Raw genomic sequence first — 57,252 nt, forward strand, 5'->3', positions numbered from 1 at the left:
TATTGCGGGAATAGCTCAGTTGGTAGAGCACGACCTTGCCAAGGTCGGGGTCGCGAGTTCGAGTCTCGTTTCCCGCTCCAAACATAATCCAGCCGTTTCATTACAGTTGGATGCGAGGTGAAAGACCTTGCGGAAAGAGGTTTCGTCCCCTTCGTCTAGTGGCCTAGGACACCGCCCTTTCACGGCGGTAACAGGGGTTCGAGTCCCCTAGGGGACGCCACATTGCGGGAATAGCTCAGTTGGTAGAGCACGACCTTGCCAAGGTCGGGGTCGCGAGTTCGAGTCTCGTTTCCCGCTCCAAATAAACAAAGACACCGCCTAAGGGCGGTGTTTTTGTGTGCGCGGCTTTTATGTCGGTCAGAGGCCCGGCACCAAGCCGGGCGCGAGCGTCCTATTGAGGCGTATAGATCTGGTCGAAGACGCCGCCATCGGCGAAGTGGGTCTTCTGGATGCCACTCCAGGGACCGAATTCCTTTTGCGCATCGATCAGTTCGAGCTTGGGAAAGCGGTCGGCGTACTGCGCCAGGACCTGGGCGTTGCGCGGGCGCAGGAAGTTGTCCGCGGCGATCTTCTGGCCTTCTTCGGACCAGAGATACCTGAGGTAGTCCTCGGCCTCGGCGCGAGTACCTTTCTTGTCGACGACACTGTCGACCACGCTCACCGGCGGCTCGGCCTGCACCGAGATGCTCGGGTAGACCACCTCGAAGCCGCCCCGGCCGAATTCCCGGGCGATCATCTCGGCTTCGTTCTCGAAGGTCACCAGGACATCGCCCTGCTGATTCTTCATGAAGGTGGTGGTGGCGGCGCGACCGCCGGTATCCAGGATGGGCACGTGCTTGAACAGCTCGGCGACGAAGCCGCGGGCCTTCTGCTCGTCACCACCCGGTTGGCGCAGGGCGTAGGTCCAGGCGGAGAGGTAGGTGTAGCGACCGTTCCCGGAGGTCTTGGGATTGGGCACTATCACCTGGACGCCGTCCTTGAGCAGATCGGACCAGTCATGGATGCCCTTGGGATTGCCCTGGCGCACGATGAGCACTGTGGCCGAGGTGAAGGGCGCGCTGCGATCGGGCAGGCGGGTTTCCCAGTCCTTGGGCACCAGGCCGCGATCGGCCAGGGCCTGGATGTCGGTGGCCTGGTTCATGGTGATGACATCGGCCTGCAGGCCGTCGATGACCGCGCGCGCCTGCTTGCTGGAGCCGCCATGGGACATCTGGATCACCGGGGTGTCGCCGTGCTCGGCTTTCCAGTGTGCCTGGAAGGCCGGGTTGTAGTCCTTGTAGAAGTCACGCATGACGTCGTAGGAGACGTTGAGCAGCGGCGGGGCGGCGAGGGCCTGGGCGCTGGCCGCCAGGGCGGCGGCGAGCAGGGTGAAGCGAAGGATCTTCATGGGGGCATCCTGCGAGTGGGGGGTGCAGGACTATAGCCTGTCGTCCCGGCGGCGTGCAGAACGGCTGGAAATAAGCTCATGCTCAGCGACGGCAGTCGTGGCCGCCAATGGTAGACTTTCGCCCTTTCGCCTGCGGTTGGGCACGGCGCGGTGAACAAGGGCTCCTGATATGCGGTTGAGGTCGATCAAGCTGGCGGGATTCAAATCCTTCGTCGATCCGACGACGGTGAATTTCCCGAGCAACATGGCAGCGGTGGTCGGTCCCAATGGTTGCGGCAAGTCGAATATCATCGACGCCGTACGCTGGGTGATGGGCGAGAGCTCGGCCAAGAATCTGCGTGGCGAGTCGATGACGGACGTCATCTTCAATGGCTCCAACAGTCGCAAGCCGGTATCCCAGGCCTCCATCGAGCTGATCTTCGACAACTCCGACCACACCCTGGTGGGCGAATACGCGAGCTACGCGGAGATCTCCATCCGCCGCCGGGTGACCCGCGAAGGCCAGAACACCTATTTCCTCAACGGCACCAAGTGCCGCCGGCGCGACATCACCGATATCTTCCTCGGCACCGGCCTGGGGCCGCGCAGCTATTCGATCATCGAGCAGGGGATGATCTCCAAGTTGATCGAGGCGCGCCCGGAGGATCTGCGGCACTACATCGAGGAGGCCGCGGGCATCTCCAAGTACAAGGAGCGGCGGCGCGAGACCGAGAATCGCATTCGCCGCACCCAGGAGAATCTCGCCCGCCTCACCGACCTGCGCGAGGAGCTGGAGCGGCAGCTGGAGCGGCTGCATCGCCAGGCGCAGTCGGCCGAGCGCTTCCAGGCCTTCAAGCAGGAGGAGCGGCAACTCAAAGCGCAGTTGCAGGCGGTGCGCTGGCGCGAGCTGGATGGCCGCGTCGAGCAGCGCGAAAAGGTGATCCGCGACCAGGAGACGGCCCTCGAAGCCCTGACCGCCGAACAGCGCCAGGCGGACGCCGGCATCGAAAGACTGCGCGATGGCCATCATGAATTGAGCGAAGCCTTCAACCTGGTGCAGGGGCGCTTCTACTCCCTGGGGGGTGACATCGCCCGCCTGGAGCAGACCATCCAGCATGGCCAGCAGCGCCAGCGTCAGTTGCAGGACGATCTGCGCGAAGCCGAACAGGCCCGCAGCGAAGCCGAGTCCCACCTGGAGCACGACCGGGTGCTGCTTGCCACCTTTGAGGAAGAGCTGGCGATGCTCGAGCCCGAGGAAGAGGCGGCACGTGAGTTGGGCGAGGAGGGCGGTGCCGCGCTGGAAGAGGCGGAGCTGGCCCTGGCGGACTGGCAGCAACGCTGGGAAGCGCTCAGTGCCGCGAGTGTCGAGCCGCAACGGGAGGCCGATGTGCAGCAGGCGCGCATCCGCTCGCTGGAGCAGAGCCTGGAGCGCGGCATGGACCGGCAGCGCCGGCTGCGTGATGAACGCACTCTGCTGGGCGAGGACGGGCCTTCCGAGCGTCTGGTCATGCTGGAAGAGCAGATCGCCGAGGACGAGTTGCTGCTGGAGGGTTTGGCCGAACAGGAATTGCAGGTCGCCGAAGGCCTGCAGCGACTACGCGAAGAACTGCTGGGGTTGGCAGGCGAGCAGAGTCAGCGCCAGGGCGAATTGCAGCGCCTCGAAGGCCGCATTGCCTCGCTGGAGGCCCTGCAGCAGGCGGCCCTGGCACCCGATACCGGCGCGGCCCAGTGGCTCGAGGCCGAGGGGCTCACTCAGGCGCCACAGCTGGCGGACGATGTCCAGGTCACCCCCGGTTGGGAGCTGGCGGTGGAGACCGTCCTCGGCAGCGACCTGCAGGCGGTCTGCCTGGATGACCTGGCGCCCCTGCGCCTCGCTACCTTCGCCAGCGGTGCCCTGAATCTGGCGCTGCCCGGCTCACTGCCGGTCGCCGCCGGCAGTCTGTTGGAGCAGGTGCAGGCGCCACGCGACCTGTCGCCCTGGCTAGGGCAGGTGCTGATTGCCCAGAGCTACGACGAAGCCTTGGCACGAAGGGCGGCCCTCGCCCCCGGGCAAAGTCTCATCACCCCGGAGGGCTACTGGCTCTCCCGGCATTTCCTACGTGTGCGGCGGGCCCAGGCCGCCGAGGGCAGTGTCCTGGCGCGCGGCCGCGAACTGGAGGAGCTGCAGGCGCGACGCCTGGAGTTGAGCGAGGCGCTCGCCCTTCAGGAGGAGCGACTGGAGGATCGTCGCGCGGCCCAGCAACGTCTGGAATGCGAGCGTGAAGAGGCGCGGCGGCGCCAGCAGCAGGAGCAGCAGCGGCTGGCCGAATCCCGTGCCCAGCTCTCTGCTCAGCAGGCACGGGCCGAGCAGCTGAGCATCCGTCGGCAGCAACTGGAGGCCGATCTCCAGGACCTCGAGCAACAATTGGCGCGTGAGCAGGAGGAGTTGGGTGAATGCCGGCTGCGCCTGCAGGACGCCCTCGATGCCATGGCGGTGGATACCGAGCAGCGCGCGCTATTGCAGGAGCAGCGTGACCGCCACCGGCAGGCAGTGGAGGCGGCGCGCCAGCGCCAGCGTCAGGCACAGGAGCAACTGCATCAGCTCACGGTGCGGCTGACTACCCTGAGAGCCCAGCGCCAGTCGACGCTCCAGGCGCTGGAGCGGCTGGAATTGCAGACCGCGCGCCTGGGCGAGCGCTGCGAGCAGCTCCATCTCAACCTGGAGGAGGGCGGCGAGCCTCTCGACGAATTGCGGCTGCGCCTGGAGGAGTTGCTGGAGCGGCGCCTGCAGGTCGACGAAGAAATGCGGACGGCGCGCCTAGCGCTGGAGGATGCCGATCGGGAGTTGCGCGATTTCGAGCGGCGGCGGCTGCAGGCGGAACAGCAGGCGACGCTGCTGCGCGGCCAGTTGGAGCAGCATCGCCTGGAATGGCAGGGCTTGGCGACCCGGCGCAGCGGCTTCGCCGAGCAGTTGGCGGCCGATGGCTATGACCTGCCGACGGTGATCGCGACCCTGCCGGCGGAGGCCAGCGAGGCAGCCTGGGAGGAGCAGCTGGAAGCCGTCGCGGCGCGGATCGGCCGGCTTGGACCGATCAACCTGGCGGCCATCGACGAATATCAGCAGCAGGCCGAGCGCAAGACCTATCTGGACGCCCAGAACGCCGATCTGGTGGAAGCGTTGGAGACCCTGGAAAGCGTCATCCGCAAGATCGACCGGGAAACCCGCAATCGCTTCAAGGATACCTTCGACCAGATCAATCACGGCTTGCAGGCCTTGTTCCCAAAAGTTTTCGGTGGCGGCAGTGCCTACCTGGAACTTACTGGGGAAGATTTACTCGATACCGGGGTTGCGATCATGGCGCGCCCGCCGGGCAAGAAGAACAGCACCATCCATTTGTTGTCGGGCGGTGAAAAGGCGCTGACGGCGCTGGCTCTGGTATTTGCCATCTTCCAGTTGAATCCGGCGCCGTTCTGCATGCTCGATGAAGTGGATGCACCCCTGGATGACGCCAACGTCGGCCGTTATGCCCGCTTGGTCAAGAGCATGTCGGAGAAGGTGCAGTTCATTTACATCACGCACAACAAGATCGCCATGGAGATGGCCGATCAGTTGCTGGGTGTGACCATGCATGAACCGGGCTGTTCGCGGCTGGTAGCGGTGGATGTGGAAGAGGCCGTGGCCATGGTCGATGCCTAATGCCCCACAGCCTCGCGGCTTGGCGGTGTAAAGTTGGCAATAGTCGTGCTAGCTTATGGCCGCGCTAGCGGTAAGTGGAAAAAGCTAAGAAGAACACTGACTTGGCGTAGGTTTCGGAGGTTTTGGAAAGACCTCGCAAGCGTCGACTTTCCAAAGTTTCCCGACGGGTGTCGGTCCATTATTTTCACAGGGGTATGTCTTTTTCATGGATATGGGTCTGCGCGAGTGGCTGATCATCATCGGCGTCATCGTCATTGCCGGTATTCTGTTCGATGGTTGGCGTCGCATGAGCGGCAAGGGCAAGCTCAAGTTCAAACTTGACCAGTCGTTGAACAATCAGCCGGAAAACGAGGACGAGGATCCGGAAATCGTCGGTCCTACGCGGGTGGTAGAGCCCAAGGAGCCGTCATTGGACGACCCGGGCGAGCCGACGCCGCCACGCTCCACCCAGCGCAAGCGTCGCGAAGAGCGTCGTGAAGAACCCAGTGCCGACAACTTCGACCTGTCCGCCAGCGATGAAGGCCTCGCGGGCCTGGCGGCCGATTCCGATGAAGTGGTGACCCGCGGTCGTGACAAGCCGCGCAAGGAAAGACCGCTGAGCAGCAAGGCGCCCGAGCGTGAGTCGGTCAGCGAGCCCGTCAGCAGCAACAATAGTCAGGCGGCCATGGCGCCGGTGGACGAGGTGCTGGTGATCAATGTCATCTCTCGTGACGAGAAGGGCTTCTCCGGTCCGGCACTGCTGCAGAACATCCTCGAAAGCGGGCTGAGATTTGGCGACATGGACATCTTCCATCGCCACGAGAGCATGTCGGGCAATGGCGAGGTGCTGTTCTCCATGGCCAACGCCGTGCGTCCGGGCACCTTCGATCTGGATGCCATCGACGACTTCCACACCCCGGCGGTGAGCTTCTTCCTGGGTCTGCCCGGTCCACGCCATCCCAAGCAGGCCTTCGACCTGATGGTTGCCGCGGCGCGCAAGCTGTCGTCCGAACTCAATGGCGAGTTGAAGGACGAGCAGCGCAGCGTCATGACCGCCCAGACCATCGAACACTACCGCCAGCGTATCGTCGATTTCGAACGCAAGAGCCTGATGCTCAAGCGTTGATCCCGCCGGAGCGAACCAAGAGCAGCCTCGGCTGCTCTTTTTGTTTGTAAGTTTTGCCGCGGCGCCGCTGGTGCCGTCAGGGCCACCCCTGGGGTGGCGACAGTGAGAGACCGCCATGACCGACGCCCAAGATGCTGTCACCCGCATCGCCGCCCTGCGCAGCGAGATCGACGCCCACAACTACCGCTACTACGTACTGGACGAACCGAGCGTGCCCGATGCCGAGTACGATCGGCTGTTCGGCGAACTCAAGACGCTGGAGGCCGAGCATCCCGAGCTGGTGACGCCCGACTCGCCCACCCAGAGGGTCAGCGGCGCGGCCCTGGCCGCCTTTGGCACCATCCGCCACGAGGTGCCCATGCTCAGCCTGGGCAACGCCTTCGCCGATGAGAATCTGCAGGACTTCGACCGCAGCGTTGGCAAGCGCCTGCGCGAGGAATTCGGCGAGACCGACTTCGCCGGGCCGGATTCCGGCGTCGAATACACCTGCGAGCCCAAGCTCGATGGCCTGGCGGTCAGCCTGCTGTACGAGGCGGGAATCTTGACCCGCGGCGCCACCCGCGGCGACGGCACCACCGGGGAAGACATCACCGCCAATGTGCGCACCATCCGCAACGTTCCGCTACGCCTGCAAGGCGAGGGCTGGCCGGCGGTGCTGGAGGTGCGCGGCGAGGTGTTCATGTCCCGCGCCGGCTTCGAGGCGCTCAATGCCCGGGCCATGGAAAGCGGCGGCAAGACCTTCGCCAATCCGCGCAACGCTGCCGCTGGCAGCCTGCGCCAGCTGGATTCGCGCATCACCGCCCAACGTCCGCTGGAGTTCTGCTGCTACGGTTTCGGGCGGGTCGAGGGCGGGGCACTGCCGGACACCCAGTACGACATCCTGCAGCGGCTGCGTGAATGGGGAATCCCCATCAGCCGCGAGTTGCGCAAGGTGCAGGGCGCGTCAGGCTGCCGCGCCTACTACGAGGACATCGGCCAGCGGCGCGATGCCCTGGCCTACGAGATCGACGGCGTGGTCTACAAGGTCAACCGGCTCGACTGGCAGGGTGAGCTAGGTTTTCGCGCGCGCGAGCCGCGCTGGGCGCTGGCGCATAAGTTTCCCGCTCGCGAAGAGCTGACCGAACTGCTCAATGTCGAATTCCAGGTGGGGCGCACCGGGGCCATTACCCCGGTTGCCCGGCTCAAGCCGGTACAGGTGGCCGGCGTCACCGTGACCAACGCTACCTTGCACAACATGGACGAGATCGCGCGGCTGGGCGTGATGATTGGCGACAGCGTGATCGTGCGCCGCGCCGGGGACGTCATCCCGCAGATCATGCAGGTGGTACCGGAGCGGCGGCCAGCGGATGCCCGGCCGGTGGAGATCCCCACCCATTGTCCCGTGTGTGGTTCGGCGGTGGAGCGCACCCAACTGATCAAGCGCGGCAAGGGCAAGGAGTCGGTCAGCGAAGGTGCGGTCTATCGCTGCGTTGGCCGGCTGGCCTGCCAGGCCCAGCTCAAACAGGCGATCATTCATTTCGCCTCGCGGCGGGCCATGGACATCGACGGCCTGGGCGATCGCATCGTTGAGCAACTGGTAGACCGCGCGCTGGTGAAGTCGCCGGCCGATCTCTACACCCTGACCTACGAGCAGGTGGTCGAACTGGAAGGCTTCGCCGAGGTGTCCAGTCGCAACCTACTGGCCGCCATCGAAGCCAGCAGTCAGCCGACGTTGGCGCGCTTCATCTTCGCCCTGGGCATCCCAGAGGTGGGCGAGGAGACCGCCAAGCGCCTGGCGCGCGCCCTGGGCAGTCTGCAGCGCATCCGCAAGGCCCTGCCCGAGGTGCTGGTCTATCTGCCGGACATCGGGCCCGAGGTGGCCTTCGAGATCCACAACTTCTTCCAGTCCGCGCACAACCGTGACGTGCTGGAGGCACTGCTGGCCAACGGCATCGAGCTGGCCGACGAGGGGGAGGTGCATGCCGAATTTTCCGGTTACGCCGCCTTCGCCGACTTCCTCGACCAGTTGCACATTCCCTACCTGGGCAAGACCGGCGCCAAGACCCTGGCCGCGGCCTTTCCCAGCCTGGCGGCCCTGATCGAAGGCTCGCAGGACTGGCTGACCTTCAAGACCCTGTCCGGCCTCAACGAGCGGGCCAAGCAGGGGCTGCGCGAGTACTTCGCCGAGGCGGACCACGTCGCCCAGGCGCTGGCCATCGAGGCGCAGCTCAAGGCCTTCGGCATGCATTGGGAAAGCACCCGGCAGGCGGTGCAGGGGTTGCCCTTCGCCGGCCAGACCTGGGTGCTCACCGGAACCCTGGAGGCCATGAGTCGCGACGAGGCCAAGGAGCGCCTGGAAGCCCTGGGCGCCAAGGTGTCGGGGTCGGTGTCGGCCAAGACCGCCGTGGTGGTCGCAGGGCCTGGGGCGGGGTCCAAGCTGACCAAGGCGAACGAGCTGGGGGTCAAGGTGCTGGACGAGGATGCCTTCCTGCAGATCCTCGAGGCGCAAGGCGTCCGCTAGTGCCAGGGATCAGACCCGCAAAGGTCTGATCTTCACTGTTTCTGCCAATAACTGCAGGCGTTGTTGGTTATAACGAAGCGGTAATAAAGACGTGCCCATATTTTTCGCTTCGTTTAAAAACTGCTTTAAGGCAGTGCCAAGGCAATAACTGAAAAAATAAGGCTTCGCTTGGTTTAAGCGAAGCCTTATTTGTCGGCCAGAATAATTTCTAGGTTCAAGCGGAGCGCGTGGCGGGTTCGCTCGCACGTTGTTCTTTTTCGAGAACTTCTTCCACGGCGATAGCCGCCTTGGTCGTCTGGCGATAGCCATGGGGATTGAGCGACTGCCAGCCCCAGGCATCTTCCAGCATGGTGGCAAGGCTGCGTTCGGCGCGCCAGCCGAGCTCCTGCCAGGCCTTTTCCGGATCGGCCCAGCACTGGGCCACGTCGCCTGCGCGTCGCGGGGCGAAGTGACAGGGGATGTCGCGGCCCAATTGCTGTTCCAGGGTCGCCACCACCTCCTTGACCGAATGTCCGCGTCCGGTGCCCAGGTTCCAGGTCGAAACCCCGGGGCGCTCGGCCAGAGCGTTCAACGCCGCCAGATGACCGCGGGCCAGGTCCTGGACATGGATGTAGTCGCGGACGCCGGTGCCATCGGGCGTCGGGTAGTTGTCGCCGTAGACGTCCAGCCAGGGCCGGCGACCATTGGCCACCTGCAGCAGATAGGGCACCAGGTTGTTGGGCGTGCCCTGGGGGTCTTCGCCGATCAGGCCGGAGGGATGGGCGCCGATGGGATTGAAGTAGCGCAGCACGGCGATGGACCAGCGCGGATCGGCCCCGGCCAGCCCGCGCAGCACCTGCTCGGCCATGAGCTTCGACTGGCCATAGGGGTTGGTCGGCTCGGCGGTCGGGCAGCTTTCGCTGATGGGGGGAATGCAGTGACCGTAGACGGTGGCGGAAGAGCTGAAGACCAGCTGGTGCACCCCGGCGGCGGCCATGGCCTGGCAGAGCACCAGGGTGCCGCCGACGTTGTTGTCGAAATAGCGCAGGGGGTGCTGCACGCTCTCGCCGACCGCCTTGAGTCCGGCGAAATGCAGGACCCCGGTGATCGGCAGCTCCTGAAACAGCCGATCCAGGAGGGCGCGATCCCGGACGTCCCCGCGCACGAAGACAGGCGCCCGCCCGGCGAGCGTGGTAAGGCGCTGCACGGCTTCCACCCGGCTGTTGACCAGGTTGTCCAGAATCACCACCTCGTGGCCCGCACGGAGCAGCTCCAGCGTCGTATGAGAACCTATGTAGCCTGCGCCGCCCGTGATCATCAACATGCAACCGTCCTCACCAAACCTGTAGCCATTAATTCGAAATAACTGTTTCGTACAGACTCGAGTGCAACTAACGCTTCGCTTTAATTATTCTCGAGCGAAGCGTTAGTTGTGCCAATTCGTCGAGCAGACGTTGTTCTGAAGGTGAATGAAGATATTGGTTCTAGCGAAGCGGAAGTTCATCGACAAAGTTATGAACCCTTGCCGATTAGATAAGTCGATAACGTTGCTCGATATCGCGCAGTCAGACTGCCGATACCTTCGGGACGGTCTCTGGACGTTTTGCAAGTTGCCAAGGCGCCGGCCGAGGCGCGGCTGTTTTGCCGCCTTCGGCCAGGCGTCCGATCTCACAGGAGCACACCATGAGTTGGGCCGGCCCCCATACCGAAACGATCGGCAAGACCAAACAGCCCGCACGCGTTGCGGAGCGCCCCCTGGATCCCGCCAGGCCCCTGCTGCTATGCCTGGCCCATCTGCGCTGGAGCTTCGTCTACCAGCGTCCGCAGCACGAGATGGTGCGCTTCGCCGAGCACTACAACGTGCTCTATTGCGAAGAGCCCCTGGATACCACGGATGGCCGGTCGCACCTCGAGGTGCGGGTGGAGGAGAACGGCGTGCGGGTACTGGTGCCTCATCTGCCTCGCGGCCTCTCCGCGGAAGCCCGAGCCTGCGCCCAGCAGGAACTGCTGCAAACCTATCTGCAGGAGTTGCGGCAACCGGTGGCGGTGGCCTGGTATTTCACGCCCATGGCGCTGGACTATGCCGGCGAGATCCCGGCGCAGACCCTGGTCTACGACTGCATGGACGAACTCTCGGCCTTTCGCGGCGCGCCCCCGGCCCTGCTGCAGCGGGAGCGGGAATTGCTGCAGCGCGCCGACCTGGTGTTTACCGGGGGCTACAGCCTCTACGAAGCCAAGCGTGACCGCCATCCGCGGGTCTTTCCCTTTCCCAGCAGCGTGGACGTGGCGCACTTCGGTCAGGCTCGCGCGGCCCTGCCGGAGCCTGCAGACCAGGCCGGTCTGGCGCGGCCGCGGCTGGGCTTCTATGGCGTGATCGACGAGCGCCTGGATCTCGACCTGCTGGCCGCGGTGGCGCGGCTGCGTCCCCAGTGGCAGTGGGTGATCCTGGGCCCGGTGGTCAAGATCGATCCAGCCAGCCTGCCGCAGCTGCCCAATCTGCATTATCTGGGCGGCAAGACCTATGACGAGTTGCCGGCCTATCTGGCGGGCTGGGACGTGGCCCTGATGCCCTTTGCCCTCAACGAGGCGACGCGCTTCATAAGCCCCACCAAGACGCCCGAATACCTGGCCGGCGGCTGTCCGGTGGTGTCGACGCCCATCACCGATGTGGTGCGCACCTACGGCGACAGCGGCGTGGTCTGGATCGCCGAAGGCGCCGAGGCCTTTGTCACTGCCTGCGAGGCGGCCCTGGCCAGTCAAGATCAGCGCGAAGCCTTTCTGGCGCGCGCCGATGCCCTGCTGACCGGGATGTCCTGGGACAGCACCTGTGACCTGATGCGGGAGAAGATCCAATGGCGGTAACGGCGCTCGAGCGTTTCGACTATCTGATCGTGGGGGCCGGTTTCGCCGGCAGCGTGCTGGCGGAACGGCTGGCCGCGGGGCTGGGCAAGCGCGTGCTGGTGGTGGATCGGCGCCCGCACATCGGCGGCAATGCCTTTGATCACTATGACGATGCCGGGGTGCTGGTGCACCGCTATGGTCCGCACATCTTCCACACCAATTCCCAGCGCATCGTCGACTACCTGTCGCGCTTCACCGAGTGGCGGCCCTATGAGCACCGGGTCCTGGCCGACGTCGCGGGTCAACAGGTGCCCATCCCGATCAACCTGACCACCCTCAATCGCCTCTACGGTCTGGAATTGGACGAGCAGGGCGCCGAAGCCTTTCTCGCCGCCCGCGCCGAGCCGGTCGAGGACATCCGCACCTCCGAGGACGTGGTGATCAACCAGGTCGGGCGCGAACTCTACGAAACCTTCTTTCGCGGCTATACCCGCAAGCAGTGGGGCCTGGATCCGTCGCAACTGGACCGCTCGGTGACGGCGCGGGTACCGACCCGAACCACCACCGACGATCGCTACTTCGGCGACACCTTCCAGCAGATGCCCCTGCACGGCTTCACCCGCATGTTCGAACGGATGCTGGATCATCCCAACATCAAGGTGATGGTGAACACCGACTACCATGAGATCCGTGAACTGATCCCTCATGAGCATCTGGTCTACAGCGGACCGATCGACGAATTCTTCGATTATCGCTTCGGTCGCCTGCCGTATCGTTCCCTGACCTTCAAGCACGAGACGCGCGATACGCCGCGCTTCCAGCCGGTGGCGGTGGTCAACTATCCCAGCGAAGCGGTGCCCTACACCCGCGTCACCGAGTACAAGCACCTCACCGGCCAGACGCACGAGCGCACCAGCCTGACCTACGAATATCCCAGTGCGGAAGGCGAGCCCTATTATCCGATTCCACGCCCGGAAAACGCCGAGCTCTTCCGGCGCTACCAACACCTGGCCGAGGCGACACCCAATGTCGTCTTCATCGGCCGCCTGGGGACCTATCGCTACTACAACATGGACCAGGTCGTGGGTCAGGCGCTGGCCGCCTACAAGCGCATCGAGGAAGCGGAACTGGGGCCGGCGGCGGGGGAGAGCGCCGAACATCACGAAAGCCTGGCACGGCAGGCACCATGAAAGACGTGATGGCCGAGCGCTCGCCCTTCCAGAGTTTCTTCATGGCCGGCTTCGAATGCTCCAGCCATAGACGCGCCGATGGCCGACGCCTGGATCTGCTCGCCAGCACTGGGCATGATCGCTGGGCCGCGGAAGACTATCGCGCGGTGGCCGCCCAGGGCCTGCGCACCGTGCGCGACGGCGTTCGCTGGCACCGCGTAGAGGCCCAAGCCGAGCGCTATGACTGGTCGAGTGTCCTGCCGCAGGTGCGTGCCGCGCGGGCGGCTAACGTCCAGGTCATCTGGGACCTCTGTCACTATGGCTGGCCCGATCACCTGGATATCTGGCGACCGGCCTTCGTCGATGCCTTCGCCCGCTATGCCGCCGCCTTCGCCCGGCTGCTGCGCGAGGAGGGCGAGACCCATCCCTGCCTGGCGCCGATCAACGAGATCTCCTACTGGGCCTGGGCCGGCGGCGACCAGGGTCTGTTCAATCCCACCGCCCAAGGCCGCGGTCAGGAGCTCAAGCATCAACTGGTGCGCGCCAGCATCGCCGCCATCGAGGCGATTCGTGACGAGTTGCCCGAGGCGCGGTTCCTTGCCATCGATCCGCTCATCCATGTCGCCGCGCGCCGCCCCGAGCAGCGCCAGGCCGCGGAGGCCTATCGCCAGGCCCAGTTCGAGGCCTGGGACCTGCTCTGCGGGCGTCAGTGGCCCGGCCTGGGCGGTCGCCCCGATTACCTGGACATCCTGGGTCTGAACTACTACTCCGACAACCAGTGGTATCTGGACGGCGGTACCCTGGCGGCGGACGATCCGGCCTATCGACCCCTGCAGGGGATGCTGGCCGAAGTCCACCAGCGCTATGGCCGGCCATTGCTGATCGCCGAGACGGGGGCCGAAGGTCCGGCGCGGGCCGCCTGGCTGGAACACGTCGCCGATCAGGTCGGGCGGGCGCTGCGCCAGGGCGTGCCGGTGCAGGGCATCTGCCTGTATCCGGTGCTCGACTATCCCGGCTGGGACGATGATCGCCTCTGTCCCACCGGGCTGTTCGGCATGGCCGACGGGGCAGGGCGCCGGGCGCTGCACGAGCCCCTGGCCGAGGTCCTGCAGCGCCAACGCCAGATACTGGCAGGCGGAGAGGGGCGATGAGCGCAGCCAGGCGCCGCGAGCAGCGGCGCGCCGAATGGCCCCTGCCGGAGCGGGTCGGCGGCTTTCTCTGGCGCTATGTCCGCCTGCGACCCTGGCACTTCGGCGGCCTGCTGTTGCTGGTGGTCGGCGCGGCGACCTGTGCGGTGGCGGTGCAATACGGCATGAAGCTGCTGGTCGATGCCATGGCCGATCCGGCGCGCCGGGTGGCGGTGTGGGGGCCGTTCTGGCTGTTCATCTCGCTGATCGTGCTGGAGAACCTGTTCTGGCGCAGCGGTGGCTGGCTGGGCTGTCGCACGGTGGTGGCCAGTTGCGCCGATCTGCGCGTCGATCTGTTCCGTTATCTCACCGGCCACCCGATGCACTATTTCTCCCAGCATTTCGCCGGGGCCCTGGGCAATCGGATCTCGGCCACCGGAGCGGCCGCGGGAGCCATCTACGGCGGGCTGGCCTGGAAGATCATGCCGCCCTGCGTCGACTTCATCGGCGCGGTGGTGGTGCTCTGCACCGTGGACCTGCGCATGGCCGGGGCGCTGGTGGCCTTCGTGCTGATCGTGGCCCTGGCGATCACCGCCTTCGGCATTCGCGGACGGGCGCGGCACCAGCGCTTCGCCGCCCAGTCGGCCCACGTCGGCGGCGAGCTGGTGGACCTGGTACAGAACGTCTGGACCATCAAGGCCTTTTCCGCCCGGGAGCGCGAGGTGCAGCGACTGGCGCAGGCCATCGGCGTCGAGGCGCGTGCCCAGCGCAGCAGCTGGATGCATCTGGAGCAGGCCCGGGTACTCCACGACACCTGCCTGTCGCTGATGGCCGGCGGCATGCTGGCCTGGGCCATCGCGTTGTGGAGCCGCGGCAGCATCACCGCCGGCGACGTGGTCATGGTCAGCGCCCTGACCTTTCGCATCCTGCACGGCTCCCGTGACCTGGCCCTGGCGCTGGTGGACACCACCCAGCAGCTGGGCGCCATCGGCGAGACCCTGCGCATCCTTATCCAGCCCCACGGCCAGAGCGACGTCGAGCGGCCCCTGACCCAGGCGCGCGGCGCCCTGAGCTTCACCGGTGTGCACTATCGCTATCCCGATGGGCGTGAGGTGTTCCAGGGCTTCGAGCTGGAGGTGCCGGCCGGCCAGAAGATCGGACTGGTGGGGCCGTCGGGCGCCGGCAAATCGACCCTGATCGGGCTGTTGCAGCGCCTCGACGATGTCCAGCAGGGGCGGATCTGCATCGATGGCGAGGACATCCGCACGGTCAGCCAGGACAGCCTGCGCCAGCGCATCGCCGTGGTGCCCCAGGAGACCGCGCTGTTCAATCGCAGCATCCGCGAGAACATCCGCTATGGCCGGCCGGAGGCCAGCGACGCCGAGGTGGAGGCGGCGGCCCGCCACGCCTATTGCGACGATTTCATCCGCGAGTTGCCCCTGGGCTACGACACCCCGGTGGGGGAGCGCGGCGTGCTGCTTTCCGGTGGCCAGCGCCAGCGCCTGGGCATCGCCCGGGCCTTTCTCAAGGATGCGCCCATCCTCATCCTCGACGAAGCCACCTCGGCGCTGGACAGCCATTCCGAGACGGTCATCCAGCGGGCCTTGCTGGAGTTGATGGAAGGCCGCACCGTGGTGGCGGTTGCACATCGGCTCTCCACCCTGACCGGCTTCGACCGCATTCTGGTGCTGGAGCAGGGCGTCATCGTCGAGGACGGTCCGCCGCAGCGGCTGCGCGAGGGGGAGGGCAGCTTCGCCGCGCTCTGGGACTTGCAGGCGGCACCTTAGCGAACCTAAGTCCTTGTATGGCTTGCAACTTCGCCCCAACCGCGTAGAATGATGCACCTCACCTCAGGGTGAGGCGTTATGGTGGCTCTGTCGGTCCCCCCGCAACGATCAACCGTGAACCCGGTCAGGCCCGGAAGGGAGCAGCCGCAGCGGTGATGTCGTGTGCCGGGGTGTGGCTGGCGGGGCCACCTCCATTTCTGCTAAGTAATTGTTTTACTTAGACATTCTCCGCTCCAAATTCCTTTGTGTGACAGCCGTTTAGCACCTTCATGTGTGACATAGAAGGGCGCTTGGCGCTGATCCTATCTGCTTTACCTCCCTCAAGCAAAAGTCATCCTATACAGCCGTTCGTCCCCGCTGGATGGTCATGCTACGACTCAAGCTCCTGCTAACCTAGCGATGTGATTTGTGTCACATGATTAGGCTTAAGCCAAGGAAGCAGCATGAAGCCATATTTATCGTTATCATCCCTGACTTTTTTCTCTATTTTTTCCTCTTCCGTTGCTGCGTATACCTGCTCAACGGACAATAGTGAATACCAAAACTTATCTGGTGATGATAAGACAGCATTCGATGCAAATATTAGGATGCTGATGACTAATGAGTTTACACGTTTCGCTCTGGGAAGAGATACAGCTGTTGATGATAAGGATCTAAGGAAGCTAATTCCTGATGTAAATCCTGAATTATTGGAGCTGCGTAAACTTGCATCTGATAGAATAAAAAGTGATGAAATTAAGAACGATGCTCATAATTCTAGTAAATACTTAGCCCCGTTTCTTAGTAGAAAGTTTTCTACAGAGTTGGGGAGAGCGTTCATATGTTCAATTGAAAGCTTGAGAAAATCTGAGTCTAATTTATATAATAGATATCTGTCTGCGTATATCTATCAATTAAACAAAATAGATAGGGTGTCGTTGGGGCGCATTGGCTATTTTGAGGTTTCGACAAGATCTTGCTCAGTAATGAAGTCTGTTAAGACTAATAATAGATTCTCCGATTTGCCTGCTCAGGCAGAAACAAGTTATATTGTTTTAGATGCTTCGTTTAAAAACTTGGACTCTGAGAGCAGGATGCCAGTCGAAGGCGATATTATTATCGTTTCAAACGGCAAGGAATACAGATTTGAAACATCAGAGACAGTTATGGCTGAAGGTTATGGTTTACGGTTTAGGAAAATGAATCCGCTCATTACAGAGAGGACTAAACTAGTTTATAAAGTGCCGGACGAACTTTCTGGAGAAGTCTATTGGGAGCCAGGAAGGAATAAAGACTCTACTAGGCTTTGGTGCACGTATTTGTAGAGGGGGCAAAGCCCCTCTTATCAATTAGTATTTTGTTGTGATTGACCTTGAGTGCGGAAGCCCTGCTGACCGTTGAAGATCACTACCGGCTTCTGTTCGAGATTCTTTACTCGCTCGTTCAGATTACGCAACGCCCGTTCATTATTAATCTGATTTTCGTCTTGCATCTGACGCAGAGCGTTGAACTTGGTTTCGATCTGAGACTGTAGCGAGTAGATGGCACGATCCGTCTTGGTCTGTAGCTCTTCGAACTGACCAAGGATCTCAGAGCGTATACCCTGATTCTGATGAAGCTGAGCAATTACTAAGCAGCAAAGGATGATCTGTGGGATTGCCATATACTTGTTGAACTTGTCCATGTTCATAGCAGGACCTCTACAAGACGAGTCATTACCAGAGACGACCCAATACGATTACCTTTCTCACTTTTCAAAAGCTTTGTAAGGAAAGGGCCGATACTTTGCCCTGGATACTTCTCGTTGAAGATATCAACAAGCTTGGCGGGTAGTTCAATGCTGGTGCGTTTGCCATGAACGACGTAATTTACGAATATACGCATGTGATACCTCGGATATGATGATTTTGATGTTTTGAATACAGTGTTTATGCGGCCTGTAGAGCACGAAAAGTAGCGGCCCTATACCTATGCCGGGGGCCGCAGGTTTTAGCCCTCACGGAAGGCTCTACAGCGCCATACGATACTTCTGGATATAAGCCTTACCTGCCACGACACCAGTATTGAATCGTTCGTGTAGGTCATGCTCATCAGCTTTAGGATGAAGATCAATCCAAGAGGCGATAGCTGCTTCTCGTGCATTTGCTGGTGGTGGAGATGGCTCCCAATCTTCTTTAGAAAAGGTTGGGAATGTTTTCCTACCGGCTGGATTAAACTCATCTGCCAGGTATTTTGATTTGGCTGCAAGATCACAAACGTCAGGATAAGAATCTGGATTCTTCTTCACCCATTTGAAATACAGATCAAGGGTTTTATCGCTTGCAAGGATAAACTTATATTGTTCGTGTTTTTGCAGGGGTAAAACTTGAAGAAATGAAGCCTTGGATAAGATTACTATTTTTGTTTAAAATAAAATACTGCATGATTTACTCGTAAAAAAGGCCCTGTTAAGGGCCTAGATTATTGTTGTTAGATAACTATCGACCAGTGGCGGGGTAGTTGATCATTCCGTTGGCGTAATCATTTTGCTGGATACGCCGTGAGATGTCGTAGATTTGAGATTCCAATTCCTGGCTCATATCCTGCACTGACAGGTTAGAACCTTCGATTACAATAGCTCCCGGTGAGATGATGATGCTATTGTCATTGCTGATGGTGTTCCCACTGTTATAGTTTTGGTTCAGCACCTGATTCATTGCTTCAGAAGCTGGCGTGTTAACAATCGGATTTTCACCAAACTGAACAGGGCTAACATAAGGTGATCTGCCGGGAATTTGGAGCCCATCATAGGCATTGCCGTAGCTGAAATTTAGGCGCTGATATTGTGGTAGGAAATCAGGTGTCCAGCGATTACCGGCATCACCCCAACTTGGTCCCATCACTCGATCATACAAACCACCAACTGTATCTTTAGCAAACTTCAGAACAGGATGCGTATCGTATAGCCATTCAATTGCTTTGATACCAGGATGATTATTAGCAACGTATCCGGCTGCCTCAGGAGCAATCTCTTTAGCAGTGTCAACAGCTAGCTTTGCTTTCTGATCGTCTGGGGTCTTCATAAACTTATCAATCCAGCCTACGAGACCTATAAGACCGTTAGTAAATTCCGTCATTTTCTCTACGAATGGAATTTTTACCAGCTCGATAAACTTTTCTTGCAGTGGAATGCTGGCTTTATACAATGCTTCCTCCGCAGCGATACGACGCCGGACGGCTTCTGTTAACGGGCCTTCTACACGTCGGATATTTTCCATCCACTGGATGTTGTCAAGGCGAGCAGCGGCACCTTCGATGCTGTTAGCAAGCTCTTCCACACGAGGAGCGGCATTGCGGGCGGAGAGGTCATAACCCTTGAGTACGTCCTGCACCAGCACCAAGCGCTTGCCCAGATCAGACATAAACTTGGCGGTGCCCTCGGAATCCGTTCCTTTGAAGCCAACACGTTGCAGGTACGCCTGCTGGATGTACTTCTTGATCGCGGGGTTAGAATCTGCAAGTTGTTGATTTAGTTCCTCCGATCTCAGATAGGCCAACCCTAAAATTTGTTGACTTGCATAGGCTTGCCTCTCAATAGATTGCTGATCACCTCCATTACCGCGTGTCGAAACGGCCATATCGGTGTAAAAATCGATTGCTGCCCTCGCAGACATCCCGGATTCCATCGCCTGCTTCTGGAATTTCGTATAGCCCTGGATCTGATCCTCTGAGCGGGTGCCGGTGTAGTTGGCAATGTTGTTCAAAGCCTCAGCGTTATGCCACCGACGTTGAGCAGATCCTCCTACGCTGGCGCCTAGTTGGAGACGTTGCATTTCATACTTGCCAACGTTCTGTTGGATCTGGTCCATCTGATTCTGTAGGCCCTGGATAGCCTCGTATCCGCTATAGGCCGCGAGTCCCGCAATGCCGGCTCTACCTGCCCCTACAAGGCCCCCTACGCCACCGTTGAGGCCAGTGCCTACACCTGCATTACCATGCGCTTGATTCGCTACTGCACGCGCTCCCTGAGACACTGTAGAGCGCTCCACAATCGCCTTCACACGTAGTGAACCCGCACCATATTCAGCACGCCGGATTGCGCTCTGGAGAGAGCTTGTTAGGCGAGAGCCGTCAACAGTAAATTTATCCACGTTGAAGGTTGTAAGCTTTGATACTTTATTTAGCGCTTGTTGAATCGACTTTTGAAACTGAAGGCTGTTGAATTGCAGCTTGGGATTAATAGCGATCCCTTTGGTAAACTCACTTTTCAGTTTTAACATTGATTGGTAAATACGATCCAGGGCAGCATCTGCTTGTTTGAATTGCCCCTTGTGGACACGTATACCCAATGAAGAATAAAAAGAACTAATCTCGGTTGCACTCATTTTTTATTATCCTGTAGATGGACTTCCTTGTCCCGATTATATTATTTGGATTGATTATAAAAAGCTTTAAAACTATTGTCTCGTAGCATATCTTTTAGCAATACAGATCCATTAAACTTTTTAACTAACTGATAATGTAGATGCGAAATACCATCCGCTGGAACAAATGTAATTCCGTAGGCCTCTAAGATATTGGCACCATCCGACGACATTTTAGTAAGCTCAACAGCACCATCTGCTAATACCATAAAACACTCTGTCATTGGGCTGGTGGCCGTAGCTTTGCTTACCGATGCTTCATAGAAACTTTTCTTTAATGAACGCCTAGTTGCCAGGCCTCCTGCTACCTCAACCTGCGCAACGACAGATGCGAGGAATTGGAGTTCTTCAGAATCATACTTTGTTATGTCGCCTTCAAGACTCGAATGAAAGGCACCCTTCAGATTTAAATTACTCATTCTTTTACTCCTTAATATAGCCATCCTTGGCCAGTATTATTTTTACTTGAGGTTGTATTTCTTATTGATAAGCTGTTGCAGGGCATCAGCAGCAGATGGAACAGGAGCCACTGGAGCAGCAATAGGTTTAGCAGCAGTAGAACCCCTGAGATTGGCGGTAAACTCTTTAATGGCCTGATTAGCACGAAGATTCTTCATAAACGCTTCATGCTTAGCCTTATCAGTAGCCACCTTGACCTTTTCAATCTCAGCGGTAGTAGCAGCAAGAAGAGCCGCCATCCGAGCATTCTCTTGTTTGACTTCTGCAAGCCTACTGACCTGCAATGCGATCTGAGATTTAAGATACTTCATGCGACGATCAGCCAGCCGTTTCAGCTTCTGAGGTTCATATTTCTTGTTCAAGTCATAATATGGAGACTTGCGCAGGTTCGCTTCCCGTTGCTCTGGAGTTAGCTTAAGAGCACGATAGAATGCAGGAGGTAGGTCTTTATACTGAGCACTCATTGTTCTGCCTCCTCAAACTGTTTGAGTAGCTGTTCATACTCAATCTCAGCTCTCTTGGTAGCTGCTGCCTCTACCTTTGCTTGTTGAGCAAGCGCCTTCTCATTCTCTTTCTGCTTTTCTTCAGCAAGCACGTTAGCCTTAAGCTTGGCCTTGAGAATGTTGGCATTTACTTCTACTTCAGCCAGATAAGCGTCCTGCACCATCTTGCTAATAAACTCTTTATCTTCTGCCACCATGGATGCTGGCTTTAGGAAATTAAGGCCGTAGCTGCCGTTTCCTGCTGAGGTAGACCGTTCATTTGCATCTAGTTTGTAGCCTTTTTCAGCAAGCTCCAGCACGCCCATTGAGAAGGTTGCCAGGGTGGTAGCTGTCAGTTTTACCTTGCAGTGAGTGAAAGCTTTGTTCTCGTAAAGAGAGAAAGCCAGATCCACCAGATTGCGATATTCTTTTGAATCGTAGGAAAAAGATTCAGTTTTGACGGGAAAGGTGAATTGAGCTTTGAAAGGATTTAGGGTTTGGTAGGACATTATTTTGTTGCTCCACATATATAAAGTTTAATTTGTTTAGGCGATAGGAAGCCTAGGTCCATAACACCGTTTAAAGGTGCTAATTCTTCGATGTTTTGATAGTCAAAAAAGGCGTTAGCAGATTAGGGATGTAAGCGCCTTGGTATTACAGAGATGATAAAGCTACAGACTAAAACGGTAAGCTTTCGTTGCTATCCTCCCAGCATTTCTCCATATGCTTCATTCCAGAAGCTTCAGCGAGTGTCTTTGGTGCTGATGATTTATACGTTGTTGCCTTGTATTCAACGAATGCACCAGCCTTGATCACGAATCGCTCCCCTTTGTGTTTGAATACGGTTTGACCATCCACATTGGTAATAGCTACCTGATTCTTATTGCACCAAAAATCCATCTCATCGCTAACTGAACCATTGGGCTTAAACCGTTTAGTGGGCGCTGTGGCAAACGGACAAGCATTCACTGGCTTCTCGTGCACTACTTCAAGAGGCAAGGTCTCCCACTCTTGATAGCTGCTGGATTCATTCTCAACAGAGAACTCAATGCCCTCATAATCTTCCAGCAGTAGAGATTCATTTGCCCATGACTCACCAGCGGCCTGAGGCTCCACGTATACGTCAGGCTGAGCACTGATATTACTTTCTTCTGATCGTTCAACCTGCGGGCTTATAGGGGCCTTGGGAGCGATGTCTTCCTTCTGCACCAACACCAAGTCTTTAGTGATGACATACGAGTTGCTAACGCGAGCACCACCCATGGGCTTGGGCTTGATGATCAGCACGCCAGATACACTGAGCTTCTTGATAAATCGTTTGACAGTGGAGACGCTGATGCCGGTATAGGCTGCAATCTCGTCTTGGTTATCAAACCAGATATTTTTACCTTCTTTGAAAAACTGAAAGCGGTCCAGCATCCAGCACCAAAGAATCTTGTCTTCACAAGAGAAAGGATGGACAACCTCAAGGACCTCTCCGGTAGCGATCATCTTGCCTTCAGGGCTCTTTAGTTTTACCTGCTCCCATCCTTTCCAGCCGGTAGCAGTTAGAATCTCTCGATAAACAGCGAAGTAGGGAGATAGTTCTTTTTCTGATTTAGCAAATAACTGAGTGTTCATTTTTTAGGCCCTCAAGAGCACGGAGTTGATTTAAGTATTGATTGATAATAATGTTAGCTGTATGGGTTGCACTGTCTTTGTTTAAAAGCTTCATAATCTCGAACAGGCTTTGAGTGGCTTGCTCGCCAAGTCTGATGCGTACTGTATTTTCCATTTATATTTCCTCTCTGATAATCCCGTGGGTCTGGCAGACACTCGGGGAATCTATTTCTCTATCGATCTTCGATCTCTACACCAAACAACAAATGTATAAAGGCTAAAAGCCCTGACACTCAAACAACACAAATGCATGAGCTTGGCACAGAAAGAATATAAGATTAAAAAGAATATCTGTTTTTGCTCTTGCTCTATTAGGCCTTCGTGCGCAGGTCGCAGACCAAGCTAAGAGGGACTAAGCTTCTCAGTGTTAAGTCATAAAATCGTTTCTCCTTTCTTTATTCTTTATCTTTATATTCTTTATCTCTATATTCATTATTACTACGGGGTCTGGGAGAGCTACGCCCGAGTGTCTGGGAGAGCTACGGGGAGTATCTGTGAGAACCATGGGACTAATCAGCTCTACTTAACAGCTCGTAAAGTTCCGTATCCCGTAGCCTGTTTAATATCAGGTTTAACATGTCAGATGCAGAAAGCCTGTTCTCTGCTGCCAATTGGTTTAGGTATTGGAGATTGCTGCTCTTCAAGCTTAGGTGCAGTGGAACGTTGTTATTACGCTGTTGTTTCATTTTCTAACCTCTGTTGTTTTAGTTGTTGAATCATTTCTTTGTTGCTAATCCCAAGCTTCAGCCGATGGCGATGCATCTTTCCGTGGCAAGATTTGGAACAGATCAGCTTACCTGCTGAAGCACACTCCATTTCCAACGAGCACCACAAGCAGTGGCGTATAGTTTTTATTGTCATTTTTCATATCCTCAAACGAGAAATTATTTATTTTGAACGAGCGAACCCTGCCGATTAAGTCATCCGACAGGGTAAAACGAATAAAAGGACATCTCAGGGCGAACACACTGAAAGATGTCAAAGCTCTATAGCAAGAGCTGGAGGAGTATTAGGTGGCAACGCCTAACTCACACGTTATCGTTGCCTGCTGGACGATTCACAGACGGTTTAGAACTGAGAGCCACATAAGAGGAGGTACGGGCAGCAAGAGACGCCCCAACGACGGAATGAATACGGCGTTGTATTTTCTTATTGGAGAGCATTTTAACCGTGCCAGCGGGGAGGGTGGTTGCTCCCACGAATCACTTACAAAGGGAATGATCAGCCCGGAAATCTTACGCCCACAGGAAAACACCCAATTAAGGATGTTCTATTCGTGTTGTCTATTCTTTAAGTATAAGGCAGGAGGGTCAATCTTGAATACTGCAAATAGCTTAACTGAATGTAAGCATTTAGCTATACATTATAGAGCTTAAAGTATATCTCTTTTTCTTCACTCTATTATACTGCCAAAGTTGCTATTTTGCAACTAATAAAGTGCATATCTAAAACCCGCCGGGGCCGATAACTTTCTCTATCCCTATATGCTTATTATAACGTGGAACTCCTGTATTGTATATAGTTAGTTGCATAGCCTAAAGTTAGCGTTTATATAAGAACTCAGTAATACCAAGGGTTGCAGCCGTTTATCCCTGCATATCAATCCGACCAACGGTAGTTCTCTATTAGTTGAAACCATTCCCTTGCTAAAATATCTACCGTTAAGTATCCGATAGTCGGTATGCATAGATAGGACAGATATCGTCGAGGGCGACCCAGCGTTAAGTTGAAAGCTGGGATAGCAGCTGTATTCCTTTGGACTTATTCAAATATTGAGCATAGGCCACCTAAACGCCTCTCAGTGCAACGCTTGGAGTTAGGATGTAGTGAGGTAGCAGGCAAAAGAAACCCCGCTCTATGGCGGGGCTAAGGTCTATGAGAGTTGGAGCACTCATACCTACTATGATTGCGATAACGGTGGAAGGTTCACCCCTTGTTCCAATGACGCTTAACCGTTGCGATACCTACGCCAAGGTCTTTGGCAGCTTGGCTCTGAGTCAATCCACGCGCCTTGGCTGCCTGTACCTTCTCAGTAGTGTCTACAGCTTCAGGCCTTCCCAGCTTCTTGCCTTCTGCCTTCGCTCGCTCCAGACCAGCATGGGTACGCTCTATCAGCAGGTCACGCTCAAACTCAGCTACAGCACATAGCACCTGCATGGTCATCTTGCCTGCTGCACTGGTGAGGTCTACTCCGCCCAAGGCTAGGCAGTGAACACGGATTCCTTCCTCAGATAGCTTCTCTATAGTGCTGCGTACGTCCATAGCGTTACGGCCCAGTCGGTCGAGCTTGGTAACGATCAGGGTATCTCCATGCTCCATGCGCTCTAGCAGCTTCTGGAAGCCTATACGCTCACTGGCTTGGGTAGAGCCGGATATTGTCTCAGTGACTACCCTTCGAGCATCGACAGCAAAACCTGACTGCTGCACTTCGAGCAACTGGTTGTCAGTGGTTTGGTCGGCAGTGGAGACGCGGGCATATAGGAACGTACGGCTCATCTCGATCCCTCGGTATCAATTAAGGTGGGATCATTTTATCAGCGTATCAAATAGTCGGTTAGCCTATTTGTTGATACCAGTTAGCGTATCGGATGAGCGGTATCGTTTAACGGTCGATTGATGATCCCTAGAGGAACCTGTGGGCCTTAGCCAGCGCTTTCTCTAGGGCCGCTACGCAGTCCTGCTCGTCAGCGAACGCTACGAACCTTTTCTGCAACTCCGCCCTTGCGCGCTCTAGGCGTTGCTTCCGACGTTCCAGCTCAGCTTCCAACGATTCCACTACAACGCCTTCGAAATTCTGAAGCTGCTTACAATTGTCCATTCAGGGGCCTCCGTGAACCGGCATGAGGCACTTTGGCATCACAAATGTGAAAATTTCATAGGTGGGGGTAATGGGATTGTAAAAATCTATAAAGAATGACTATTCAAGGTTAGCGAGTACAAACTTGTTGCAGAAATCGAGCTGCCATTGCTTAGCAAACAAGGGGAGGGGAACGATAAACGGGCCACAGACGTGCTACAAGATGCGTGTTTACTGGGTAGCGTCAGAATGGCCCTTGGGTCTAATCGTTATAATGTAACGTTTAAGAGGGGTTTATGGTTAGTTTTATCTGGCTCACTGCTGCAAGCATCTGCTCAATGAAACGTCGCTTCCCATACACCGCAAAGGTCACTGCTGTATCTCCATGACCTACCATGTCCTTGAGTAGGCTATCGGCGATTCCAGCTTCTCTCATGTCGTCTATGAACGAGTGCCTGAAGCTATGGAAGGTCTTTCGAGGATCGGTGATCCCTTGCTTGTGCCTGTAGACACCAAACCACTTTGATACGGCATATCCGTACTTTCCTCTGACAGCCTTCAGCTCAGGCCACAACCTTTCATGTCCTACCTGCTTCAAGTCTTCTAGGTGGTCACGTAACCCCATTTCCAGCAGGTCGGGATGCAAAGGGATGATTCGTCGGCTGGAAGGGTTCTTGAGCTTCTGGTCTGGTCGAGCATCATCGATCTTGATGCAAGTGATGCCTTGCTCTTCCACGATGTCGTCAAGGTAGAGCTGAGATAGCTCCTCCAAGCGTGCTCCCGTTGTTCGTGCCAGTAGCGGGAGCCAATACCTCCAGGGATTCTTCCTAGCTTCCTTAGTAAGAGAGCTATGGGTGAGGAGGTTGGTGATGTCTCGTTGATCAAAGGGTAGGCGTGCATCCTTAGCTGATGCCTCCATTACCTTCATTCCACTCAGGGGGTTAGCTTGCAGGTATCCATTGGAGACACACCAGTTCATCCAAGAGGTGAGCTTTCGTAGCCGGTTGTTGATCGTCACTGGTGTGATGGTCTCGTACTGATGTCCAGACTCCACAATCTCCAGCAGCGTCTTGCCTTTGAATTCAGGACGCAGGCCGTAGTACCGAGGGCAGCGGGATAACCTTTCCTTTAGTGTCCTGGCCTGTTTCTGATCCAAGACTTCCGCCTCCATATCACCCATCAAAGCAAAAAAGTCTTGGATGGTGCGTTCAACGTCAGCTAACTGTCCTTGCCTCCAGGCTCCTTGCTTCCCTTCAGCTACGTACTCCTTTGCAAGCCTGCTCAGCAGCGGTCCGTTTGCCCTGACTGGTAGAGGAGGACTGACACGATTGGGAGGAGAAGAGGGCAGACGTTCGAGTCTCTCCGTCAGCACCATATTCCTACACAGCGTCTGTAGCTCGCTGTAGGTGGCTTGTGGGTGCTTAGACCGATGCTCATCGACCTGCTGAGCTCTCGCCGTGGCTTTGAAGATGGCTGCTCGTCGCTCCTGTATCCCCAGGCTGATTCGTAAGTGCTGATCGCCGATGCGAACGTTGAGGTAGTAGGTCGAACCTCTGCGAATGACGTACATGTGTGACAGGCCTGTGTGACACCAATGTGTGACAAAGCCGCCACCTCAAGAATCATGTGTTGAGCATCGAATGGAGGTACAATCCAAAATCCCCCAGAACCTGCTAACTAGAGCGGTTCAACGATCAACCGGTGTGCTTGCACATTACCCGGTCAGGCCCGGAAGGGAGCAGCCGCAGCGGTGATGTCGTGTGCCGGGGTGTGGCTGGCGGGGCCACCTCCATTTCTGCCCTCCGCTTTTCCCATTTCCGCTTTTTTTCCCTGCCTTCTTCCCTCCTTCTGCTCGCACTGCCTGGTTAACCGCTCCACAGGGCTTTCGTGACGAAATGCACTGTTTTGGTTCATGGCTCTATGCCATCATGCGCGCCGTCTCATCATTACTGGACAAATGTCCAAGGATTCATCGTGAAGAACGGACTCGAAAACGCAGGACGCGCCCTGAGCAATGGTCTCCATCCCTATCGCATCGATTGCCGACGCGATACCGCAGCGACGTTGATCGCCCACATCTACCATCCTAGTGAGCCCCTGCTGCTGATCAGGATCGACCTGACCAACGAGGAGGCAAGCAATCCCTTCAAGATGAACGCCACCGTGACCCGACTGCGTGGCCAGCTGGATGCCCTGGCAGCCTACGTCTCCAGCGTGGTCTTGGCCGATGGTGAAGACCACTGCCTGCGTGCCTGAAACGGCTTTTTCGCTGGCGCTTTCCCTCCTGATCGCTTGAAAAGCCGCTTGGCCGCCTTCATCTAGGGAGGTAGCCGCAGCCCGCACGGCATCGCTCCAAGGCCACGCCGCGGGATGCATTCCCGGCCCCTCTTCGTTAGCATGTGCTCCCCTCACGTCTTCTCCTGATCAGGTCTCGATGAGTTACCAGGTTCTTGCGCGCAAATGGCGCCCGCGGTCGTTCCGCGAAATGGTCGGCCAGACCCATGTGCTCAAGGCGCTGATCAATGCGCTGGACAACGAGCGGCTGCACCACGCCTATCTGTTCACCGGTACCCGCGGGGTGGGCAAGACCACCATCGCGCGGATCCTGGCCAAGTGCCTGAATTGCGAGACCGGTATCAGCTCCACGCCCTGTGGCAGCTGCTCGGTGTGCCGCGAGATCGACGAGGGTCGCTTCGTCGATCTCATCGAGGTGGACGCCGCCAGCCGCACCAAGGTGGAAGACACCCGCGAGCTCCTGGAGAACGTGCAGTACGCGCCGTCCCGCGGTCGCTACAAGGTGTACCTCATCGACGAGGTGCACATGCTCTCCACCCACAGCTTCAACGCCCTGCTCAAGACGCTGGAGGAGCCGCCACCCCACGTCAAGTTCCTGCTCGCCACCACCGATCCGCAGAAGCTGCCGGTCACCATCCTTTCGCGCTGCCTGCAGTTCTCGCTGAAGAACATGCCGCCGGAGCGGGTCGTTGCCCATCTTCAGCACGTACTCGCCGCGGAGAGCATTCCCTTCGAGGACGATGCCCTCTGGCTGCTGGGTCGTGCGGCCGATGGCTCCATGCGCGACGCCATGAGCCTGACCGATCAGGCGATCGCCTTTGGCGAGGGCAAGGTACTCGCCGCCGACGTGCGCGCCATGCTCGGTACCCTCGATCATGGCCAGGTCTACGACGTGCTCCAGGCCCTGCTGGAAGGGGATGGTCGTGCCGTGCTGGATGCGGTCCGTCATCTGGCCGAGCAGGGCCCCGACTGGGGCGGGGTGCTGGCCGAGCTACTCAATGTGCTGCACCGCGTGGCCATCGCCCAGGTGCTGCCCGATGCGGTGGACAATGGCCAGGGCGATCGCGAGCAGGTGCTGACCCTGGCGCAGACGCTGCCGGCGGAAGATGTCCAGTACTACTACCAGCTGGGCCTGGTGGGCCGGCGCGATCTGCCGTTGGCGCCCGACCCACGCCACGGCTTCGAGATGGTCCTGCTGCGCATGCTGGCCTTCCGGCCTGCCGGTGCGGCGATTGCCGAGCGACCGGCACTAAAGACGACGGGAGCCAGCCCGGCCACGGCTGACTCCAACCCCCGTCCGGTGGCCGCGGCGGTTCCGGCAGCGGCTGCGCCTGCGCGCCCTCCAGTGCAAGAGACGCCCCCTGCGCCTGTCCAGGCAACGCCGGTAGTGAGTAATACCACCCCAATAGAAGAGCCGGTGGATCTCCCCTGGGAGGATCCTGCGCCCGTGGCGACCAAGGCGGCTTCGGCTCCGGTCGAGGCAGTCGGTGCACCGGTCGCATCCCGGGCGCTGCCGACCCCCCAGGTCAAGGCTACCCCTGAAGCCACGGTGATCGCCGAATTGCCTGCGGACACCTCCGGTGACGATCTGGACGGTGACGAAGAGCCGCCGCCGGCCGAGGATTACTACGAGGTGGGGCTGGACGACTATCTCGACAGCCTTGGCGATCCGGCTGACGACGAAATCGCTGCGGCGCCGACGCCGGCGGTGCAGCCGGCCACGGGCCTCGCGGCCGACTGGCAGGCGCTGTTCCCCGACCTCAAGCTGGGCGGGTTGACCGCCAGCATCGCGGCTAACTGCACCCTGGTGGCGGTGGACGGCGATCGTTGGCACCTGCACCTGGATCCGGCGCAGAGCGCCTTGTTCAACGCCAACCAGCAGCGCCGGCTCAACGATGCGCTGAATCAGCAGCAGGGACGACCCATCACGCTCGAGGTCACCATCCAGACCCCCGAGCAGGAGACGCCCGCCCAGGCCGCCGCGCGGCGCCGGGCGGAGCGGCAGCGGCAGGCGGAGCAGTCCATCCAGGACGACCCGCTCATCCGCCAGATGATGCAACAGTTCGCCGCCACGGTGCGCGCGGGTACCATCGAGCCGGTCGACACCCAAGCCTGACCGGTTTTCCATTCATAGTTCGAGGTAGCAGACATGATGAAAGGTGGCATGGCCGGCCTGATGAAGCAGGCCCAGCAGATGCAGGAAAAGATGCAGAAGATGCAGGAAGAGCTGGCGAACGCCGAAGTGACCGGACAATCCGGCGCCGGCCTGGTCAGCGTCGTCATGACCGGCCGACACGACGTCAAGCGCGTCAGCCTGGATGACAGCCTGATGCAGGAAGACAAGGAAATCCTCGAAGACCTGATCGCCGCCGCGGTGAACGACGCCGTGCGCAAGATCGAGCAGAACAGCCAGGACAAGATGTCCGGTATGACCTCCGGGATGCAGCTGCCGCCCGGCTTCAAGATGCCTTTCTAAGACGCTTCAATAGCGGGTGTCCGTCGGACACCCGTTTCTCCCGCCTTCCAGTACGGTAGTCCATGAGCTTCAGTCCCCTGATTCGCCAATTGATCGATGCGCTCCGGGTCCTGCCCGGTGTCGGCCAGAAGTCTGCCCAGCGCATGGCCCTGCAACTGCTCGAACGCGAACGCCAGGGTGGCCTGCGCCTGGCCAGTGCCCTCAACGCCGCCATGGAAGGGGTCGGCTACTGCCAACGCTGCCGCACCCTGAGCGAAGACGAGATCTGCGGCTTCTGCGCCGATACTCGGCGTGACGACAGCCTGCTCTGCGTGGTGGAAGGCCCCATGGATGTCTTCGCCGTGGAGCAGACCGGCTATCGCGGACGCTACTTCGTGCTCAAGGGGCACCTGTCGCCCATCGACGGCCTGGGCCCGGACGCCATCGGCGTGCCCGAACTCGAACGGCGCGTTAGCGAAGGGGGGTTCCAGGAGATGATCATCGCCACCAATCCCACGGTTGAAGGCGAGGCGACCGCCTACTATATCGCCCAACTGCTGGCGCCCAAGGGCCTGACCATCTCCCGGATCGCCCATGGCGTACCCCTGGGTGGCGAGCTGGATCTGGTCGACGGCGGCACCCTGACCCACGCCTTCGCCGGGCGCAAGCCGATCTCGCTCTAGCGCGACGCTATTCCGTCGCCCTGAAAGGCGACAGGCCTGTATCTTGTGATCGAGAAGCATTATCATTATCGGAAGTCAGCTGCTTCCGAGGATGGTGATGCAGACGCTCGAGTCCGACCGGCACGGACATATCCGGACCCTCTACCTGGACCACCACGGCTGGCTGCGCGAGCGGCTGCAGCGGCGGCTGGGTTGCCTGGGGCAGGCGGCCGACCTGGCCCAGGACACCTTCGTCCGGCTGTTGGCCCGGGAAGGAGAGCTGGAACGGCTGCGTGAACCCCGTGCCTTCCTTGCGACCATCGCCCAGGGATTGCTGGCCAACCACTGGCGGCGCCAGGCCCTGGAGCGCGCCTATCTCGAAGCGCTCGCCGCGCGACCGCAAGCCGTACAGCCTTCGCCGGAAGCCCAGGCCCTGATCCTGGAAACCCTCACCGAACTCGATGCGCTGCTCGACCGCCTGCCTGGCCGGGTGCGCCAGGCCTTTCTGCTGGCACAGCTGGAAGGGCTCACCTATGCCGTCATCGCAGGGCGTCTAGGCGTGTCGGAGCGGATGGTCAAGAAATACATGGCCCAGGCCATGCTGCATTGCCTGGAACTGGTGTCTTGAGTCTTCTCACACCCAGCCAGGGCGGACCTCTGGAAGAGGCGGCGAACTGGTTCGCCGAACTCGCCGCCGACGAGGTGGATCCAGCCACCGAGCGGGCCTGGGAGCGCTGGTTACAGGCGGATAGTCGCCACGCCATGGCCTGGGCGCGGGTGGAGGAGATCAGCGCCCGCTTCAGTGGTCTGCCCCCGTCGGGGCGGATGGCCCTGGCGCGGCGCGAATCCCTGGGACGACGGCGGGCGCTCAAGGTGCTTGGACTGGCGCTGGGTGGTCTGGCCCTTGGTTGGGCGCGGCCGGACGACTGGCGGCTGGGGCAGAGCGCTGCGCTGAGCACGGCGGTCGGCGAGATCCGCGCCTTCGATCTGGCGGCCGGGGTACGCGTCTGGCTCAACACCGACAGCCAGCTGGCGCAGGAGACTGCGAACCATTGGCGGTTGTTGCGCGGCGAGGCGCTGTTCGAAAGCCGTAGCGGAACAGCGCTCACGGTGCTGGAGGCGACGGTGGGTCGGGTGCGCTTCGGTGCGGGCTGCTGCGCGGTCCGCGCACGTGACGACGGTCTGGAGGTCGCGGCCTACAGCGGTGCTCTGCAGCTGCTGCCACGCCAGGCCAGGCCCGAGACCCTGGCGGAAGGTAGGCAGGCCCTGCTGACGCCTACCGCCGTGCAGCCGCTGGGTCGTGTCGATCCGGGTCGTCAGCTCTGGCGCCAGGGGCGGCTGGTGGTGGACGATTGGTCGCTGGCGGCCCTGGTGGCGGAGCTGGGTCGCTATCGACCGGGCCTGCTGACCTGCACCGCCACGGTCGCCCAATTGCGGGTGGTGGGCAGCTATCCCCTGGCTGACACCGATCGCGCGCTGGCCGCCCTGGCCGACAGCCTGCCGGTACGGGTAGAGCGGCGCCTGCCCTGGTGGGTGCAGATCGTGCCCGCCTGAAAAAATTGCCGCCGACGGTTCCCCTTTGACGTTCTCGCGGGGCTTAGGGGAAACGATCTCCGCTTCGAGGCCCTCCATGCACCGCCATACCCGTTTCACCCTGCATCCGCTGCGCCGCGCCCTGCGCGTCTTCGCCCTGACCGTACCGCTGGGTATCACCAGCCTGGCCGCGCCCCAGGGCCTGGCCCAGGCTGCCGCCATTGCCCAGGAATACCGCATCGAGGCCGGTAGCCTGGCCACGGTAGTGAGCACCTTCGCCGCTCAGAGCGGGGTACTGCTGTCGGCCCCCGCCCAGGGGCTGGAGGGTCGCCGCAGTCCGGGGCTGCAGGGCCGCTACACACCGGCCGAGGGCTTCCAGCAGATCCTCCAGGGCAGTGGCCTGCAGGCGGTGCGTCAGGCCGATGGCAGCTATCGCCTGGAGTCGGCGGCCGCGACCGGGGTGACGTCTCTCAGCGAGACCACGGTGACCGGCTTCGCCCTGGGCAATGCCCTGGGCGAGACCGATGGCTACCTGGCGACCCATAGCAACGTGGCCACCAAGAGCAGCAAGGGGCTGCTGGAAACCTCCCAGTCGGTCTCGGTGGTGACCCGCGAGCAGATCGATGAGCAAGGCGCCAAGACCGTGCAGCAGGCCATGAGGTACACCCCGGGCATCTTCACCGGCCAGATCGGCGCGTCCAATCGCTATGACTATGTGGTGATGCGCGGCTTCGCCGACAACAGCGTCGACAACGTCTTTCTCGACGGCCTCAAGACCATGGGCGACAGCGGCACCTTCAGCTCGCTGCAGGTCGATCCCTACTTTCTCGAGCGCATCGACGTGGTGAAGGGACCGGCCTCGGTGCTCTATGGCCGCAGTCTGCCGGGCGGCCTGGTGGCGCTCACCAGCAAGAAGCCGCTGTACCAGCCCTATCACCAGGTCCAGGCCACCCTGGGCAATCTCGGCCAGCGCGGCGCCGGTTTCGATTTCGGCGGGCCGCTGGATGAGGAGGGGCGTATCGCCTATCGCCTGGTGGGCCTCGCCCAGCACAGCGATACCCAGTTCAACCACGTGGAAGAAGAGCGCTATGCCCTGGCGCCCAGCCTGGCCATCGACCTGAGCGACGACACCACCCTGACCCTGCAGGCCTATCTGCAAAAGGACCCGGACGGTGGCTACCACAGCGGGGTACCGGCCGAGGGCAGTCTCTATCGGCGCAACGGTCGCTACATCAGCAACCATTTCTTCGAGGGCGAGCCGGACCACGACAAGTTCGAGCGGACCCAGCAGATGGTCGGCTATCAGTTCGAGCACAGGTTCAATGACGTCTGGAGTGCGCGGCAGAACTTCCGCTACGCCAAGTCGCGGGTCGAGCTGGAGCAGGTCTATGGCTACGGCTATGTTGGCGACAGCAACCTGCTCAATCGCTATTACTCTGGCGGCCGCGAGAACCTGCACGCCTATACGCTGGACAACCTGGTGCAGGCGGACTTCGACTGGGCTGGCAGTCGGCACACCCTGCTCGCCGGGCTGGACTACCAGCGTCGCTGGACCCATGTGGATTGGCCCAGTGGCACGGCGGATCCGCTGGACGCCTTCGCGCCGAACTACGGCGGTCAGGTGACCCTCTCCCCCGGCACCGAATACCGCCGCGAGCTGGCGCAGACCGGCGTCTACCTGCAGGATCTCATCGAGCTGGATCGCTGGCGCTTTTCCCTGGGTCTACGCCAGGACTGGGTGGAGATCGGCATCGAGGATCGTCTGGCGGGTTCGCGCAGCAGCGCGCGCCGCGGCCAGGCCAGCGGGCGGGCCGGGGCACTCTATCTGTTCGACAATGGCCTGGCGCCCTACCTGAGCTATTCCACCTCCTTCAATCCCAATGCCTACAACGATGCGGCGGGCAATCCGCTGGAGCCCACCGAGGGCAAGCAGTGGGAGCTGGGCCTAAAGTACCAGCCGCCGGGCAGCACCAGCTTCTACACCGCCTCGCTGTTCCATATCACCCAGGAAAACGTGGCGACCAAGCTGCCGCAGGAAGACTTCTATTCCTCGGTAGGCGAGATCCGTTCCCGTGGCCTGGAGCTGGAAGGCCATCTGCAGCTGGCCGAGCGCCTCAAGCTGCTGGGCAGCTACACCTTCACCGATATCGAGTACACCCAGGCGCTGGACGGCACCCAGGGCAATACGCCGAACCAGGCGCCGCGGCACCAGGCCTCGCTGTGGGGGCAGTACGAGCTGGCGGGGCCCCTGGCGGGGTTCAGCATCGGCGCCGGGGCGCGCTACGTGGGCACCAGCTGGGTGGACAAGGCCAACACCCGTAAGGTACCGGCCTACACCCTGGTGGATGCCATGCTCGCCTATGACTTCACCCGGCTCGGGCTGCCGGGGCTCACGGCGCGGGTCAATGCCAACAACCTGATGGGCAAGGACTATGTGGCGTCCTGCTACAGCCTGGACTACTGCTATTTCGGGGAGGAGCGTAACGTGACCGCGACGGTCAGCTACAACTTCTAGACGCTCAGGGTCCTGCCACTCAGGCAGGACCCCCAGCCTCAACCTTCCAGCTGGCCGCCGGCGAGGGCGCAGAGGCGGGCGGAGTCGAGGATGCGTACCTCCTTGCCTTCGGCCGCCAGCACGCCGCTCTGCTGGAAGCGGGTAAAGACCCGCGATACGGTCTCCACCGCCAGGCCGAGGAAGTTGCCGATCTCGTTGCGCGACATGCTCAGGCGGAATTGCTGGGCGGAAAAGCCACGGGCATGGAAGCGCGCCGAGAGATTGACCAGGAAGGTGGCGATGCGCTCGTCGGCGCTCTTCTTGGACAGGAGCACCATCATCTGCTGATCGTCGCGGATCTCCCGGCTCATCACCCGCAGCAATTGCCGGCGCAGTTGCGGCAGCTGCTCGGAGAGCTCGTCCAGGCGCTCGAAGGGGATCTCGCAGACGGTGGTGGTTTCCAGCGCCCGGGCCGAGACCGGATAGCGCTCGGTATCCATGCCCGATAGCCCGACCAGTTCGCTGGGCAGGTGGAAGCCGGTGATCTGCTCCTCCCCGGCATCGCTCAGGCTGCTGGTGCGCAAGGCGCCGGAGCGCACCGCATAGACCGAGCCGAAGGTATCGCCCTGGCGGAACAGGTGGTCGCCCTTGGCCAGCGGCCGGCCGCGCTTGACGATCTGGTCGAGGGCGTCCAGGTCTTTCAGATCGAGCGACAGCGGCAGGCACAGCGAGGCGAGGCTGCAATCCTTGCAATGGGCCTGGGCGGTGCGCAGCTTGAGGGGCTCGGTCATGGGGGAAGATCGCTTCTCGTCTGGTTCCAAAAGTCTAACTTTAGCAGTCGTGGCAGGCATGGGTCATATCACCCGGGAAAAACGCTGATTGTCGTCGCCCGGCAGATAGCGGTCGAACAGCATGCACAGGGCGCGAATCAGCAGGCGGCCGGGCGCCAGCACCTGCAGGCCGCGGGCATCGAGGCGGATCAGGCCATCGGCGGCCATGGCCTCGAGCTGCGGCCAGGCGTCGGCGAAGTAGTGGCGAAAATCCAGCTCGCAGCTGCGTTCGATGGCGGCGAAATCCAGCTGAAAATGGCAGATCAGCTGGGCGATCACCGCGCCACGGATGCGGTCATCCCGCGAGCGACGCAGGCCACGGGCCACCGCCAGTTCGCTCTGGCCCAGGCGCTCCTGGTAGCGGGCGAGGTCGGGGGTATTCTGGCAGAGCACCTCGCCGATCTGGCTGATGGCGGAGACGCCCAGGCCCAGCAGGTCGCAGTGACCGTGGGTGGTGTAGCCCTGAAAATTGCGCTGCAGGGTGCCTTCTTCCTGGGCGATGGCCAGGTCGTCGTCGGGCAGGGCGAAGTGATCCATGCCGATGTAGCGATAGCCGGCACCCAGCAGTTGCTCCACGGTGCGCTGCAGCATCTCCAGCTTGACCGCGGGGTCCGGCAGTTCGCTGGCCTCGATGCGCCGCTGCGGCGGAAAGCGCTGCGGCAGATGGGCGTAGTTGAACACCGACAGGCGATGCGGTTGCAGCTCCAGGACCCGCTCCACGGTGTGGGCGAAGCTGGCCGGGGTCTGCCGGGGCAGGCCGTAGATGAGGTCGAGGTTGATGGAGCGGTAGTCGAGGGCGCGGGCGGCCTCCACCAGGGTGCGGGTGTCGTCGAAGGGCTGCAGGCGATTGATCGCCAGTTGCACCTGCAGGTCCAGGTCCTGGACGCCGAAGCTGACGCGGTTGAAGCCCAGCTCGCGGAGCAGGCCCATGGTGCTCCAGTCGGCTTCGCGCGGATCGATCTCGATGGAGTAGTCGCCGCGGTCGCTGTCGGCCAGGGTGAAGTGGCGCCGCAGATCGGCCATCAGCTCGCGCAGCTGCATGGGATTGAGAAAGGTCGGGGTGCCGCCACCGAGGTGCAGTTGCTCCACCCGCTGGGCGCCATCCAGGTGCCGGCTGGTGAGGATCATCTCCTGGCGCAGGGCGTCGAGGTAGGCGGCGCTGCGGCTGCGGTCCTTGGTGATGACCTTGTTGCAGGCGCAGTAGTAGCAGATGTTGGCGCAGAAGGGCACGTGCAGGTAGAGCGACAGCGGGCGTCCGGCCTGGCGGCTCAGGCGCAGGGCGCCGAGCAGGTCGAAGGGGCCGATGCCGTCGTGGAATTGCACGGCGGTGGGGTAGGAGGTGTAGCGGGGGCCGGCGCGATCGTAGCGGGCGATGAGGTCGGCGTCCCAGGCGAGGGCGGCTGTCATGCCGGGCTCCAGTGGTTTCGAGGCGCCCAGTGTGAGGGGCAGGCTCCTGGCTTTATTGATCCAGATCAATAAAGGCCGGGTTAAGCTCTGGCGTTTTGACGAGGAGTAGCCCATGGCAGACGAGTTGTACCTCGACAGCTTTCGCGAATGCCGACCCGCAGGTACGCCCCTGGCGACCCTGTTGCTGGCCCATGGCGCCGGCGCGGGAATGGACAGTCCCTTCCTGCAACAGCTGGCCGAGGAGTTAGCCCGACGTGAGGTCCGTACCCTGAGATTCGACTTTCCCTACATGGCGCGAGCGCGCGCCGAGGGCAAACGGCGCCCGCCGAATCCGGCCCCCGTCCTGCTGGAGCACTGGCGGGCCATGGTCGCTACCTGGCGCGCGGCAGAAAGCGGGCCGCTGTGGCTGGCGGGCAAGTCCATGGGCGGGCGGATGGCCAGTCTGCTGGCCGACGAACTGGGTGCGGCTGGCCTCATCTGCCTCGGCTATCCCTTCCACCCGGCGGGCAAGCCCGAGCGGCTGCGCACCGAGCACCTGGCGACCCTGGCCACGCCGACCCTGATCGTCCAGGGCGAGCGCGATGCCCTGGGCACCCGCGAGGAGGTGGCCGGTTATACCTTGGCGCCAAGCATCGAGCTGCAGTGGATCGCCACTGCCGACCACGATCTCAAGCCGCTCAAGAGCAGCGGCCTGAGCCATTCCCAGGCGCTGGTGGAGACGGCGGCCTGGGTGGCGGCCTTCGTGCGGACCAGCGGCTAGATGACCCGGAAGCCGCTGGTGCCATCCCGCCGCAACTGCTCGACCAGGCCGAACTCCCAGTCCAAGTAGGCCTGCATGGCCTCGCGTGGGGCGTCGGTGCCCTCGTAGGGGCGCCGGTAACGGTCACGCCGAGTCGACAAGAGCTGTGTCTCGCCGGCTTCCACCGGCAGGCCGGCGGCCAGCCAGGCCGAGGTGCCACCCTCCAGCAGCAGGACCGGCCGGTCAGTGGTGGCCTGGACATCGACGGCGGCGAAGGCGGCCAGTTGGCCACTGCCACAGGTGAAGACATAGCGCTCGGCTGGTGGCAGCGCTGCGGGCAGATCGGCGCGCAGCACCCAGGCGGCGCCCGGGATATGCCTTTGCACATAATTGGCACTGGCGGTGACGTCCACTACCAGGGTGCCCGGCTCGGCCAGCAATTCCTGCAACCGCGTCACCGAGATGCGCTCCACCGGCCCCAGCGTGGGCGCCGGTGCCTGCCAGGGGCCAGTGGCGCTCAGGGCGCCGGTCGGGATGTCGTCGACCACCGCAACCGCCCAGCCCATCTGCGCCAGCCAGGAGGCGCTCATGTTGGCGCGCACGCCGTCGTCGTCCACCAGGGCCAGGCGAGCACCACGCACCGGGGCGCTGTGATCGGTCTCCTGCACCAACTGGCCCCCCGGCGTCGACCGGGCGCCGGGCAGGTGGCCGGCGGCGTATTCCTCGGGAGTGCGCACATCGATCAGGTAATTGGTCCGCTGGGCGTCGCTGCGCCAGGTCTCCAGTTCGCTGAAGGGCAGGCGGGCGACGCCGGCGCGATCGGCGACCTGGCGGGCGCGGGCGGCGGCGGTCGCCCGGGTCGCCGGACTCACCGCACCGAAGCGGCGTTGCTGGTCGTGTTCCAGAGTCTGGCCGGCCAGGGTCCAGCCGATGGTGCCATTGCGCAGGGCGGCCACCGGATTGGGAATGCCAGCGTTGATCAGTGACTGGGCGCCGATCAGGCTGCGGGTACGGCCGGCGCAATTGACAATGACCCGGGTCCGCGGATCGGGTGCCAGCTCGGCCACCCGCAGCACCAGTTCGGCACCCGGCACGCTGACCCCACCGGGAATGCTCATGGTCTGGTATTCCTCGAAACGGCGGGCGTCGAGGATCACCAGATCGGCGTCCTGCTCCAGCAGCGCCTGGACCTCCTCGGCGGGCAGCGAGGGCGTATGGCGCCGGGCCTCTACCAGCTCGCCAAAGGCCTTGCTTGGTACGTTGACGTCGATGAAGAGTTCGCCGCCGCTGGCGCGCCAGCCCGCCAGGCCGTCGTCGAGCAGGGCCACGTCGGTGTAGCCCAGGGCGTGCAGGCGTTCGGCCGCGCGTTCCGCTAGGCCCTCGCCATTGTCATAGAGGGTGATGGCCACGTCGCGCCGCGGCAGCCGCGACCAGGCCTCCAGTTCCAGGCGCGACAACGGCAGATTGGCGGCCCACAACGGATGGCCGGCGGCGAAGGGGTCTTCCTCGCGGACGTCGAGCAGGGCGACTTCGGTGCCGGCGAGCAGGGCCTGGCGAATGTCCTCGGCGGTGCGGATGGCGGTCATGGTGTGGCGGTCTCCTGGGACAGGTCCCACAGGTTGGGCAGCTGGCGATTGGTGTAGCCGGAGATGAAGGGCTTTTCCTTGCCATCCGCGGCATAGACGGCGCGGCGCACGGCGCCGATGTTGCCGCCATAGACGTGGATGCTGATGGAGGTGCGGTCGGCATAGGCGTTGCTGACCTGGTGGATGTCGCCCACCCGCGGCGAGACCGCTTCCACCTGGCCCGGCTCCAGGCGCACGGGAGCGCCTTCCGGCAGCAGGCGGCCGGCGGGGTCGCAGGCGAAGCCCTGGGCAAGCTCGGCACCGCGCAGCATGCCGATCAGGCCCCAGGTACGGTGGTCGTGCACCGGCGTGGCCTGGCCCGGCCCCCAGACGAAACTCACCACCGAGAAGCGCTGGCGGGCATCGGTATGCAGCAGGTACTGGCTGTAGCGCTCGGGATGGGGCAGGGCGCAGTCCTCGGGCAGCCAGTCGTCATGGCGGACCAGTTCGCCGAGCAGGGCGGCGCCGCGCTGCAGCAGCTGCGGTTCGGCAGGGTGTTCGTCGACCAGGGTGGCGAGGTCATGCAGGAACAGGCGCAGGCGGTCGAGCCTAAGGGTCATGGAGGGCTCCACGGATGAGACGGGTGGGCGATGACGGCCATTAAAGCAAGGCTGGCGCCCAGCACCTTAGATCGATTGGTTCTGTGCTGAAAACCATAATTCGCATAATTTTAGGTTTTGGTTATCAATTTTGTGCATCTTAGGTTATGCGCATTCGATATTTCCGTCTCGGCGACTCACAACGTTAGGTTCTAAGCAGACCAGGGCAACGCCCGTCGCTCTGGCGCCTCTTCTGCTTCTGGAGCCGCTGCATGACCGCCTTCCACAACGCCCTCGCCAGCGTCCGCGCCCAGGTGTCCGCCGCCGAATGGGAGGCGCGGGTCAAGCTCGCCGCCGCCTATCGCCTGGCCGCCCGCGAACGCTGGACCGACCATATCTACACCCATTTCTCGCTACGGGTGCCGGGGCCGGACGCGCACTTCCTCATCAATCCCTTCGGCCAGACCTTCGACGAGATCACCGCCTCCTCGCTGGTGAAGGTGGACATCGACGGCGAGATCGTCCTCGACCCCACCGGGTTGGGCATCAACCCGGCCGGCTACGTGATCCACAGCGCCATCCATCGCGCCCAGCCGGACCTCCATGCGGTGCTGCACACCCACACCGCGGCAGGCATCGGCGTGTCCGCCCAGCGCGGCGGACTGCTGATGATTTCCCAGCACGCCATGAGATTCTTTGGCCGCCTGGCCTATCACGGCTACGAGGGCGTGGCCCTGGATCTGGACGAGCAGAGTCGACTGGTGGCCGACCTCGGGGCGCACCCGGCGATGATCCTCTGCAACCATGGGCTGCTCACCGTGGGCGCAAGTCTGGAAGAGGCCTTCTGGCACCTCTATTACCTGGAGCGTTCATGCGCGGCGCAACTGGCGGCCCAGAGCGGCGGTGCCGAACTGGTGATCGCCGCGGACGCCGTCGCCCAGAAGGTCAGCGAGCTCATCCCCGGCAATCTGGCGCGCGGCGCCCATATTCGTCACTGGGACGCGGCGGTGCGCCAGCTGGAGCGCCACGAGGGCCGGGAGTACGCGCAATGAAGCGACTGCTCGCCACGCTGGGCCTGGCGCTGCTGCTGGGACAGGCCCAGGCGGCTCCGGATCTTTCCGGGGTGACCCTGGTACTGGGCGACCAGGCCCGGGGGCTGCGCGCCATGATGGAAGCCGCCGGGACCCTCGAAGGCGCGCCCTATAGCTATCGCTGGGCCAACTTCCAGGGCGCCGCGCCGCTGTTCGAGGCCCAACGCGTTGGCGCGGTGGACACCTCCTACGCCGGTGACCTGCCGGTGCTGATGGCCGCGTCCGGCGGCGTGCCGCTCAAGCTCATCGCCACCAATGTCGGCTATCCCCAGGCCAATGGGCTGCTGGTGCAGGCTGATTCACCGATCCGTTCGGTCAGGGACCTCAAGGGGCGCACCGTGGTGGTGTCCTCGGCCAAGGGCAGCATCTCCCAGCACCTGCTCTATGCCGCCCTGGAGGAGGCCGGACTCAAGCGTGAGGACGTGACGGTCAAGTTCGTGCTACCCACCGATGCCAGTGCCGCCTTCAACGCCGGGCAGATCGAGGCCTGGGCGACCTTCGATCCCTATCTGGGCATCGCCGAGCAGCACGGCGCCCGGCTGCTGCGCGACGGCCAGGGGCTGACCACTGCCCTGGGCTTTCTCACTGCCACGCCAGCGTCGCTGGAGGATCCAGCCAAGCGCGCCGCCATCGCCGATTTTGCCGGGCGCCTGGCCCAGGCACGGGCCTGGGCAGTCGCTCATCCGCAGGACTATGCCCGGGTCTACGCCGAATTGACGCGCCTGCCGGAAGGCGCCGCGGTGGCCATCTCCACCCGCACCTCCCGTGGCCTGCGCCCGGTGCGGCCGGCGGACCTTGTCGCGGTGCAGCAGGTGGCCGATCTCTTCAGCGAACTCCAGGTGCTGCCCAAGCCGGTCGACGTCGCCGCCCTGGCCGATGCCAGTGTCTTTACCCAGGAAGCCAAACCATGACTCTCATCCGCCGTACCCTGCTGGCGCTACCGCTGCTACTCGCCGCCAGCGTGGCCCTGGCCGCCGAGCCCCTGACCCTGCGCATCGCCGACCAGAAGGGCAATATGCGCGCCCAGCTGGAGGCCGCCGATGGCCTGCGCGACCTGCCGGGTTATCGCATTCAGTGGGCGGAATTTCCCGCCGCCGCGCCCCTGGCCGAGGCGCTCAATGCCGGCGCGGTGGATGCCGGCATCATCGGCGATGGTCCGCTGCTGTTCGCCCTGGCTGCCGGCGCGCCGGTCAAGGCCATTGCCGTGGACAAGTCCGATCCCTATGGTACGGCGGTGATCGTGCCACGCGACTCGCCGCTGCGCAGCGCGGCTGATCTCAAGGGCAAGCGCATCGCCACCGGGCGTGGCTCCATCGGCCACTACATCGCCCTCAAGGCGCTGGACTCGGTGGGCCTGACGGCCAAGGACGTGAGCTTTCGCTTCCTCGGCCCGGTGGACGCCAAGATGGCCCTGGCCAATGGCTCGGTGGATGCCTGGGCGACCTGGGAGCCCTATACCGCCCAGGCCGAACAGGTCGACGGCGCCCGGGTGCTGGTCAACGGCCGTGGGCTCTGGGCGGGCAACAGCTTCCTGGCTGCCACCGACACGGCTCTGGCCGATCCGGCTCGGCGCGCGGCATTGCAGGACTACCTCAATCGTCTGGCCGCTGCCCAGCGCTGGGGCTACGCCCACCTCGACAGCTATGCCAGGACCCTGGCGCAGATCATCGGCTTTCCCGAGGCGGTGGCCCGTCTGCAATTCGAAAGACGCCACCTGCATTGGGAGCCCATCGACCGCCAGGTGGTGGCCGACCAGCAGGCGGCAGCGGATTTCTACCATCGCAGTGGCCTGATTCCGCAGCGGTTGGATGCACAGAGGACCTTCGCGGAGGGGTTTCAGGTAGCCAAGCCGGACCAGCCGCGGCAGGCGGCGCGGGAGTAGGGCAGTGGTTCAGGTGTCCCTGGCCCGTTGGGCTTCGCTTTGCTCAGCGCCAACCTACGGACCAGGCGCCAGGTAGTGGGAGTGGTTCCATCGGAGCTCAGCGCCAACCTACGTACGCTAGCGCCCCCTCTCCCTTTGGGAGAGGGCTGGGGTGAGGGAAAAGCCACACCGCCACTCGGCCTATCCATATAACCCATCCTTATTTCAAAAACGCTGAACAACTTTATTAGGCTATAAGCCAATTCCATGGATGAGCGTGCCACGATGCCCTTACGTTTTCCCTTCACCCGTCGTCCCCTGGCTTTGGGACTCGCCGTCAGCCTGCTCACCGGGCTGATCGCCGCACCCCAGGCGGCCCAGGCCGAGGGTACCCTGCGCATCTCCGAACAATTCGGCGTGTCCTATGTGATCCTCCATGTGCTGCGTGACCAGCAGCTGATCGAGAAGCACGGCAAGCAGGAGGGCGTCGACATCAAGGTCGACTGGATAAAGCTGTCCGGTGGCGCGGCCGTCAACGAGGCGGTTCTGTCGGGGGCGGTGGACGTAGGCTCCGCCGGGCTCGGACCGCTGTTCACGCTCTGGGACCGCACCCATGGTCGGCAGAACGTCAAGGCCGTGGCCAGCCTGGGGGCTTTTCCCAACTACCTGGTCACCAACAACCCGCAGGTGAAGACCCTGGCCGACTTCACCGCCAAGGACCGCATCGCCGTACCGGCGGTCAACGTCTCGGTGCAATCGCGCTTCCTGCAGTACGCCGCCGCCCAGGCCTTCGGCGAGAAGAACTGGAATCGCCTGGATCCCCTGACCGTGGCGGTGCCCCATCCGGATGCCACCGCCGCGGTGATCTCCGGTGGTACCGAGATCAACAGCCATTTCGCCAATCCACCGTTCCAGGAGCAGGAACTGGCCAGCGGCAAGGTGCACAAGGTGCTCAGTTCCTATGACGTGCTCGGAGGGGCCGTCTCGCCCAACCTGGTGTTCGTCACCGAGAAATTCCGCCGGGACAATCCCAAGACCTACAAGGCCTTCCGCGAGGCGCTGATCGAGGCCGGGCAGATCATCGAGAAGGACAAGGCCGCCGCCGCCCGTACCTACGTGAAGGTCGAGAATTCACGTCTCGATCCGGCACTGATCCAGCAGATCATCGAAAGCCCCGAGGTCAATTTCGACACGGCGCCGCAGAACACCCTGAAGCTGGCGGAGTTCATGTATCGCATCGGGGCCATCCGCAACCAGCCCAGCAGCTGGCAGGACTATTTCTTCGTCGATGCGCCCGACCAGAAGGGCAGCTGATCCCTTTTCCCTTACGGGTTCCACCGGACCACCGGACGAGCCCTCGACATCTCGAGGTCTCCCATGGCTATTCCCCCGATTTTCCAGCGCCTTGGGCTGCTCCTGGCGAGCACGACCCTGGCGCTGTCCGCCCAGGCGGCCGAGCTGCAGAAGATTCGCCTCGGCATCAACGACAGTCCGCAGAACGCCGCCCTGGAGCGCGCCGCCGAGGTGGCGCGGGACAGGGGCGTGGCGGTGGAGATCGTCGCCTTCAGCGACTGGAACACGCCGAATCTGGCGCTCGCCCATGGCGACATCGACGTCAACTACTTTCAGCATCAACCCTTCCTGGAAAATGCCAATGCCCAGAACGGCTACGGCCTGGTGCCCATCGCCTACGGGGTGGAAAACAAGGTCGGCCTCTATTCCAAACGCGTGAAAAGCTTTGCCGAGGTGCCGGACGGCGCCACCGTGGCGGTGGCCGACGATCCGGTCAACCAGGGGCGCGGGCTGCACCTCTATGCCCGCGCCGGCCTGATCCAGCTCCGGCCCGACGCCGGACCCAAGGCCAGCCTGCAGGACATCGTCGCCAATCCCAAGCAACTGAAGTTCATCGAGCTGCCCGGGCCGCAACTGGCGCGGGTGCTGGACGATGTGACCCTGGCGCAGAGCTATCCTTCGCACATCCTCGCGGCCGGCACGACGGATCCCAACAGCGCGCTGCTGTTCAGCGACGACGAGGCCAGCGGCCACCTCTATGCCCTGAGATTCGTGACCAAGCCGGAAAAGGCGGATGACCCGGCGATCCGTACCTTCATCCAGGTGTTCCAGAACGATCCGCGGGTGCGCGAGGCCATCGCCCAGGCCTATGGCAATCCGCAGCTCTACAGCCTGGCCTGGCTGAATCGGCAGGAGGCCGCCCGATGAGCACTGCCCTGCGTAAACCCGCCGCGGCGGCGCAGCCGCCCCTCGAGCCCCAAGCCGCCTCCGCGCGCGAGCATCTGCGCCTAAGCGGGGTGCAGAAGGTCTATACCGGCGGCGCGCTGCCGGTGACCGCCCTGGCGGACATCGACCTCAGCATCGCGCGTGGCGAGATCTTCGGCATCATCGGCCGCAGTGGCGCTGGCAAGTCCAGCCTGATCCGCACCCTCAACCGTTTGGAGGATGTCAGCGCCGGCCAGGTGCTGGTCGACGGCGTCGACATCGGCACCCTGCAGGGCGACCGGCTGGTAGCGCTGCGGCGGCGCATCGGCATGATCTTCCAGCACTTCAATCTGCTGGCCTCGCAGACGGTGCTGGAGAACCTGGCGCTGCCGCTCAAGGCCGCCGGTTTTCGTCGTGACGAGATCGAAGCCCGGGCCCGGGAATTGCTGGAACTGGTGGGCCTGCAGGGCAAGGAGCAGGTCTATCCCTCCCGTCTGTCCGGCGGCCAGAAGCAGCGGGTGGGCATCGCCCGTGCCCTGATGCTCAAGCCCGAGCTGCTGCTCTGCGACGAGGCTACCTCGGCGCTGGACCCGGAGACCACCCAGTCGATCCTGGCGCTGTTGCAGGACATCAATCGCCGCCTGGGGTTGACCATCGTGCTCATCACCCACGAGATGGCGGTGATTCGCCAGATCTGCGACCGGGTGGTGGTGCTGGAACACGGGCGCATCGTCGAACAGGGACCGGTGTGGCAGCTGTTCGGCGCACCCCAGGCGGAGGCCACCCGGGCGCTGCTGGCACCGTTGGCGGCTCAGCTGCCAGCGGATCTGGCCAGGCAGCTCAGTGCCACCCGGCAGTCTGGTGCCCGGGCCGTGTTGGAGCTCCACTACGACGGCCAGGGCGCGGAGCCTGACTTCCAGGCGCTGGGCCAGGCCCTCGGCGCACCGGTCGAACTGCTGCATGGCGGTATCGACCGCATCCAGGGGCATGCCCTGGGCCGCCTGCTGGTGGCGACCGCAGCACCGGAGCGACGGCTGGCCAGCTTCCTGACCCAGACCGGGTTGTTTGCCCGGGCGGAGGTGCTGGGCTATGTCTGACTTCATGCTCAAGGCGCTGTGGAAGGCCTTTCTCGATACCCTGACCATGGTCAGCGTGTCCGCGGCCATCGTCTGGTTCGCCGGCATCGCCCTGGCGGTGGTGCTGGTCACCACCGGGCGCGGCGCCATCTTCGCCGCGCCGACCCTCAACCGGGTACTGGGCACGGTGATCAACGCCTTTCGCGCCACGCCCTTCATCATCCTGCTGGTGGCCCTGATCCCGCTGACGCGGCTGATCACCGGTACCACCATCGGCGTCTGGGCGGCGGTGGTGCCCATCACCCTCAGCGCCACGCCGTTCTTCGCCCGCATCGCCGAGGTCAGCCTGCGCGAGGTCGGCGGTGGGGTGATCGAGGCGGCCCAGGCGCTGGGCTGCGAGCGGCGCCACATCGTCTTCAACGTGCTGCTGCCGGAGGCACTGCCCGGCATCATCGGCGGCTTCACCGTGACCCTGGTGGCCATGATCGGCGCCTCTGCCATGGCCGGCGCCATAGGCGCGGGCGGTCTCGGCGACCTGGCGATCCGCTACGGCTACCAGCGCTACGACACCCAGGTGATGGCCGTAGTGATCGCCATACTGGTGGTGCTGGTGTGCGGCATCCAGTTCATCGGCGATCGCTACGTGCGGCACCTGCGGGCGCGTTAACTCCTCGTTCTTTCCCCTGCGACGCCCGGAGCGGCCCTTGGTCCTCCGGGCGTCGTCGTTTTCGATATTGGACAGTCATCGGGCAAAAGCCCAGGCCAGAGCCTCTGCCTGCTGTTGCGGAGGAGACAGGGACCCAACAGCTGCCTGGGTCGAAACAGCCTGTCGATGCCAAGATTTTCTTTTAAATGATTGATTTGTAAGGATTATTTTTGTTGGTCCGGTTCTTGATTAGTCCAGGGTAGCCATCATCTCGACCGCCCTCGACGGCGGCGTCACCTGGAGGAAACAACCGTGTCCCACGTCCCCGTCAAATTCGCCTATTGGGTCCCCAACGTCAGCGGCGGCCTGGTGGTCAGCACCATCGAGCAGCGCACCCACTGGGGCATCGACTACAACCGCAAGCTGGCCCAGCTCGCCGAGCAGGCCGGTTTCGACTATGCCCTGACGCAGATCCGTTTCACCGCCGGCTACGGCGCCGAGTACCAGCATGAATCGGTGGCCTTCAGCCATGCGTTGCTGGCCGCCACCGAGCGGCTCAAGGTGATCGCCGCCATCCTGCCCGGCCCCTGGAATCCGGCGCTGGCGGCCAAGCAGCTGGCGACCATCGACCAGCTCACCAATGGCCGGGTCGCCATCAACCTGGTGTCCGGCTGGTTCAAGGGCGAATTCCACGGCATCGGCGAGCCCTGGCTCGACCACGACGAGCGCTACCGGCGCTCCGAGGAATTCATCCGCGCCCTCAAGGGCATCTGGACCCAGGACAGCTTCAGCTTCGCCGGCGACTTCTATCGCTTCCGTAACTACACCCTCAAACCCAAGCCGCTGCAGCAGCCGCACCCGGAGATCTTCCAGGGTGGCAGCTCCCGCGCCGCACGGGACATGGCGGCGCGGGTCTCCGACTGGTACTTCACCAACGGCAACACCCCCGAGGGTATCCGCGCCCAGGTCGAGGACCTGCGCGCCAAGGCCGCGGCGAACGGTCATTCGATCAAGGTCGGCGTCAATGCCTTCGTCATCGCCCGGGACACCGAGGCCGAGGCCCGCGCGGTGCTCGACGAGATCATCGCCAAGGCCAACCCGGAGGCGGTCCAGGCTTTCGGTCATGAGGCGCGCAATGCCGGCGCGGCCAGTCCGGAAGGCGAGGGCAACTGGGCCAAGTCCAGCTTCGAAGACCTGGTGCAGTACAACGACGGCTTCAAGACCAACCTGATCGGCACCCCCGAGCAGATCGCCGAGCGCATCGTCGCCCTCAAGGCGGTGGGCGTGGACCTGGTGCTGGCGGGTTTCCTGCACTTCCAGGAAGAGGTGGAGTACTTCGGCCGGCGGGTGCTGCCGCTGGTGCGCGAACTCGAAGCCCGGGCCGCGGCCCAGGCGGCGGCCTAGACCATGGGCGCGAGCCTGGCCACGCGTCCGGTCCTTCTGGAGGTCAGCGACTTGGCGCTGGCCTTCGGCGGGGTCACGGCCTTCGCCGAGGTCGGCTTCCAGGTTCGCGAAGGCGAGATCTGCGCCCTGATCGGGCCCAATGGCGCCGGCAAGAGTTCGTTGCTCAACGTGATCAACGGCCTCTACCGACCGCAGCGGGGTAGCGTGCGGCTGGCCGGATCAAGCCGCGCGCTGCGTCGCCCGCAGGCCGCGGCCCACGCCGGAGTGGCGCGCACCTTCCAGAATCTGGCGCTGTTCAAGGGCATGAGCGTGCTCGACAACGTGCTCACCGGGCGCGGCCGCCATCGGCGGGCCTCCTGGCTGGAGCAAGCCCTGCGCCTGGGCCGCGCCCCGGCCGAAGAGCGGGCGCAACGGGCAGTGGCCGAGCGGGCACTGGATTTCCTGCAACTGGGGGCCTGGCGCGACACTGCCGTGGGCAGCCTGCCCTATGGCCTGCAGAAGCGCGTGGAGCTGGCCCGGGCGCTGGCGGCCGAGCCGCGGCTGTTGCTGCTGGACGAACCCATGGCCGGGATGAACGCCAAGGAGAAGCGCGAGCTGAGCGGCTACATCCAGGCCATCAACCGCGAGCACGGGGTCACCGTGGTGCTGATCGAGCACGACATCCAGGTGGTGATGCAGCTGGCGGATCACGTGGTGGTGCTGGACTACGGTCGCCTCATCGCCGACGGCGCACCCGCCGTGGTGCGCCGGGATCCGGCGGTTATCGCCGCCTATCTCGGGACCCGTCACTAGAAGTTGTTGACGATCTGCTGCGCGTCGGCCAACCGGCGTTGGAAAGACCTTCGGAATGCTCATTTACCACTCGTAAACTCCGCTTCCTCAGGCCTTTCCGCCTTGTTTGGCTCTAGCTCGCGAGATCGTAAACAGCTTCTAAGGACATTGGACGCCTCAGGGAGAAAACCATGGCGTTTTTCTTGGAAGTCTTGCTCGGCGGCCTGCTCGCCGGGGTGATGTATGCCCTGGTGGCCCTGGGCTTCGTGCTCATCTACCGGGCCTCGGGCGTGTTCAACTTCGCCCAGGGCGCCATGCTGCTGTTCGCCGCCCTGACCTACGTCAGCTTGGTGGAGCGCGGGCTGCCCGGCTGGCTGGCGCTGCTCAGCACCCTGGGCGTCATGGTGCTGCTGGCGGTGGCGGTGGAGCGCACGGTGCTGCGGCCGCTGGTGAATCGCTCGCCGCTGGTGCTGTTCATGGCCACCCTGGGCCTGGCCTATTTCCTCGAGGGCGCCGCCCAGGCGTTGTGGGGCGCCCAGGTGCATGGTCTGGACCTGGGTATCGAGGATACCCCGCTGGAGGTGGGCGATCTCTTGCTGTCGACCTTCGACCTGTTCGCCGCGGCGGTGGCGGCGGTGCTGGTGATCGGACTGTCGCTGCTGTTCGAGCGCACCCGCTTGGGCATCTCCCTGCGCGCCGTGGCCGACGATCCCTTGGCGGCCCAGGCAGTGGGCATTCGTCTGCCGCGCATCTGGGTGCTGGTGTGGGCGGTGGCCGGTTGCGTCGGCCTGGTGGCGGGCCTGCTCTGGGGCGCGCGGCTGGGAGTGCAGTTCTCGCTGTCGCTGATCGTACTCAAGGCGCTGCCGGTGCTGATCATCGGCGGCTTCTCCTCGGTCACCGGGGCCATCGTCGGCGGCCTGCTGATCGGTGCCAGCGAAAAACTCGCCGAGGTTTATCTCGGCCCCCTCATCGGCGGCGGCCTGGAGAACTGGTTTCCCTATGCCTTCGCCCTGGTATTCCTGCTGATTCGACCGGTCGGCCTGTTCGGCGAACCCACGGTCGAGCGCGTCTAGAGGACTTCCCATGACCACCTCCCTCGACGCCCTGACGGCGCGTCCGCTGTCCCCCCGTGCCCCTGCGCTGCGACCCGCTCGCCTGGCGCTGGTCGCGCTCCTGGCCTTGGCCTGCGGTGTGGTGCCCTGGGTCGGCACCGACTACCTGTTCAATGCCCTGCTGATTCCCTTTCTGGTGCTGGCCTTGGCCGGGCTGGGGCTCAATCTGCTCACCGGCTATGCCGGCCAGCTGTCGCTGGGCTCGGCCGCCTTCATGGCGGTGGGCGCCTTCGCCACCTACAACCTGCAGGTGCGCCTGGGCTGGCCCCTGCCGCTGTGCCTGTTCGCCGGTGGCTTGCTGGCAGCCCTGGTGTCGCTGCTGTTCGGCCTGCCCAGCCTGAGGATTCGCGGCTTCTACCTGATCGTCTCCAGCCTGGCCGCGCAGTTTTCTATCCTCTGGGCCCTGACCCGCTTCGACTGGTTTTCCCATGGCAGTGCCTCGGGGGTGATCAGCGCGCCGCCGCTGGTGTTGCTGGGCCAGGACTTCAGCGGGCCGCTGGGGCGCTATCTGGCCACCCTGGTGGTGGTGCTGGCGCTGTTCGCCTTCGCGGCGCGACTGGTGCACGGCGAACTCGGCCGGACCTGGATGGCGGTCCGTGACCGCGAGACGGCCGCCGCGGTGATGGGCCTGTCAGTGGTCCGGGCCAAGCTGCTGGCCTTCGCCCTGAGTGGCTTCTACCTGGGCATCGCCGGTGCGCTCTGGGCCTTCACCTACCTGGGCACCGTCGAGCCCCATGGCTTCGACCTGAGTCGCTCTTTCCAGATCCTCTTCATCGTCATCCTCGGTGGACTCGGCAGCCTGGCCGGCAGCCTCTATGGGGCCGCCTTCATGGTGCTGTTTCCGCTGCTGCTCTCCAACCTGGCCGGCTGGCTACCCGCTGACCTCATCGCCGCCGGCCAGCTGGAGAACCTGCAGAAGATGGCCTTCGGCGCCCTGATCATCCTGGTGCTGATCAAGGAACCCGAGGGCCTGACCCGCCTGGCCACCCGCGGCTGGCAACGCCTGTGCCGCCGCTGACATCCCGTTTGCCGGCGAGAAGGCTCGCCGGTCTCACACCTTCACAAGGCACACCCCCAACAAGGAAAGTCCCCATGTGCAAACGTCATCTGCTCGGCAGCCTCGTCCTGGCCCTGGGCCTCACCACCCTCGGTCCGGTCCAGGCCGCCGGCGAGCAATACTTCCCGCTGCAGAGCTATCGCGTCGGCCCCTATGCCGCCGGTGGCACCGGCTTCTTCGGTGGCTTCATCGACTATATGAAATACGTCAACGCCAACGGCGGGGTGAATGGCGTCAAGCTGGTGTGGAGCGAATGCGAGACCGAATACATCGTCGAGAAGGGCGTGGAGTGCTATGAGCGCCTGAAGAATGGGCGGAACGGCGCGCCCGCGGCCGCCACCAATCCGCTGTCGGTGGGCATCGCCTACGCCACCCTGGAAAGGTCCACCGCCGACCGGCTGCCGCTGATCACCATCAACCATGGCCGTACCGATTCCACTGACGGCAGCGTCTTTCCCTATGTCTTCCCGCTGCAGCTCAATCCCTATTCGGAGGTCTCGGCCATCCTCAACTGGATCGCCCTGCAGGGCGGCGGGGTCGATAGCCTCAAGGGCAAGAAGATCGTCACCCTCTACCATGGCTCGCCCTACGGCAAGGAAACCAACGAGGTGCTGCAGCAGCTGGCGGATCGCTACGGCTTCGCGCTGACCCTGCTGGAGGTACCGCATCCGGGCAACGAGCAGCAATCCCAGTGGCTCAACATCCGCCGCATCAAGCCCGATTGGGTGATCCTGCGCGGCTGGGGGGTGATGAATCCGGTGGCGATCAAGACCGCGCAGAAAGTTGGTTATCCGGTCGACCACATCATCGGCAACATCTGGAGCAACTCCGAGGAGGACGTCCGCCCGGCCGGGGCGGCGGCCAAGGGCTTCCTGGCCATCACCACCCACCCCTCGGGCACCGACTTCCCGGTGCTGCAGGGCATCGCGCGCGACGTGGTGGCCAAGGGGCAGAGTGACCTCGCCGATCCCAAGCGCTTCGGCACCGTCTACTACAACCTCGGCGTGGTCAACGGCATCCTCAACGTCGAGGCGCTGCGCCTGGCCCAGGCCAAGTACGGTGACAAACCCCTCAGCGGCGAGCAGGTGCGCTGGGGTTTCGAGCACCTGAACCTGGACGATGCCCGCCTGCAGGCCCTGGGCGCCAAGGGCTTGGTGCAGCCGCTCAAGCTCTCCTGCGCCGACCACGAAGGCGGCGGCGCCATCCGCATCCAACAGTGGGATGGCGAGAAATGGCAGCTGGTGAGCGACTGGGTGCAGGCCGATCGCGCCTTCCTGCGGCCGATCATCGAAGCCTCGGCCAGGCAGTACGCCAAGGAAAAGGGCATCACGCCGCGTGACTGCAGCAAGGAGGGCTGAGGCATGACGACCACCCCCTTACTGGCGGTCGAGGCCATCGAAGTCCGTTACGACGGCGCCATCCTGGCCGTCGATGGCGTTAGTCTGCAGGTCGGCCAGGGGCAGGTCGTGGCCTTGCTGGGCGCCAATGGAGCCGGCAAGAGCACCACGCTCAAGGCCCTCTCGGGGCTGCTCGGCGCTGCCCGCGGTAGCCTGGTCCGCGGTGCCATCCGCTATGAAGGGCGGGACCTCGCGGGCCAGTCGGCCGATGCCCGGGTCCGCGCCGGCCTGGCCCAGGTGCTGGAGGGCCGCCACTGCTTCGGGCGGCTCAGCGTGGAAGAGAATCTGCTCAGCGGTGGCTTCGTTCGCCGCCTTGGGCGCGCCGCGCAGCGGGAGGAGCTGGAGCGTATCTATGCCTGGTTTCCGCGCCTGGCTGGCAAGCGCCGACAGCTGGCGGGCCTGACCTCCGGTGGCGAGCAGCAGATGATCGCCCTGGGTCGCGCCCTCATGGCGCGGCCTCGCCTGCTGCTGCTGGACGAACCCTCCATGGGCCTGGCGCCGCTACTGGTGGAGGAGATCTTCGCCAGCGTCGCCCGGCTCAATCGGGAGGAGGGCCTGAGTGTGCTGATGGCCGAGCAGAACAGTGCCATCGCCCTGGACTATGCCCATCAGGCCTTCGTGCTGGAAAGCGGGCGGGTGGTGCAGTCCGGCGTGCCCGGTACGGGCCTGACGCGCGAGGCGGTGCAGGCGGCCTACCTGGGGGTGGGCTAAGCTCCCGTGACGACCAGGGAGCCCACGCCATGAACAAGACCTCCTACAACGCCGTCGCCGATACCTTTCGCCAGGCCCGCGTCAGCCTCAGGGACGACGAGCGTCGCTACCTGGAGGTGCTCCTGGAAAAGCTCGAGCCCGGCGCCACCCTGCTCGACCTGGGCTGTGGCACCGGCACCCCGGTCGCCGCCGCCATCCTCGCCCAGGGGCATCGCGTGCTCGGGGTCGATCAGGCGGCCGCCATGCTGGCCCATGCGCGGCGGGAATTTCCCAAGCAACGCTGGATCGAGGCGCGGTTGGAAACCTACGCCTGCGCCGAACCCTACCAGGGCGCACTGCTGTGGGATTCGCTGTTTCATCTGGAGCGCCGCTGGCACGCGACCCTCCTGGCGCGGGTGATCGCCGGGTTGCCACGGGGTGGCCGCCTGATGCTGACGGCCGGCGGCTCGGCGAACGAGGCCTTCGTCGATACCATGTTCAACCAGCCATTCTTCTATGACTCCCACCCGCCGGAGGAGCTGCGCGCCCTGCTCATGGCGCAGGGCGTGCGCATCCTCATCGACGAACTCATGGACCTGCCCGACGGGGGGCGGAACCGGGGGCGCTGCGCCTTCGTCGTGGAAAAGCTCTAACGCTCCAAGAGAACGAGGCGTCGATCAGTCCTTCCAGCCCGGCTGGTAGAGGGTGCCATGGGCCTGGTCCAGGGCAGCGCGGACCTTGGGCGAGTGCTGGTAGACATCGATCAGCTTGGCCAGGCGTGGATCGTCCTTGTTGTCCGGGCGAGCGACGAACTGGATGACGTACTCGGGGTGGTCGAGGCCATCGAACAGCAGGGCCTGGTTGGGATCGATGGTCTTGGCCAGGCGCAGATAGTGGGGATAGCCCTGGGCCACGTCGACGTCGTCCAGGGAGCGGGCCAGCTGGACGGCTTCCAGCTCGACGATCTGGATATCGCGGGGATTGCCGGTGATGTCCGCCAGGGTGGCGTGGTAGCCGACGCCGGGCTTCAAGGTGATGAAGCCGGCCTTCTCCAGCAGCAACAGGCCACGGCCGCCATTGATGGCATCGTTGGCGATGGCCACCCGCGCCCCCTTGGGCACCTCGGCCAGGGTCCGGTATTTCTTCGAATAGAGCCCGACGTTGTTGATGATCCCCGGCGCCACCGCCACCAGGTCATAGCCGGCGGTGCGCTTGGCGTTCTCCAGAAAGGGGATGTGCTGGTAGTAGTTGGCGTCGATGTCGTGGTTGGCGAGACTGGTGTTGGGGGCGATCCAGTCGCTGAATTCGACGATCTCCACGTCCACGCCGGCAGCCTTGGCCTCCTGCACCGCCACTTCCAGGGGTGGGGCGAAGGCGGCGGTGGTACCGATCTTGAGGGGGGCAGCCAGGGCTGCGGTGCTGAAGAAGCCGAGGGCGAACAGCAGAGGTTTGAGGCGGGTCATGGGGCGTTCTTGAAGGGTCAGTCCTGGCGGAAACGACTGCCGAAGTGGCGGCTGTCGAGGTGGTCACCGCGGCCGAACAGCTTGTGCCTGAAGCTGCCCTCGGCGTAGGCGGTCTTGTAGCGTCCCCGGCTCTGCAACTCCGGGATCACCAGATCGATGAAGTCGCCGTAGCACTCCGGGGTAACGGTGCGGGCGAGGTTGAAGCCGTCCAGCCCGGTTTCGTCGATCCAGCCGAGCAGGGCATCGGCCACCTGCCTGGGATCGCCGACCAGGGCGGTGTAGCGGCCACCCAGGGCGTGCTGCTCCAGGAGCTTGCGGCGGGTCCAGCCGGCGTCCTTGGCCACCAGGCGCTTGAGCGCCGATTCGATGGCCTCGGTCCGTTGCGGGCGGATGGGTTCGTCGAGGCCATAGGTGGCCAGGTCGATGCCCACCGAGGCTGAGTGGTGGGCCACGCCGGCCTCGGCGCTGGCATAGCTCAGGTATTCGGCGTGCTTGTCGCGGGCCTCGGCGGCGGTGGGGGCGACGATCACCGTGAGGCCCATGAACAGCTTGACGTCATCCGCGCGCCGGCCGGCGGCCACTGCCGCGCCACGGACGCGCTCGACCTGGGCGCGGGTGGCGGCCTGGTCCTGCCCGGAGATGAACACGCACTCGGCGTGGCGCCCGGCAAAGGCCAGGCCGCGATCCGAGGAGCCGGCCTGGAACAGCACCGGGGTGCGCTGCCGCGAGGGCTCGCAGAGGTGATAGCCCTCGACGTCGAAGAATTCGCCATGGTGTTCGACCTTGCGCACCCGCTCTGGGCGCGCATAGATCCGCTGGGCACGGTCACGGACCACCGCATCGTCTGCCCAGCTGCCTTCGAGCAGCTTGTAGAGCACTTCCAGGTATTCATCGGCCTGGTCGTAGCGGCGGTCGTGGGCGATCTGCCGGTCCAGGCCCATGGCGCGGGCGGCGCTGTCCAGGTAGCCGGTGACGATGTTCCAGCCGACGCGGCCTTCGCTCAGGTGATCCAGGGTCGAAAGACGGCGGGCGAAGGGGTAGGGCGGCTCATAGGTGAGGTTGGCGGTCAGGCCAAAGCCCAGGTGCCGGGTGCTGGCGGCCATGGCCGAGACCAGCAGGAAGGGGTCATTGACCGGCAACTGGATGGACTCGCGCAGGGTCAGGTCGACGTTGCCGCCATAGACGTCGTAGACACCGAGGATGTCGGCGATGAACAGGCCGTCGAACAACCCGCGCTCCAGCAGCTGGGCCAACTCGGTCCAGTAGCCCAGGGTGTGGTAGCGACTGGAGGCGTCCCGTGGATGGGTCCAGAGGCCATGATTGATGTGGCCCACGGTGTTCATGTTGAAGGCGTTGAGCAGCACCTGCTTGGCGGGGGCGGTCATGGGGCGGGCGCCCCTGCAGGGAGAAAGGTCCGGAGCACAGCCATGGGATCCTCGGGGTAAAGGCGAAAGGAGAGATCCGGTGGTCCGGTGGTTATACGTTAGCTTCAAGATATGCCGGGCTTTAAATAGCCTTTCGGAATAACGTTAGGGCGGTCGCGGCAGGACGCTCGCCTCTAACCAAATTCCAAATCGGTATTAATCTGACCTTTGCTTATTCCTTATCGTGGCCGGCATCCACTCGCCGTCCACTGAGGAATTCATGGCCGCTATCCGCCTTTCGTTCCGCTCAGGCTTCCGCTGGGGGCTGCTCGCCCTGGGTCTGCTGAGCCTCGCCTACGCCGCCCAGGCCGATACCACCCTGCGCATCGGCTACCAGAAATCCTCCACCCTGCTGGTGCTGCTCAAGGAGCAGGGCACCCTGGAGCGGGATCTGGCGGCCAGGGGCATCACCGTCAGCTGGCATGAGTTCTCCAGCGGCCTGCCGCTGCTGGAATCCCTCAACGTGGGCAATGTGGATCTCTCCGCCGACGTCGCCGACACCGTGCCGGTGTTTGCCCAGGCGGCGGGTGCCAAGCTCACCTATTTCGCTCGGGAGACGCCATCGCCCCAGGCCCAGGCCATCCTGGTCCCGGAGGGCTCGCCGCTGCAGAGCCTCGCCGATCTCAAAGGCAAGCGCATCGCCGTGACCAAGGCCGCCGGTAGCCACTACCTGCTGATCGCCGCCCTGCAGAAGGCCGGCCTGACCTTTGCCGACATCCAGCCGGCCTATCTCACCCCAGCGGACGGTCGTGCCGCCCTGGAGAACGGCAAGGTGGATGCCTGGGTGACCTGGGAGCCCTTCGTCGCCAGCGCCCAGCGTCAGCAGCAGGTACGCATCCTTGCCTCGGGCGAGGGCCTGGCCAGCTACCAGCGCTACTACCTGGCCGCCAGCCCCTATGCCCAGGCCCATCCCGAGGTGCTGGCCCTGGTGTTCGGCCAATTGCAGCGCACCGGCCAGTGGGTGAAGCAACACCCCGCCGAGGCGGCACGCCTCCTCGGTCCGCAGTGGGGCCGCCTGGACGAGGCCACCGTGCAGCTGGCCAACAGCCGCCGCACCTATGACGTCCAGCCGGTCAGTCACGCCGCCCTCGGCGAGCAGCAGCGCATCGCCGATGCCTTCCACGCCGCCAGGTTG

48 protein-coding genes, 3 tRNA genes and 1 other RNA gene (1 of these 52 only partly in view) are annotated in these 57,252 nt (G+C 62.5%); 35 read left to right on the forward strand and 17 right to left on the reverse strand.

Annotated elements, in window-relative coordinates; genetic code table 11:
- Nucleotides 1-4: 4 nt before the first annotated feature.
- From C722_RS0105830 to C722_RS0105840, 3 genes are all read left to right on the forward strand, one after another.
- Nucleotides 5-80 (forward strand) — tRNA-Gly (locus tag C722_RS0105830).
- A 64-nt stretch (nucleotides 81-144) separates the two neighbouring features.
- A tRNA-Glu gene (locus tag C722_RS0105835) sits at nucleotides 145-220 on the forward strand.
- A gap of 4 nt (nucleotides 221-224) precedes the next feature.
- Nucleotides 225-300: transfer RNA gene (locus C722_RS0105840), tRNA-Gly, on the forward strand.
- A 91-nt stretch (nucleotides 301-391) separates the two neighbouring features.
- Here C722_RS0105840 and C722_RS0105845 read toward each other — a convergent pair.
- A complete protein-coding gene (locus C722_RS0105845) occupies nucleotides 392-1,387 on the reverse strand; it encodes a sulfate ABC transporter substrate-binding protein (protein WP_017639604.1) in 996 nt (331 codons plus the stop codon).
- 169 nt (nucleotides 1,388-1,556) lie between these two features.
- Between C722_RS0105845 and smc the strand changes: the two genes are divergently transcribed.
- The 3 genes from smc (at nucleotide 1,557) to ligA (ending at nucleotide 8,647) form a co-directional block, all read left to right on the forward strand.
- Nucleotides 1,557-5,042 carry a chromosome segregation protein SMC gene (gene smc, locus C722_RS0105850; protein WP_017639605.1) on the forward strand — a complete coding sequence of 1,162 codons (3,486 nt, stop codon included), beginning with the start codon at nucleotides 1,557-1,559 and terminating at the stop codon, nucleotides 5,040-5,042.
- 205 nt (nucleotides 5,043-5,247) lie between these two features.
- On the forward strand, nucleotides 5,248-6,147 hold the full coding sequence (gene zipA, locus C722_RS0105855) for a cell division protein ZipA (protein WP_026083678.1): 900 nt from the start codon (nucleotides 5,248-5,250) through the stop codon (nucleotides 6,145-6,147).
- 115 nt (nucleotides 6,148-6,262) lie between these two features.
- Entirely contained in the window at nucleotides 6,263-8,647 is a 2,385-nt protein-coding gene (gene ligA / locus C722_RS0105860; RefSeq protein ID WP_017639607.1) for an NAD-dependent DNA ligase LigA, read from the forward strand.
- A gap of 214 nt (nucleotides 8,648-8,861) precedes the next feature.
- Here the strand turns inward: ligA and galE are convergent, their stop codons facing one another.
- Entirely contained in the window at nucleotides 8,862-9,950 is a 1,089-nt protein-coding gene (gene galE, locus C722_RS0105865) for a UDP-glucose 4-epimerase GalE (RefSeq protein ID WP_017639608.1), read from the reverse strand.
- A 359-nt stretch (nucleotides 9,951-10,309) separates the two neighbouring features.
- Between galE and C722_RS0105870 the strand changes: the two genes are divergently transcribed.
- The 6 genes from C722_RS0105870 (at nucleotide 10,310) to C722_RS26125 (ending at nucleotide 16,854) form a co-directional block, all read left to right on the forward strand.
- On the forward strand, nucleotides 10,310-11,488 hold the full coding sequence (locus C722_RS0105870; RefSeq protein ID WP_017639609.1) for a glycosyltransferase family 1 protein: 1,179 nt from the start codon (nucleotides 10,310-10,312) through the stop codon (nucleotides 11,486-11,488).
- Nucleotides 11,479-12,657, forward strand: coding sequence for a UDP-galactopyranose mutase (glf, locus tag C722_RS0105875; RefSeq protein WP_017639610.1), 1,179 nt, complete (start codon nucleotides 11,479-11,481; stop codon nucleotides 12,655-12,657). The genes C722_RS0105870 and glf overlap by 10 nt, the downstream gene beginning before the upstream one ends.
- An 8-nt stretch (nucleotides 12,658-12,665) precedes the next feature.
- Complete coding sequence (locus tag C722_RS0105880) at nucleotides 12,666-13,787, forward strand: beta-glucosidase (protein ID WP_017639611.1); 1,122 nt, start codon at nucleotides 12,666-12,668, stop codon at nucleotides 13,785-13,787.
- Nucleotides 13,784-15,550 carry an ABC transporter ATP-binding protein gene (locus tag C722_RS0105885; protein ID WP_017639612.1) on the forward strand — a complete coding sequence of 589 codons (1,767 nt, stop codon included), beginning with the start codon at nucleotides 13,784-13,786 and terminating at the stop codon, nucleotides 15,548-15,550. Before C722_RS0105880 ends, C722_RS0105885 begins: the two co-directional genes overlap by 4 nt.
- A gap of 88 nt (nucleotides 15,551-15,638) precedes the next feature.
- Nucleotides 15,639-15,735: signal recognition particle sRNA small type (gene ffs / locus C722_RS25675), an RNA gene on the forward strand.
- 258 nt (nucleotides 15,736-15,993) lie between these two features.
- Nucleotides 15,994-16,854 carry a hypothetical protein gene (locus C722_RS26125; protein WP_157225804.1) on the forward strand — a complete coding sequence of 287 codons (861 nt, stop codon included), beginning with the start codon at nucleotides 15,994-15,996 and terminating at the stop codon, nucleotides 16,852-16,854.
- 20 nt (nucleotides 16,855-16,874) lie between these two features.
- Here C722_RS26125 and C722_RS0105890 read toward each other — a convergent pair whose 3' ends face one another.
- From C722_RS0105890 to C722_RS0105930, 9 genes are all read right to left on the reverse strand, one after another.
- Nucleotides 16,875-17,213: a hypothetical protein gene (locus C722_RS0105890; RefSeq protein ID WP_157225805.1), complete on the reverse strand. Its 339-nt coding sequence runs from the start codon at nucleotides 17,211-17,213 to the stop codon at nucleotides 16,875-16,877.
- 324 nt (nucleotides 17,214-17,537) lie between these two features.
- Entirely contained in the window at nucleotides 17,538-17,816 is a 279-nt protein-coding gene (locus C722_RS26130) for a hypothetical protein (protein ID WP_157225806.1), read from the reverse strand.
- A gap of 190 nt (nucleotides 17,817-18,006) precedes the next feature.
- Nucleotides 18,007-19,893 carry a hypothetical protein gene (locus C722_RS0105900; protein ID WP_157225807.1) on the reverse strand — a complete coding sequence of 629 codons (1,887 nt, stop codon included), beginning with the start codon at nucleotides 19,891-19,893 and terminating at the stop codon, nucleotides 18,007-18,009.
- 41 nt (nucleotides 19,894-19,934) lie between these two features.
- A complete protein-coding gene (locus C722_RS26135) occupies nucleotides 19,935-20,351 on the reverse strand; it encodes a hypothetical protein (protein WP_157225808.1) in 417 nt (138 codons plus the stop codon).
- 42 nt (nucleotides 20,352-20,393) lie between these two features.
- Nucleotides 20,394-20,855 (reverse strand): hypothetical protein, encoded by a 462-nt coding sequence (locus tag C722_RS26140; RefSeq protein ID WP_157225809.1) that lies wholly within the window; start codon nucleotides 20,853-20,855, stop codon nucleotides 20,394-20,396.
- Nucleotides 20,852-21,382, reverse strand: coding sequence for a hypothetical protein (locus C722_RS0105910; protein ID WP_017639617.1), 531 nt, complete (start codon nucleotides 21,380-21,382; stop codon nucleotides 20,852-20,854). Before C722_RS0105910 ends, C722_RS26140 begins: the two co-directional genes overlap by 4 nt.
- Nucleotides 21,383-21,551: 169 nt before the next feature.
- Nucleotides 21,552-22,493 carry a hypothetical protein gene (locus C722_RS25400; protein WP_157225810.1) on the reverse strand — a complete coding sequence of 314 codons (942 nt, stop codon included), beginning with the start codon at nucleotides 22,491-22,493 and terminating at the stop codon, nucleotides 21,552-21,554.
- 1,965 nt (nucleotides 22,494-24,458) lie between these two features.
- Nucleotides 24,459-25,028, reverse strand: coding sequence for a recombinase family protein (locus tag C722_RS0105920; protein WP_017639619.1), 570 nt, complete (start codon nucleotides 25,026-25,028; stop codon nucleotides 24,459-24,461).
- Nucleotides 25,029-25,612: 584 nt separating this feature from the next.
- Nucleotides 25,613-26,899, reverse strand: coding sequence for a site-specific integrase (locus C722_RS0105930; RefSeq protein ID WP_017639621.1), 1,287 nt, complete (start codon nucleotides 26,897-26,899; stop codon nucleotides 25,613-25,615).
- A gap of 404 nt (nucleotides 26,900-27,303) precedes the next feature.
- Between C722_RS0105930 and C722_RS0105935 the strand changes: the two genes are divergently transcribed.
- The 7 genes from C722_RS0105935 to C722_RS0105965 all read left to right on the forward strand — a co-directional run bounded on the left by C722_RS0105935 (nucleotide 27,304) and on the right by C722_RS0105965 (nucleotide 34,789).
- Nucleotides 27,304-27,585, forward strand: coding sequence for a hypothetical protein (locus tag C722_RS0105935; protein WP_017639622.1), 282 nt, complete (start codon nucleotides 27,304-27,306; stop codon nucleotides 27,583-27,585).
- A 178-nt stretch (nucleotides 27,586-27,763) separates the two neighbouring features.
- A complete protein-coding gene (gene dnaX / locus C722_RS0105940; protein WP_081594574.1) occupies nucleotides 27,764-29,740 on the forward strand; it encodes a DNA polymerase III subunit gamma/tau in 1,977 nt (658 codons plus the stop codon).
- 33 nt (nucleotides 29,741-29,773) lie between these two features.
- Nucleotides 29,774-30,100, forward strand: a complete 327-nt coding sequence (locus tag C722_RS0105945; protein WP_007162246.1) for a YbaB/EbfC family nucleoid-associated protein — start codon at nucleotides 29,774-29,776, stop codon at nucleotides 30,098-30,100.
- Between the two features lie 62 nt (nucleotides 30,101-30,162).
- Nucleotides 30,163-30,762 (forward strand): recombination mediator RecR, encoded by a 600-nt coding sequence (recR, locus tag C722_RS0105950; RefSeq protein ID WP_017639624.1) that lies wholly within the window; start codon nucleotides 30,163-30,165, stop codon nucleotides 30,760-30,762.
- 97 nt (nucleotides 30,763-30,859) lie between these two features.
- On the forward strand, nucleotides 30,860-31,369 hold the full coding sequence (locus C722_RS0105955) for a sigma-70 family RNA polymerase sigma factor (RefSeq protein WP_017639625.1): 510 nt from the start codon (nucleotides 30,860-30,862) through the stop codon (nucleotides 31,367-31,369).
- Entirely contained in the window at nucleotides 31,366-32,295 is a 930-nt protein-coding gene (locus tag C722_RS0105960) for a DUF4880 domain-containing protein (RefSeq protein ID WP_017639626.1), read from the forward strand. Before C722_RS0105955 ends, C722_RS0105960 begins: the two co-directional genes overlap by 4 nt.
- A gap of 76 nt (nucleotides 32,296-32,371) precedes the next feature.
- Nucleotides 32,372-34,789, forward strand: coding sequence for a TonB-dependent siderophore receptor (locus C722_RS0105965; protein WP_017639627.1), 2,418 nt, complete (start codon nucleotides 32,372-32,374; stop codon nucleotides 34,787-34,789).
- 38 nt (nucleotides 34,790-34,827) lie between these two features.
- Here C722_RS0105965 and fnr read toward each other — a convergent pair whose 3' ends face one another.
- The gene (gene fnr, locus C722_RS0105970; RefSeq protein WP_017639628.1) at nucleotides 34,828-35,559 is read right to left on the reverse strand and encodes a fumarate/nitrate reduction transcriptional regulator Fnr; all 732 of its coding nucleotides are present in this window, start codon (nucleotides 35,557-35,559) and stop codon (nucleotides 34,828-34,830) included.
- Between the two features lie 63 nt (nucleotides 35,560-35,622).
- Entirely contained in the window at nucleotides 35,623-37,005 is a 1,383-nt protein-coding gene (gene hemN, locus C722_RS0105975) for an oxygen-independent coproporphyrinogen III oxidase (RefSeq protein WP_017639629.1), read from the reverse strand.
- A gap of 112 nt (nucleotides 37,006-37,117) precedes the next feature.
- Between hemN and C722_RS0105980 the strand changes: the two genes are divergently transcribed.
- Complete coding sequence (locus tag C722_RS0105980) at nucleotides 37,118-37,765, forward strand: alpha/beta family hydrolase (protein ID WP_017639631.1); 648 nt, start codon at nucleotides 37,118-37,120, stop codon at nucleotides 37,763-37,765.
- On the opposite strand, the gene C722_RS0105985 is transcribed toward C722_RS0105980, so the two are convergent.
- Together C722_RS0105985 and C722_RS0105990 are read right to left on the reverse strand one after the other, a co-directional pair.
- Nucleotides 37,762-39,330 (reverse strand): rhodanese-related sulfurtransferase, encoded by a 1,569-nt coding sequence (locus C722_RS0105985; protein ID WP_017639632.1) that lies wholly within the window; start codon nucleotides 39,328-39,330, stop codon nucleotides 37,762-37,764. The two genes, C722_RS0105980 and C722_RS0105985, sit on opposite strands and share 4 nt — an antisense overlap.
- Nucleotides 39,327-39,929: a hypothetical protein gene (locus C722_RS0105990; RefSeq protein ID WP_017639633.1), complete on the reverse strand. Its 603-nt coding sequence runs from the start codon at nucleotides 39,927-39,929 to the stop codon at nucleotides 39,327-39,329. The genes C722_RS0105985 and C722_RS0105990 overlap by 4 nt, the downstream gene beginning before the upstream one ends.
- Nucleotides 39,930-40,180: 251 nt before the next feature.
- On the opposite strand from C722_RS0105990, the gene C722_RS0105995 reads away from it, so the two are divergent.
- The 14 genes from C722_RS0105995 to C722_RS0106060 all read left to right on the forward strand — a co-directional run bounded on the left by C722_RS0105995 (nucleotide 40,181) and on the right by C722_RS0106060 (nucleotide 53,883).
- Entirely contained in the window at nucleotides 40,181-40,960 is a 780-nt protein-coding gene (locus tag C722_RS0105995; protein WP_017639634.1) for a class II aldolase/adducin family protein, read from the forward strand.
- On the forward strand, nucleotides 40,957-41,910 hold the full coding sequence (locus C722_RS0106000) for an ABC transporter substrate-binding protein (RefSeq protein WP_017639635.1): 954 nt from the start codon (nucleotides 40,957-40,959) through the stop codon (nucleotides 41,908-41,910). The genes C722_RS0105995 and C722_RS0106000 overlap by 4 nt, the downstream gene beginning before the upstream one ends.
- Nucleotides 41,911-41,915: 5 nt before the next feature.
- Nucleotides 41,916-42,881: an ABC transporter substrate-binding protein gene (locus tag C722_RS0106005; RefSeq protein WP_026083679.1), complete on the forward strand. Its 966-nt coding sequence runs from the start codon at nucleotides 41,916-41,918 to the stop codon at nucleotides 42,879-42,881.
- Between the two features lie 264 nt (nucleotides 42,882-43,145).
- Nucleotides 43,146-44,174, forward strand: coding sequence for an ABC transporter substrate-binding protein (locus C722_RS0106010; RefSeq protein WP_017639637.1), 1,029 nt, complete (start codon nucleotides 43,146-43,148; stop codon nucleotides 44,172-44,174).
- Between the two features lie 63 nt (nucleotides 44,175-44,237).
- Nucleotides 44,238-45,080, forward strand: a complete 843-nt coding sequence (locus tag C722_RS0106015) for a MetQ/NlpA family ABC transporter substrate-binding protein (protein WP_017639638.1) — start codon at nucleotides 44,238-44,240, stop codon at nucleotides 45,078-45,080.
- Nucleotides 45,077-46,174: a methionine ABC transporter ATP-binding protein gene (locus C722_RS0106020; protein WP_017639639.1), complete on the forward strand. Its 1,098-nt coding sequence runs from the start codon at nucleotides 45,077-45,079 to the stop codon at nucleotides 46,172-46,174. Before C722_RS0106015 ends, C722_RS0106020 begins: the two co-directional genes overlap by 4 nt.
- Nucleotides 46,167-46,820, forward strand: coding sequence for a methionine ABC transporter permease (locus C722_RS0106025; RefSeq protein ID WP_017639640.1), 654 nt, complete (start codon nucleotides 46,167-46,169; stop codon nucleotides 46,818-46,820). Before C722_RS0106020 ends, C722_RS0106025 begins: the two co-directional genes overlap by 8 nt.
- A gap of 291 nt (nucleotides 46,821-47,111) precedes the next feature.
- Nucleotides 47,112-48,203: a dimethylsulfone monooxygenase SfnG gene (gene sfnG / locus C722_RS0106030; RefSeq protein ID WP_017639641.1), complete on the forward strand. Its 1,092-nt coding sequence runs from the start codon at nucleotides 47,112-47,114 to the stop codon at nucleotides 48,201-48,203.
- Nucleotides 48,204-48,206: 3 nt separating this feature from the next.
- Nucleotides 48,207-48,995, forward strand: coding sequence for an ABC transporter ATP-binding protein (locus tag C722_RS0106035; RefSeq protein ID WP_017639642.1), 789 nt, complete (start codon nucleotides 48,207-48,209; stop codon nucleotides 48,993-48,995).
- A 170-nt stretch (nucleotides 48,996-49,165) separates the two neighbouring features.
- A complete protein-coding gene (locus C722_RS0106040) occupies nucleotides 49,166-50,047 on the forward strand; it encodes a branched-chain amino acid ABC transporter permease (protein ID WP_017639643.1) in 882 nt (293 codons plus the stop codon).
- A gap of 10 nt (nucleotides 50,048-50,057) precedes the next feature.
- Nucleotides 50,058-51,104 carry a branched-chain amino acid ABC transporter permease gene (locus C722_RS0106045; protein WP_017639644.1) on the forward strand — a complete coding sequence of 349 codons (1,047 nt, stop codon included), beginning with the start codon at nucleotides 50,058-50,060 and terminating at the stop codon, nucleotides 51,102-51,104.
- A 74-nt stretch (nucleotides 51,105-51,178) separates the two neighbouring features.
- Nucleotides 51,179-52,501: an ABC transporter substrate-binding protein gene (locus C722_RS0106050; protein WP_017639645.1), complete on the forward strand. Its 1,323-nt coding sequence runs from the start codon at nucleotides 51,179-51,181 to the stop codon at nucleotides 52,499-52,501.
- A gap of 3 nt (nucleotides 52,502-52,504) precedes the next feature.
- Nucleotides 52,505-53,251, forward strand: a complete 747-nt coding sequence (locus tag C722_RS0106055) for an ABC transporter ATP-binding protein (protein ID WP_017639646.1) — start codon at nucleotides 52,505-52,507, stop codon at nucleotides 53,249-53,251.
- Nucleotides 53,252-53,280: 29 nt separating this feature from the next.
- Complete coding sequence (locus C722_RS0106060; RefSeq protein ID WP_017639647.1) at nucleotides 53,281-53,883, forward strand: trans-aconitate 2-methyltransferase; 603 nt, start codon at nucleotides 53,281-53,283, stop codon at nucleotides 53,881-53,883.
- Between the two features lie 24 nt (nucleotides 53,884-53,907).
- On the opposite strand, the gene C722_RS0106065 is transcribed toward C722_RS0106060, so the two are convergent.
- Nucleotides 53,908-54,693, reverse strand: coding sequence for a MetQ/NlpA family ABC transporter substrate-binding protein (locus C722_RS0106065; RefSeq protein ID WP_017639648.1), 786 nt, complete (start codon nucleotides 54,691-54,693; stop codon nucleotides 53,908-53,910).
- Between the two features lie 17 nt (nucleotides 54,694-54,710).
- On the reverse strand, nucleotides 54,711-56,078 hold the full coding sequence (locus C722_RS0106070) for an LLM class flavin-dependent oxidoreductase (RefSeq protein ID WP_017639649.1): 1,368 nt from the start codon (nucleotides 56,076-56,078) through the stop codon (nucleotides 54,711-54,713).
- A 268-nt stretch (nucleotides 56,079-56,346) separates the two neighbouring features.
- Here C722_RS0106070 and C722_RS0106075 point away from each other — a divergent pair, with 268 nt between their 5' ends.
- A protein-coding gene (locus tag C722_RS0106075; protein WP_371099770.1) for an aliphatic sulfonate ABC transporter substrate-binding protein crosses the window boundary here: on the forward strand, nucleotides 56,347-57,252 show its 5' portion. It continues 57 nt past the right edge of the window; 906 of the gene's 963 nt are visible here — the first part of the coding sequence; the start codon lies at nucleotides 56,347-56,349; its stop codon lies off the right edge, out of view.

The sequence above is a fragment of the Pseudomonas sp. 313 genome (assembly GCF_000316965.1).
In the GTDB taxonomy this organism is placed as follows: domain Bacteria; phylum Pseudomonadota; class Gammaproteobacteria; order Pseudomonadales; family Pseudomonadaceae; genus Chryseomonas; species Chryseomonas benzopyrenica.

Excerpts from the sequence above, each read along its gene's own strand:
- C722_RS0105995 (WP_017639634.1), top strand. The coding sequence starts at position 40,181 with ATGACCGCCTTCCACAACGCCCTCGCCAGCGTCCGCGCCCAGGTGTCC.
- C722_RS0105990 (WP_017639633.1), bottom strand. The coding sequence starts at position 39,929 with ATGACCCTTAGGCTCGACCGCCTGCGCCTGTTCCTGCATGACCTCGCC.
- C722_RS26135 (WP_157225808.1), bottom strand. The coding sequence starts at position 20,351 with ATGAGTAATTTAAATCTGAAGGGTGCCTTTCATTCGAGTCTTGAAGGC.
- C722_RS0106020 (WP_017639639.1), top strand. The coding sequence starts at position 45,077 with ATGAGCACTGCCCTGCGTAAACCCGCCGCGGCGGCGCAGCCGCCCCTC.
- C722_RS26125 (WP_157225804.1), top strand. The coding sequence starts at position 15,994 with ATGAAGCCATATTTATCGTTATCATCCCTGACTTTTTTCTCTATTTTT.
- C722_RS0105910 (WP_017639617.1), bottom strand. The coding sequence starts at position 21,382 with ATGTCCTACCAAACCCTAAATCCTTTCAAAGCTCAATTCACCTTTCCC.
- C722_RS0106070 (WP_017639649.1), bottom strand. The coding sequence starts at position 56,078 with ATGACCGCCCCCGCCAAGCAGGTGCTGCTCAACGCCTTCAACATGAAC.
- ligA (WP_017639607.1), top strand. The coding sequence starts at position 6,263 with ATGACCGACGCCCAAGATGCTGTCACCCGCATCGCCGCCCTGCGCAGC.
- C722_RS0106055 (WP_017639646.1), top strand. The coding sequence starts at position 52,505 with ATGACGACCACCCCCTTACTGGCGGTCGAGGCCATCGAAGTCCGTTAC.
- C722_RS0105870 (WP_017639609.1), top strand. The coding sequence starts at position 10,310 with ATGAGTTGGGCCGGCCCCCATACCGAAACGATCGGCAAGACCAAACAG.
- C722_RS0106035 (WP_017639642.1), top strand. The coding sequence starts at position 48,207 with ATGGGCGCGAGCCTGGCCACGCGTCCGGTCCTTCTGGAGGTCAGCGAC.
- hemN (WP_017639629.1), bottom strand. The coding sequence starts at position 37,005 with ATGACAGCCGCCCTCGCCTGGGACGCCGACCTCATCGCCCGCTACGAT.
- C722_RS0106040 (WP_017639643.1), top strand. The coding sequence starts at position 49,166 with ATGGCGTTTTTCTTGGAAGTCTTGCTCGGCGGCCTGCTCGCCGGGGTG.
- C722_RS0106060 (WP_017639647.1), top strand. The coding sequence starts at position 53,281 with ATGAACAAGACCTCCTACAACGCCGTCGCCGATACCTTTCGCCAGGCC.
- C722_RS26140 (WP_157225809.1), bottom strand. The coding sequence starts at position 20,855 with ATGAGTGCTCAGTATAAAGACCTACCTCCTGCATTCTATCGTGCTCTT.
- C722_RS0105900 (WP_157225807.1), bottom strand. The coding sequence starts at position 19,893 with ATGAGTGCAACCGAGATTAGTTCTTTTTATTCTTCATTGGGTATACGT.
- C722_RS0105885 (WP_017639612.1), top strand. The coding sequence starts at position 13,784 with ATGAGCGCAGCCAGGCGCCGCGAGCAGCGGCGCGCCGAATGGCCCCTG.
- zipA (WP_026083678.1), top strand. The coding sequence starts at position 5,248 with ATGGATATGGGTCTGCGCGAGTGGCTGATCATCATCGGCGTCATCGTC.
- C722_RS0105955 (WP_017639625.1), top strand. The coding sequence starts at position 30,860 with ATGCAGACGCTCGAGTCCGACCGGCACGGACATATCCGGACCCTCTAC.
- C722_RS25400 (WP_157225810.1), bottom strand. The coding sequence starts at position 22,493 with ATGAACACTCAGTTATTTGCTAAATCAGAAAAAGAACTATCTCCCTAC.
- C722_RS0105845 (WP_017639604.1), bottom strand. The coding sequence starts at position 1,387 with ATGAAGATCCTTCGCTTCACCCTGCTCGCCGCCGCCCTGGCGGCCAGC.
- glf (WP_017639610.1), top strand. The coding sequence starts at position 11,479 with ATGGCGGTAACGGCGCTCGAGCGTTTCGACTATCTGATCGTGGGGGCC.
- recR (WP_017639624.1), top strand. The coding sequence starts at position 30,163 with ATGAGCTTCAGTCCCCTGATTCGCCAATTGATCGATGCGCTCCGGGTC.
- C722_RS0106000 (WP_017639635.1), top strand. The coding sequence starts at position 40,957 with ATGAAGCGACTGCTCGCCACGCTGGGCCTGGCGCTGCTGCTGGGACAG.
- C722_RS0106065 (WP_017639648.1), bottom strand. The coding sequence starts at position 54,693 with ATGACCCGCCTCAAACCTCTGCTGTTCGCCCTCGGCTTCTTCAGCACC.
- C722_RS0105920 (WP_017639619.1), bottom strand. The coding sequence starts at position 25,028 with ATGAGCCGTACGTTCCTATATGCCCGCGTCTCCACTGCCGACCAAACC.
- C722_RS0106025 (WP_017639640.1), top strand. The coding sequence starts at position 46,167 with ATGTCTGACTTCATGCTCAAGGCGCTGTGGAAGGCCTTTCTCGATACC.
- dnaX (WP_081594574.1), top strand. The coding sequence starts at position 27,764 with ATGAGTTACCAGGTTCTTGCGCGCAAATGGCGCCCGCGGTCGTTCCGC.
- fnr (WP_017639628.1), bottom strand. The coding sequence starts at position 35,559 with ATGACCGAGCCCCTCAAGCTGCGCACCGCCCAGGCCCATTGCAAGGAT.
- C722_RS0105965 (WP_017639627.1), top strand. The coding sequence starts at position 32,372 with ATGCACCGCCATACCCGTTTCACCCTGCATCCGCTGCGCCGCGCCCTG.
- galE (WP_017639608.1), bottom strand. The coding sequence starts at position 9,950 with ATGTTGATGATCACGGGCGGCGCAGGCTACATAGGTTCTCATACGACG.
- smc (WP_017639605.1), top strand. The coding sequence starts at position 1,557 with ATGCGGTTGAGGTCGATCAAGCTGGCGGGATTCAAATCCTTCGTCGAT.
- C722_RS0106050 (WP_017639645.1), top strand. The coding sequence starts at position 51,179 with ATGTGCAAACGTCATCTGCTCGGCAGCCTCGTCCTGGCCCTGGGCCTC.
- C722_RS0105890 (WP_157225805.1), bottom strand. The coding sequence starts at position 17,213 with ATGGACAAGTTCAACAAGTATATGGCAATCCCACAGATCATCCTTTGC.
- C722_RS0105930 (WP_017639621.1), bottom strand. The coding sequence starts at position 26,899 with ATGTACGTCATTCGCAGAGGTTCGACCTACTACCTCAACGTTCGCATC.
- C722_RS0105980 (WP_017639631.1), top strand. The coding sequence starts at position 37,118 with ATGGCAGACGAGTTGTACCTCGACAGCTTTCGCGAATGCCGACCCGCA.
- C722_RS0105985 (WP_017639632.1), bottom strand. The coding sequence starts at position 39,330 with ATGACCGCCATCCGCACCGCCGAGGACATTCGCCAGGCCCTGCTCGCC.
- C722_RS0106045 (WP_017639644.1), top strand. The coding sequence starts at position 50,058 with ATGACCACCTCCCTCGACGCCCTGACGGCGCGTCCGCTGTCCCCCCGT.
- C722_RS0105945 (WP_007162246.1), top strand. The coding sequence starts at position 29,774 with ATGATGAAAGGTGGCATGGCCGGCCTGATGAAGCAGGCCCAGCAGATG.
- C722_RS0106010 (WP_017639637.1), top strand. The coding sequence starts at position 43,146 with ATGCCCTTACGTTTTCCCTTCACCCGTCGTCCCCTGGCTTTGGGACTC.
- C722_RS0105880 (WP_017639611.1), top strand. The coding sequence starts at position 12,666 with ATGGCCGAGCGCTCGCCCTTCCAGAGTTTCTTCATGGCCGGCTTCGAA.
- C722_RS0106015 (WP_017639638.1), top strand. The coding sequence starts at position 44,238 with ATGGCTATTCCCCCGATTTTCCAGCGCCTTGGGCTGCTCCTGGCGAGC.